56 protein-coding genes (1 of these 56 running past the window's edge) are annotated in these 57,671 nt (G+C 40.1%); 40 read left to right on the top strand and 16 right to left on the bottom strand.

Going from position 1 to position 57,671, the window contains the following annotated elements; translation table 11 throughout:
- On the bottom strand, nt 1-1,747 hold the 5' portion of the coding sequence (aspS, locus tag CVS91_RS08010) for an aspartate--tRNA ligase (protein WP_103576071.1). The gene continues 11 nt to the left of window position 1, outside the view; the window shows 1,747 of its 1,758 coding nt (coding positions 1-1,747); its start codon is at nt 1,745-1,747; its stop codon lies off the left edge, out of view.
- Nucleotides 1,748-1,839: 92 nt separating this feature from the next.
- Here aspS and CVS91_RS08005 point away from each other — a divergent pair, with 92 nt between their 5' ends.
- The 13 genes from CVS91_RS08005 to mrdA all read left to right on the top strand — a co-directional run bounded on the left by CVS91_RS08005 (nt 1,840) and on the right by mrdA (nt 13,440).
- Nucleotides 1,840-2,715: an NAD(+) kinase gene (locus CVS91_RS08005; protein ID WP_107831484.1), complete on the top strand. Its 876-nt coding sequence runs from the start codon at nt 1,840-1,842 to the stop codon at nt 2,713-2,715.
- Complete coding sequence (locus CVS91_RS08000) at nt 2,708-4,228, top strand: AAA family ATPase (protein WP_035170135.1); 1,521 nt, start codon at nt 2,708-2,710, stop codon at nt 4,226-4,228. The genes CVS91_RS08005 and CVS91_RS08000 overlap by 8 nt, the downstream gene beginning before the upstream one ends.
- A gap of 88 nt (nt 4,229-4,316) precedes the next feature.
- Nucleotides 4,317-5,573: a diguanylate cyclase gene (locus tag CVS91_RS07995; RefSeq protein WP_107831468.1), complete on the top strand. Its 1,257-nt coding sequence runs from the start codon at nt 4,317-4,319 to the stop codon at nt 5,571-5,573.
- Nucleotides 5,570-6,355, top strand: a complete 786-nt coding sequence (locus CVS91_RS07990) for a TatD family hydrolase (RefSeq protein ID WP_107831466.1) — start codon at nt 5,570-5,572, stop codon at nt 6,353-6,355. Before CVS91_RS07995 ends, CVS91_RS07990 begins: the two co-directional genes overlap by 4 nt.
- 65 nt (nt 6,356-6,420) lie before the next feature.
- Nucleotides 6,421-7,632: a lytic transglycosylase domain-containing protein gene (locus tag CVS91_RS07985; RefSeq protein ID WP_012140081.1), complete on the top strand. Its 1,212-nt coding sequence runs from the start codon at nt 6,421-6,423 to the stop codon at nt 7,630-7,632.
- The gene (locus CVS91_RS07980) at nt 7,619-8,479 is read left to right on the top strand and encodes a septal ring lytic transglycosylase RlpA family protein (protein ID WP_009294185.1); all 861 of its coding nucleotides are present in this window, start codon (nt 7,619-7,621) and stop codon (nt 8,477-8,479) included. The genes CVS91_RS07985 and CVS91_RS07980 overlap by 14 nt, the downstream gene beginning before the upstream one ends.
- A 15-nt stretch (nt 8,480-8,494) precedes the next feature.
- A complete protein-coding gene (gene hisB / locus CVS91_RS07975; protein ID WP_035142991.1) occupies nt 8,495-9,070 on the top strand; it encodes an imidazoleglycerol-phosphate dehydratase HisB in 576 nt (191 codons plus the stop codon).
- Nucleotides 9,067-9,555 (top strand): KdsC family phosphatase, encoded by a 489-nt coding sequence (locus CVS91_RS07970; protein ID WP_004317467.1) that lies wholly within the window; start codon nt 9,067-9,069, stop codon nt 9,553-9,555. The genes hisB and CVS91_RS07970 overlap by 4 nt, the downstream gene beginning before the upstream one ends.
- Entirely contained in the window at nt 9,546-10,073 is a 528-nt protein-coding gene (lptC, locus tag CVS91_RS07965; RefSeq protein ID WP_107831464.1) for an LPS export ABC transporter periplasmic protein LptC, read from the top strand. Before CVS91_RS07970 ends, lptC begins: the two co-directional genes overlap by 10 nt.
- Nucleotides 10,046-10,522, top strand: a complete 477-nt coding sequence (gene lptA / locus CVS91_RS07960) for a lipopolysaccharide transport periplasmic protein LptA (protein ID WP_103571386.1) — start codon at nt 10,046-10,048, stop codon at nt 10,520-10,522. Before lptC ends, lptA begins: the two co-directional genes overlap by 28 nt.
- Entirely contained in the window at nt 10,519-11,130 is a 612-nt protein-coding gene (gene yihA, locus CVS91_RS07955) for a ribosome biogenesis GTP-binding protein YihA/YsxC (RefSeq protein WP_107831462.1), read from the top strand. Before lptA ends, yihA begins: the two co-directional genes overlap by 4 nt.
- 1 nt (nt 11,131) lies before the next feature.
- Entirely contained in the window at nt 11,132-11,623 is a 492-nt protein-coding gene (locus CVS91_RS07950) for a hypothetical protein (RefSeq protein ID WP_107831460.1), read from the top strand.
- Complete coding sequence (gene mrdA, locus CVS91_RS07945) at nt 11,620-13,440, top strand: penicillin-binding protein 2 (protein ID WP_107831458.1); 1,821 nt, start codon at nt 11,620-11,622, stop codon at nt 13,438-13,440. Before CVS91_RS07950 ends, mrdA begins: the two co-directional genes overlap by 4 nt.
- Nucleotides 13,441-14,443: 1,003 nt before the next feature.
- On the opposite strand, the gene lon is transcribed toward mrdA, so the two are convergent.
- Nucleotides 14,444-16,861: an endopeptidase La gene (lon, locus tag CVS91_RS07940; protein ID WP_107831456.1), complete on the bottom strand. Its 2,418-nt coding sequence runs from the start codon at nt 16,859-16,861 to the stop codon at nt 14,444-14,446.
- 8 nt (nt 16,862-16,869) lie between these two features.
- Entirely contained in the window at nt 16,870-17,517 is a 648-nt protein-coding gene (locus tag CVS91_RS07935; protein ID WP_009294177.1) for an outer membrane protein assembly factor BamD, read from the bottom strand.
- Between the two features lie 112 nt (nt 17,518-17,629).
- Between CVS91_RS07935 and fliW the strand changes: the two genes are divergently transcribed.
- The 6 genes from fliW (at nt 17,630) to hpf (ending at nt 25,016) form a co-directional block, all read left to right on the top strand.
- Nucleotides 17,630-18,016 (top strand): flagellar assembly protein FliW, encoded by a 387-nt coding sequence (gene fliW / locus CVS91_RS07930; RefSeq protein WP_021087648.1) that lies wholly within the window; start codon nt 17,630-17,632, stop codon nt 18,014-18,016.
- Nucleotides 18,017-18,069: 53 nt separating this feature from the next.
- On the top strand, nt 18,070-22,422 hold the full coding sequence (locus tag CVS91_RS07925; protein ID WP_159071409.1) for a hypothetical protein: 4,353 nt from the start codon (nt 18,070-18,072) through the stop codon (nt 22,420-22,422).
- Entirely contained in the window at nt 22,416-23,057 is a 642-nt protein-coding gene (locus tag CVS91_RS07920; protein ID WP_107831452.1) for a prepilin-type N-terminal cleavage/methylation domain-containing protein, read from the top strand. Before CVS91_RS07925 ends, CVS91_RS07920 begins: the two co-directional genes overlap by 7 nt.
- Nucleotides 23,054-23,977 carry a prepilin-type N-terminal cleavage/methylation domain-containing protein gene (locus CVS91_RS07915; protein ID WP_107831450.1) on the top strand — a complete coding sequence of 308 codons (924 nt, stop codon included), beginning with the start codon at nt 23,054-23,056 and terminating at the stop codon, nt 23,975-23,977. Before CVS91_RS07920 ends, CVS91_RS07915 begins: the two co-directional genes overlap by 4 nt.
- Nucleotides 23,977-24,408, top strand: a complete 432-nt coding sequence (locus CVS91_RS07910) for a type II secretion system protein (RefSeq protein WP_107831448.1) — start codon at nt 23,977-23,979, stop codon at nt 24,406-24,408. The genes CVS91_RS07915 and CVS91_RS07910 overlap by 1 nt, the downstream gene beginning before the upstream one ends.
- A gap of 80 nt (nt 24,409-24,488) precedes the next feature.
- Nucleotides 24,489-25,016, top strand: a complete 528-nt coding sequence (hpf, locus tag CVS91_RS07905; protein WP_004317788.1) for a ribosome hibernation-promoting factor, HPF/YfiA family — start codon at nt 24,489-24,491, stop codon at nt 25,014-25,016.
- Between the two features lie 563 nt (nt 25,017-25,579).
- Here the strand turns inward: hpf and rpsR are convergent.
- The 6 genes from rpsR to CVS91_RS07875 all read right to left on the bottom strand — a co-directional run bounded on the left by rpsR (nt 25,580) and on the right by CVS91_RS07875 (nt 30,620).
- On the bottom strand, nt 25,580-25,840 hold the full coding sequence (rpsR, locus tag CVS91_RS07900; RefSeq protein WP_004317775.1) for a 30S ribosomal protein S18: 261 nt from the start codon (nt 25,838-25,840) through the stop codon (nt 25,580-25,582).
- A gap of 16 nt (nt 25,841-25,856) precedes the next feature.
- Nucleotides 25,857-26,384, bottom strand: a complete 528-nt coding sequence (locus tag CVS91_RS07895; protein ID WP_021087759.1) for a single-stranded DNA-binding protein — start codon at nt 26,382-26,384, stop codon at nt 25,857-25,859.
- A 13-nt stretch (nt 26,385-26,397) separates the two neighbouring features.
- Nucleotides 26,398-26,817 (bottom strand): 30S ribosomal protein S6, encoded by a 420-nt coding sequence (gene rpsF / locus CVS91_RS07890; RefSeq protein ID WP_103613387.1) that lies wholly within the window; start codon nt 26,815-26,817, stop codon nt 26,398-26,400.
- A gap of 77 nt (nt 26,818-26,894) precedes the next feature.
- Entirely contained in the window at nt 26,895-27,893 is a 999-nt protein-coding gene (holA, locus tag CVS91_RS07885) for a DNA polymerase III subunit delta (RefSeq protein WP_107831446.1), read from the bottom strand.
- A complete protein-coding gene (locus tag CVS91_RS07880; protein ID WP_107831444.1) occupies nt 27,886-29,805 on the bottom strand; it encodes an RNB domain-containing ribonuclease in 1,920 nt (639 codons plus the stop codon). The genes holA and CVS91_RS07880 overlap by 8 nt, the downstream gene beginning before the upstream one ends.
- Nucleotides 29,802-30,620, bottom strand: coding sequence for an HDOD domain-containing protein (locus tag CVS91_RS07875; RefSeq protein WP_012140069.1), 819 nt, complete (start codon nt 30,618-30,620; stop codon nt 29,802-29,804). Before CVS91_RS07875 ends, CVS91_RS07880 begins: the two co-directional genes overlap by 4 nt.
- Before the next feature lie 147 nt (nt 30,621-30,767).
- Here CVS91_RS07875 and ilvC point away from each other — a divergent pair, with 147 nt between their 5' ends.
- From ilvC to ruvX, 4 genes are read left to right on the top strand one after another with little or no spacing between them, the layout of a single operon-like run.
- Nucleotides 30,768-31,790, top strand: coding sequence for a ketol-acid reductoisomerase (gene ilvC, locus CVS91_RS07870; protein ID WP_004317771.1), 1,023 nt, complete (start codon nt 30,768-30,770; stop codon nt 31,788-31,790).
- A gap of 3 nt (nt 31,791-31,793) precedes the next feature.
- Complete coding sequence (locus CVS91_RS07865) at nt 31,794-33,242, top strand: divergent polysaccharide deacetylase family protein (RefSeq protein WP_107831442.1); 1,449 nt, start codon at nt 31,794-31,796, stop codon at nt 33,240-33,242.
- Nucleotides 33,239-34,009 (top strand): DNA-processing protein DprA, encoded by a 771-nt coding sequence (gene dprA / locus CVS91_RS07860; RefSeq protein ID WP_107831440.1) that lies wholly within the window; start codon nt 33,239-33,241, stop codon nt 34,007-34,009. The genes CVS91_RS07865 and dprA overlap by 4 nt, the downstream gene beginning before the upstream one ends.
- Nucleotides 34,006-34,389, top strand: coding sequence for a Holliday junction resolvase RuvX (gene ruvX, locus CVS91_RS07855; RefSeq protein ID WP_004317765.1), 384 nt, complete (start codon nt 34,006-34,008; stop codon nt 34,387-34,389). The genes dprA and ruvX overlap by 4 nt, the downstream gene beginning before the upstream one ends.
- Here the strand turns inward: ruvX and CVS91_RS07850 are convergent.
- The 5 genes from CVS91_RS07850 to hemW all read right to left on the bottom strand — a co-directional run bounded on the left by CVS91_RS07850 (nt 34,384) and on the right by hemW (nt 38,457).
- The gene (locus CVS91_RS07850; protein WP_107831438.1) at nt 34,384-35,178 is read right to left on the bottom strand and encodes a hypothetical protein; all 795 of its coding nucleotides are present in this window, start codon (nt 35,176-35,178) and stop codon (nt 34,384-34,386) included. The genes ruvX and CVS91_RS07850 overlap by 6 nt on opposite strands.
- The gene (gene queA / locus CVS91_RS07845) at nt 35,175-36,197 is read right to left on the bottom strand and encodes a tRNA preQ1(34) S-adenosylmethionine ribosyltransferase-isomerase QueA (RefSeq protein ID WP_107831436.1); all 1,023 of its coding nucleotides are present in this window, start codon (nt 36,195-36,197) and stop codon (nt 35,175-35,177) included. Before queA ends, CVS91_RS07850 begins: the two co-directional genes overlap by 4 nt.
- Nucleotides 36,190-36,945: a twin-arginine translocase subunit TatC gene (tatC, locus tag CVS91_RS07840; protein ID WP_103634270.1), complete on the bottom strand. Its 756-nt coding sequence runs from the start codon at nt 36,943-36,945 to the stop codon at nt 36,190-36,192. The genes queA and tatC overlap by 8 nt, the downstream gene beginning before the upstream one ends.
- Nucleotides 36,945-37,343 (bottom strand): Sec-independent protein translocase protein TatB, encoded by a 399-nt coding sequence (tatB, locus tag CVS91_RS07835; protein ID WP_012140063.1) that lies wholly within the window; start codon nt 37,341-37,343, stop codon nt 36,945-36,947. Before tatB ends, tatC begins: the two co-directional genes overlap by 1 nt.
- Before the next feature lie 67 nt (nt 37,344-37,410).
- Complete coding sequence (gene hemW / locus CVS91_RS07825) at nt 37,411-38,457, bottom strand: radical SAM family heme chaperone HemW (RefSeq protein WP_107831434.1); 1,047 nt, start codon at nt 38,455-38,457, stop codon at nt 37,411-37,413.
- Between the two features lie 130 nt (nt 38,458-38,587).
- On the opposite strand from hemW, the gene CVS91_RS07820 reads away from it, so the two are divergent.
- Genes CVS91_RS07820 through cmoA form a run of 10 tightly spaced genes read left to right on the top strand, consistent with a single transcriptional unit; the run spans nt 38,588 to nt 47,680 of the window.
- Nucleotides 38,588-39,052, top strand: a complete 465-nt coding sequence (locus CVS91_RS07820) for an RNA pyrophosphohydrolase (RefSeq protein ID WP_107831432.1) — start codon at nt 38,588-38,590, stop codon at nt 39,050-39,052.
- Complete coding sequence (locus CVS91_RS07815) at nt 39,052-40,251, top strand: aspartate kinase (RefSeq protein WP_107831430.1); 1,200 nt, start codon at nt 39,052-39,054, stop codon at nt 40,249-40,251. Before CVS91_RS07820 ends, CVS91_RS07815 begins: the two co-directional genes overlap by 1 nt.
- Nucleotides 40,251-40,790: a HobA family DNA replication regulator gene (locus CVS91_RS07810; protein WP_021087775.1), complete on the top strand. Its 540-nt coding sequence runs from the start codon at nt 40,251-40,253 to the stop codon at nt 40,788-40,790. The genes CVS91_RS07815 and CVS91_RS07810 overlap by 1 nt, the downstream gene beginning before the upstream one ends.
- A complete protein-coding gene (locus CVS91_RS07805; protein ID WP_009294157.1) occupies nt 40,791-41,411 on the top strand; it encodes a DNA polymerase III subunit delta' in 621 nt (206 codons plus the stop codon). It begins immediately after the preceding gene.
- On the top strand, nt 41,408-42,547 hold the full coding sequence (folP, locus tag CVS91_RS07800; RefSeq protein ID WP_107831428.1) for a dihydropteroate synthase: 1,140 nt from the start codon (nt 41,408-41,410) through the stop codon (nt 42,545-42,547). Before CVS91_RS07805 ends, folP begins: the two co-directional genes overlap by 4 nt.
- A gap of 24 nt (nt 42,548-42,571) precedes the next feature.
- A complete protein-coding gene (locus CVS91_RS07795) occupies nt 42,572-43,432 on the top strand; it encodes an NADAR family protein (protein WP_107831426.1) in 861 nt (286 codons plus the stop codon).
- Nucleotides 43,433-43,473: 41 nt separating this feature from the next.
- Nucleotides 43,474-45,417: an NAD-dependent DNA ligase LigA gene (gene ligA, locus CVS91_RS07790; protein ID WP_107831425.1), complete on the top strand. Its 1,944-nt coding sequence runs from the start codon at nt 43,474-43,476 to the stop codon at nt 45,415-45,417.
- Entirely contained in the window at nt 45,407-46,120 is a 714-nt protein-coding gene (locus tag CVS91_RS07785; protein ID WP_021084280.1) for a TlyA family RNA methyltransferase, read from the top strand. The genes ligA and CVS91_RS07785 overlap by 11 nt, the downstream gene beginning before the upstream one ends.
- Nucleotides 46,086-46,979 (top strand): bifunctional riboflavin kinase/FAD synthetase, encoded by an 894-nt coding sequence (locus CVS91_RS07780; protein WP_107831423.1) that lies wholly within the window; start codon nt 46,086-46,088, stop codon nt 46,977-46,979. Before CVS91_RS07785 ends, CVS91_RS07780 begins: the two co-directional genes overlap by 35 nt.
- On the top strand, nt 46,976-47,680 hold the full coding sequence (cmoA, locus tag CVS91_RS07775) for a carboxy-S-adenosyl-L-methionine synthase CmoA (RefSeq protein WP_107831421.1): 705 nt from the start codon (nt 46,976-46,978) through the stop codon (nt 47,678-47,680). The genes CVS91_RS07780 and cmoA overlap by 4 nt, the downstream gene beginning before the upstream one ends.
- A gap of 257 nt (nt 47,681-47,937) precedes the next feature.
- Here the strand turns inward: cmoA and CVS91_RS10715 are convergent, their stop codons facing one another.
- Both CVS91_RS10715 and rpsO read right to left on the bottom strand, forming a co-directional pair.
- The gene (locus CVS91_RS10715; protein WP_413784156.1) at nt 47,938-50,214 is read right to left on the bottom strand and encodes a molybdopterin oxidoreductase family protein; all 2,277 of its coding nucleotides are present in this window, start codon (nt 50,212-50,214) and stop codon (nt 47,938-47,940) included.
- Nucleotides 50,215-50,566: 352 nt separating this feature from the next.
- The gene (gene rpsO, locus CVS91_RS07760; protein WP_004317763.1) at nt 50,567-50,839 is read right to left on the bottom strand and encodes a 30S ribosomal protein S15; all 273 of its coding nucleotides are present in this window, start codon (nt 50,837-50,839) and stop codon (nt 50,567-50,569) included.
- Between the two features lie 146 nt (nt 50,840-50,985).
- On the opposite strand from rpsO, the gene CVS91_RS07755 reads away from it, so the two are divergent.
- Genes CVS91_RS07755 through CVS91_RS07725 form a run of 7 tightly spaced genes read left to right on the top strand, consistent with a single transcriptional unit; the run spans nt 50,986 to nt 57,494 of the window.
- Entirely contained in the window at nt 50,986-51,390 is a 405-nt protein-coding gene (locus tag CVS91_RS07755) for an Rrf2 family transcriptional regulator (RefSeq protein WP_107831417.1), read from the top strand.
- 2 nt (nt 51,391-51,392) lie between these two features.
- Nucleotides 51,393-53,588, top strand: a complete 2,196-nt coding sequence (flhA, locus tag CVS91_RS07750; RefSeq protein ID WP_107831415.1) for a flagellar biosynthesis protein FlhA — start codon at nt 51,393-51,395, stop codon at nt 53,586-53,588.
- A 9-nt stretch (nt 53,589-53,597) separates the two neighbouring features.
- On the top strand, nt 53,598-54,623 hold the full coding sequence (locus CVS91_RS07745) for a DHH family phosphoesterase (protein WP_107831413.1): 1,026 nt from the start codon (nt 53,598-53,600) through the stop codon (nt 54,621-54,623).
- Nucleotides 54,620-54,847 carry a hypothetical protein gene (locus CVS91_RS07740; protein ID WP_002942640.1) on the top strand — a complete coding sequence of 76 codons (228 nt, stop codon included), beginning with the start codon at nt 54,620-54,622 and terminating at the stop codon, nt 54,845-54,847. Before CVS91_RS07745 ends, CVS91_RS07740 begins: the two co-directional genes overlap by 4 nt.
- 9 nt (nt 54,848-54,856) lie before the next feature.
- Nucleotides 54,857-55,267 carry a tetratricopeptide repeat protein gene (locus CVS91_RS07735; RefSeq protein ID WP_107831411.1) on the top strand — a complete coding sequence of 137 codons (411 nt, stop codon included), beginning with the start codon at nt 54,857-54,859 and terminating at the stop codon, nt 55,265-55,267.
- Between the two features lie 17 nt (nt 55,268-55,284).
- Nucleotides 55,285-56,214, top strand: coding sequence for an aspartate carbamoyltransferase catalytic subunit (locus tag CVS91_RS07730; RefSeq protein WP_002942659.1), 930 nt, complete (start codon nt 55,285-55,287; stop codon nt 56,212-56,214).
- 2 nt (nt 56,215-56,216) lie between these two features.
- Entirely contained in the window at nt 56,217-57,494 is a 1,278-nt protein-coding gene (locus tag CVS91_RS07725; RefSeq protein ID WP_107831409.1) for a dihydroorotase, read from the top strand.
- The last annotated feature ends 177 nt before the right edge of the window (nt 57,495-57,671 follow it).

Raw genomic sequence — 57,671 nt, 5'->3', positions numbered from 1 at the left:
GCTCTTTTTCTCTTATCCTTAGTCCTAGCTCCCTAAGCTGTTCGTTGCTAGCGTAGCTTGGTGCCTTTGTGAGCGGGCACTGAGCGCGCTGCGTTTTAGGGAAGGCTATAACGTCGCGGATCGAGCTTGCTTTATTTACAAGCATATTTAATCTGTCAAAGCCGATCGCGATACCACCATGTGGAGGCGCACCAAACGTCAAGGCATCAAGCAAGAAGCCAAATTTCTCACGCTGCTCGGCTTCATCTATGCCAAGAAGTTTAAATACTTTTTGTTGGATGTCGTTTTTGTGAATTCTTATGCTTCCGCCGCCAAGCTCAAAGCCGTTTAGGACGACGTCGTGAGCGATAGAGAGGATATCTTCAAGATCAGGCTCGTCTATATTTTTTGGCATTGTAAATGGGTGGTGCATCGCAGAGTAGCTGCCATCGTCATTTTGCTCAAACATTGGGAAGTCAAGCACCCATAAAAACTCAAGCTTGTCTTGATCGATGATGCCCATTTGCTCAGCTAGGAAAATTCTAAATCGTCCCATATAATCAAGCACGATTTTTTTCTTACCAGCACCAAAGAATACGACGTCGCCAACTTTTAGCTCACATCTTGATACGATCTCGTCAAGATCGCTTTGCTCAAAAAATTTGCAAAGCGGGCCTTTTAAACCATCTTCTTTCATCTGGAAGTAGCCAAGGCCTTGAGCACCAAATTTACGTACAAATTCCTCAAATCTATTCATCTCGCGCTTACTAAAGATGTTGTCGCCATTTGGCACTTTTAGCGCTTTTATGCGGTTTTTCTTCTTATCTTTTGCGATCCCGCTAAAAATTTCATTGCTTGAGCGCTCGAAAATATCGATCACGTCGATCATTTTTAGATCATATCTAAGATCGGGCTTGTCTGAGCCGTAAGTCTCGGTCGCCTCTTTATAGCTCATGCGTCTAAATGGCGTTTTGATGTCGTGTCCGCAGGCTTTAAAGATATCTTTTAGCATCGTTTCAGCCATATTTATGATATCTTCTTGCTCGACAAAGCTCATTTCGATGTCTATTTGAGTAAATTCTGGTTGGCGATCAGCCCTTAAGTCCTCGTCGCGGAAGCATTTTGCTATCTGAAAATACTTATCAAAGCCAGAACACATTAAAAGCTGTTTAAATAGCTGTGGGCTTTGCGGGAGCGCGTAAAATTGGCCTGGATACACGCGGCTTGGCACTAGGTAGTCTCTCGCACCTTCTGGAGTTGCGCGTGTTAAAACTGGAGTTTCAAACTCGATAAAGCCCATTTTATCTAGGCTGTTTCTAGCTGCGATCGCTGCGCGAGAACGCATTTTAAAGATATTTTGCAAACGCTCGCTTCTAAGGTCTAAAAAGCGGTATTTTAGCCTGATGTCCTCATTTACGCTCTCATCGCCTATCATAAATGGTAGTGGCTCGCTTGGATTTTCGATGATGAGCTCGCTTACTATCACCTCTATCTCGCCAGTTTTTAACTTTGGATTGGTTAGTCCTTCGCCCCTAGCTCTTACTTTTCCTTTTGCTTTTAAGACATATTCATCTCTTACTTTTGCAGCCACGTCGTGTGCTTCTTTGCTGTCAGCAGGGTCACAAACTAATTGTATAAGCCCGCTAACGTCTCTTAAGTCGATGAAAACAACGCCGCCGTGGTCTCTATATGTGTTTGCCCAGCCACAAAGTATTACTTCTTTGCCGATATCAGCTTTGCTAAGATCGGTGCAATAATGACTTCGCATAAAATGCTCCTTTGCAATGTTTTTTAGGCAATTATAATCGCTTTTTTCTTTTGAAAAGCTTTGTTAAAATAAAATATGTTACAATCATTTCTATGAAAAATGAACAAAAATTTAATACCACAAACGCCAAAAAAGTGGGACTTATCGCGAAAGATTATCCATTATTTAAGCAGGATTTAGCAAAGCTAGAAAAAATTTTAAAAAAGTATAACGCAGAAATTTTGCTTGAAAAAAGCTGTGCAAAGCAGGTAGAAAAAAGTGGCTTTGAGCTGATAAAACTAGCCAAAGAGTGCGAATTTCTTATCACGCTTGGCGGTGATGGCACGATCATCTCAACTTGCAGAAAGCTAGCTCACATCTCGCCACTAATCCTTGGCATACACGCTGGCAGGCTCGGTTTTTTAACAGATATCACGATAAATGAGAGCGAGAAGTTTTTTAAAGACTTTTTTGATGATAAATTTGAGGTAGAAACGCCTTTTATGCTTGATGTGACGCTTCATAAAAATGATGGCAAAACTGAGCAAAAGATAGCATTTAACGACGCAGTCATCGTTAGTAAAAATGGCGGCTCGATGACGCATATCGAGGCACTTTTAAATGAAAAGTATTTTAACTCATACTTTGGTGACGGCGTCATAGTGGCAACTCCTGCAGGAACCACGGCATATAACATGAGCGCAAATGGCCCTATCATCTATCCGCTAAGCGAGGTCTTTGCGCTAACTCCCATCTGCTCACACTCGCTCACGCAGCGTCCAGTCGTGCTTACGAAAAATCACACGGTCAAATTTAGAACAAATAGCGACGCCATTTTGGTTATAGACGGACAAGACCGCTTTGATATGAGTAAAATTTCAGCCGTCAGCATGAGTCTGAGCGAGAAAAAAGCGAGGCTGATACGTCATATTGGTAGGGATTATTTTCAAATTTTAAAAGAGAAACTTCACTGGGGTTATAATGATTGATCGAATTTTGATTAAAGATTATCTAAATTTTAAAAATGTCGAGCTAAATTTCAAAGAGGGTCTTAGCGTATTTACTGGCGTTAGTGGCGCTGGTAAGTCGGTGCTAATGAGCGCCATAATGGCTGTTTTTGGGCTAAAAGATAGCGAAGCAAGGCTAATAGAAGCTGACGTAGAACACAAATTTGAGCTTGATGAGTTTGGCATAGAAAACGAAGAGGTCAATATTTTCAAGCTTTTAAAAGATAAGAGCACGAGGTATTTTATAAACCAACAAGCCATCTCAAAGAAAAATTTAGCCCAAGTGGCGTGCGAGCACATCAAATATCTCTCGGCAAAAGAGGCAAATGAATTTGAAAATGAGAAATTTCTAAATTTGCTTGACAGGCTTGAAATTTCAAAAAATGAGAAATTTAAAGAGATAAAGCAGGAATTCGAAGAGGTGTTTTTGGAATTTTCTAAAATTTCAAAAGAGCTAGCCACTATAAAAGAGGAAGAGAAAAAGGTCGAGGAGCTAAAGGAGCTTGCTAGCTTTGAGATCGAGAAGATAAGAAGCGTCGGGCCTAAAAAAGGCGAGTTTGAAGAGCTTATGGAGACTAAAAAAAGGCTTAGTAAAAAAGATAAGATAAATGAGGCGTGGGCTAGGGCTGAGCGGATATTTGAGCTAGAGCACAGCGTAAATGAGGCGCTAAGCATCAGCGACCTTGACAACGGCTTTTTTGAAGATGCGATGAACGAGCTGAGGGTCGCAAGAGATAGCCTAAATATGGAGGAGCTTGACGATATCGACGTGGAGAACGTGCTTGATAGGATAGAAGCTCTTAATGCCATCATTAGGCGTTATGGTAGCGAGGAGGAGGCGTTAGAAGCGCTTTCTAAAAAGGAAAAAGAGCTTGCTAGATATGAAAATTTAAGCTTTGAAAAGAGCGAGCTTGAGAAGAAATTTGAAATTTTAAGCAAAAAGGCAAATGAGCTGGCTGGCACTTTAAGCAAGGCAAGGAGCGTAAATTTAAAAGAGCTTGAGGCGATGATAAATTTATACCTAAAAGAGCTTTATATGCCAGATATTACGCTGAGTATTGAGGCTAAAAAGCTTGATATCTTGGGAGTTGATGAGGTTTGTCTAAATTTAAACGAGACCTCGCTTAAAAATTTAAGCTCAGGCGAGCTAAACCGCTTAAGACTGGCTTTTATAGCTGCCTCTAGTGAGATCACAAAAACTGGCGGTGATGTCATCATTTTAGACGAAATAGATGCAAATTTAAGTGGAAAAGAGGCGATGAGTATCGCAAATGTCTTGCTTAAGCTTGCAAATTTCTATCAAATTTTTGCTATTTCGCACCAGCCGCAGCTTAGCTCAAAGGCAAATTCGCACTTTTTGGTAGAGCGTCACGGAGAAGACTCGGTCGTAAGAGAGCTTGACAAAGAGGAGCGCGTAAATGAGCTTGCGCGTATGATAAGTGGCGAGCATATCAGCGAAGAGGCGATAAATTTCGCAAAAGGACTTTTAAAATAGCTTGAAATTTAAGTTTTAAATTTAAGCTTTGTGATTAGGTTTATTTGTTAAAATCCGAGCTAATTTAATAAAAAATCACAGGAATAATATGGAAAGAATTCTAGTAGTTGATGATAATAAGGCACTTGCTAAGCTAATCGTCATGCAGATGGAAAAGAGCATTGAGGATATGGCGATCGACGTTGCGTACGATTTTGCCGAAGCCCAGATGCTAATTAGCGAGCACGGCAAAGATTATTTTATGACTATCCTGGATCTAAATTTACCTGACGCACCAAATGGCGAGATCGTTGATTACGTCCTTGCACAAGGGCTCTGTGCCATAGTTTTAACTGGCAGCATCGATGATAAGACGAAAGAATTTTTTATAAACAAAGATATAGTTGATTACGTCTATAAGGGCAACATGGATGATATCAACTACATCTTTCAAATGATAAATAGACTAAGCAAAAATAGACAATACAAAGTCCTTGTCGTTGAGGACTCGCTGCCTTTTAGAAATATGATAAAAAAGATCTTAACTAGCCTTCAGTTTAAGGTCCTAGCAGCAGCTCACGGCGAAGAGGCGATGAGCTATTTTGCTGATAATCCTGATATAAATTTAATCATAACTGACTATAGAATGCCTGTTAAAGATGGTTTAGAAGTCTTAAAAGAGGTTAGAAAAGAGAAAGATAAAAACCACCTTGGCGTGATCGTGATGACCTCGCCTAGCGAAAAGACTGATGCTTCGATATTTTTAAAAAATGGGGCTAGCGACTTTATAGCAAAGCCATTTTCAAAAGAAGAGCTCATTTGCCGTGTAAATAACACCATTGAGGCGATGGAAAATATAAATAAGATAGCAAATTTTGCCAACCGCGACTTTTTAACTGGCGCTTACAATAGAAGATTTTTCTATCAAGATATAGAAGAGTACGTCCAAGCAGCTGAAGAGCTTGATGAGCCTTATGCATTTGCTATGCTTGATATAGATCACTTTAAAAAGATAAATGACACATACGGACATGATGGTGGCGACAAGATACTAAAATCACTCGCAAAGATACTGACTGACAACACAAAAGGAAGAGATGTGGTTGCTAGGTTTGGTGGCGAGGAGTTTTGTGTCGTTCTTAAAAAGATAGAAAGAGAAGAGGCGATTAAATTTTTTGTAAATTTAAGAGCAAAAGTGGCTGAAAATGAGGTAATCATAAAAGATAAGATCGTAAGAGTGACCGTCTCTATCGGCATATCTTTTGGGAAAGGTCACTGCGAGATAGATGATATGCTTGAAGCTTGCGACTCGGCGCTTTATGTCGCAAAAGAAAATGGTAGAAATAGGGTAGAAATAGCTTTATGATTATAGATACGCATTGTCATTTGGATAGCAAAGTTTATGATTTTGACCTAGAGCAAATTTTATCTGAAGCCAGAAATTTAGGGCTAAAAGGCTTTATTATCCCTGGAGCTGATATTAATGATTTACCAAAAGCGGCTAAAATAGCGCACGAAAAAAATGATATTTTCTTTGCCGTTGGAGTTCATCCTTATAATAAAGAGAATTTCGATATTGAAACTTTAAGAGAATTTGTCAAAGACAAAAAGTGCGTGGCTATCGGTGAATGTGGGCTTGACTACTACCGCTTGTCAAAAGATGAAGAAGAAAAAATAAGAGAAAAAGAAGATCAAAAACGTGTTTTTCTAGCTCAACTTGATTTGGCAGTTGAGTTAAAAAAACCCGTTATCCTCCACATCAGAGAGGCTAATGAGGACTCTTTTAACATCTTAAAAGAGTATGCGCCAAAGCTTGAAGCTGGGGCAGTTTTGCATTGTTATAATGCCTCGCCACTTCTTTTGGAGCTTTGCAAATTTGGGAATTTTTACTTTGGCATAGGTGGCGTTTTGACATTTAAAAACGCTAAGAATTTAGTTGAAATTCTGCCAAAAATTCCTTTTGATAGGGTATTGATAGAGACTGACGCCCCTTATCTCACACCAGAACCAAATCGTGGTAAGAGAAATGAGCCGGCGTTTACGACATTTGTTGCTAAAAAGATAGCTGAAATTTTAAACCTTGAATTTGAAGTAGTTTGTAAAACGACTTCAGATAATGCCAAAAGGTTATTTAAGTGCTTTGCCTAAATTTTGGGCATTGTGCTTGCTTAAGATGCTAGCATCATTAAGCTTTGACACGAAAAAGGATAGAAATGAAAGCAATGCTTAAGATATTTTTATTATTTGCATGTAGCACCTTGCTACTAGCAAACGCCCCTGAGAAGAGCTCTTATGACACTCAGGTTAAAATTTTAAAGGAGCTAGACATCGATGCTAGCTTTATGAAAACTTCTCACTATGCAAAGATGAGACAAGGCATACAAAACTCACAGGTAAGAACATTTACAGATGCCTTGAAAAATGGCTATATGTATATACCAATGATAAAAGAGCAGATCAAAAAATCAGGCGTGCCTGAGTCGTTTTTCTATCTAGCGATGATAGAGTCAGGCTTTTCAAATCACACTGTCTCAAACGCTAAAGCTACTGGTATGTGGCAGTTTATGGAGCAAACAGCAAAAATTCATGGCCTAAAAGTAGGGCAATACACCGATGAGAGAAAAGATCCGGTCGAATCAACTGTCGCAGCTACAAACTATCTAAGATCACTTAAAAATCAATTTGGCAAGTGGTACCTGGCGGCAATGGCATATAACTGCGGCGATGGTGCGCTAAAAAAAGCTATACAAAAAGCCGGTACAGACGATCTTGTAACGCTTCTTGATGCTGAGAAAAAATACCTCCCAGCTGAGACTAGAAATTTCATCATTAAAATTTTAAGAGCGGCATATATAGCAAAAGATGCGGACTTTTTGATATCTAAAGAGTCATCTTTACTAAATATAAATGGCGGATTAAGACTTACGAAAGTAAAAGTGCCTGGCGGTACAAATTTAGCTCAGATAGGCGATAGCATCGGTCTTAGCACAAAAAAGATGAAAAGTAATAACCCACATTTAAAATTTGTATTTACTCCTCCAACTTTAAAAGATTATTACGTTTATATCCCTGAAAATAAAAAGCAACTTTTCTCAGATAATTTCAAGCCATTTAATGGCAAAAATAACTTCTATGCATACACTGTAAAAAAAGGCGAGACCTTGCTTTCTATCTCTAAAAAAACAGGCGTTAGCCACAGAGCGATCAAGGACTACAACGAGCTTAGCACAAACGCAGTAAGCTATAATCAAAAACTAATAATCCCTTTTTCTACTCAAAACAAATCTCACAACTACGTAGTTCAAACAGGCGATACAATCGCATCTTTATCAAAGAAATTTAATGTAAGTGAAAAAGATATAAAAGATGCAAATTCTTTGGCTAGTTCAAATTTAAATGTCGGAGCAAATATTGTCATACCGTAAGAGCCTAAATTTCTACTTAGGACTAAGTTTTACACTTCTAATCACTGGTTGTTCTTGGAGCGGGGCTCCATTTACTCCAAGTGGCCCAACTAATGTAAGAGGCAACAACTCCGCCTCAGTTCAAAAAGCAACAATGAGACCATACACGATAAACGGCAAAACCTACTATCCAACCGTCGTAAGTGTCGGCGATAAAGCCAGCGGAACGGCAAGCTGGTATGGTCCAAATTTTCACGGTAAAACGACCTCAAATGGCGAAGTTTATAATATGTACAATATGACTGCGGCGCATAAAACTTTGCCGATGAATACAATACTTAAAGTAACAAATTTAAGAAATCAAAAAAGTGTTATCGTGCGCGTAAATGACAGAGGACCTTTTGTGGCTGACAGGGTGCTTGACCTTTCAAAAGCAGCTGCGATGAAGCTTGATGTCATCGGCACTGGCACAGCTCCAGTTAGTATGGAGGTTATCGGCTTTAATGAAGACATTAACGCTGTTACAACCGCTAGCGCGCAACCAACAAAACCAACAAGCACTGGTATAAAAGTGCCAAATCCAGTTTCTCCAACGGCTCCAGTTGGTGGCATCGTGATCTCATCAGAGCAACGCGTTGTGGGTGGAGATTTTATGGTACAAATTGGCTCGTTTAAAAACCTTGAAGGCGCAAACAGATACCAAAGAGAGCATAAAAGCATAGATGGTTATAGATCAGTCGTTAAGACATTTACGATAGATGGCTCAACCATTTATAGGGTATTTTTAAATGGCTTTAGAAGCGAGGACGAGGCTAGGGATTACGCAAGAAGCGGCAAATTCCAAGGCGCATTTATAGTAAGAGGTTAGGGCGTGAGAGAGGAAATTTTAGAACTAACTAGAAACACAAAAGAGACGCAAATCTCAATGAAGCTCAAAATTTACGGCTCTGGGGTTGCAAAGATAAGCACAGGCATTGGCTTTTTCGACCACATGCTTGAAGCTTTTACAAAGCACTCTTTGCTTGATCTTGAAATTTCATGCAAGGGTGACACGCATGTGGATTTTCACCACAGCGTCGAGGATGTAGGCATAGTTTTGGGACAGCTTTTAAAAGAGGCTTTATATCCATTAAGCGGTGTTGAGAGGTTTGGCGAGGCGAGCGTTGTTATGGATGAGGCGGCTGTTTTTTGCGCGCTAGATCTTAGCAACAGAGCTTACCTCGTATATGAAAATTTTAATGAAAATGCCAAGGTTGGTGAGTTTGACACTGAGCTTGTGGAGGAGTTTTTTAGAGCTGTTGCTATAAATTCAGCCATCACTCTTCATCTAAATCAAATTCGTGGCAAAAACACTCATCACATCATCGAAGCAACATTTAAATCATTTGCCGTAGCACTCCGCAGAGCGCTTGCCAAAAATGCAAGGATCGGCACTCCAAGCACTAAGGGCGTTTTATGATAGAAATTATATTTTTAGACGTTGATGGGTGCCTCACTGATGGCAAGATCATCTACAATGCAAACGGCGAAGAGCTTAAATTTTTTGATGTAAAAGATGGCTACGCGATAGAGAGCTGGCTAAAGCTTGGTAAGAAAGTGGCTATCATCACTGGCAGAAAGTCGGCTATCGTTGAACGAAGGGCTGAGGATCTAAAGATAAATCACGTCTATCAAGGCGTTGGCGATAAATTTGAAGTAGCAAGCGAGATATTAAAATTTGAAGGGCTTAGCTTTAAAAACGCAGCAGCTATCGGCGATGACTATAATGACTATAAAATTTTAGACGCAGTTGCATGGAGCTTTAAGCCAAAAGATGCCATTAAAGAGCTTGATGTAAAGACAAAGCTAAAGCACAAAGGTGGCAATGGCGCTGTTAGAGAGATGATCGAGATGATCATAAAATCAGAAAATTTATATGACGAGTGGTCTAAGCGTTGGTTGTAAAAATTTTCTACTTCGTCGTGGCTATTTTTAGTGCTGTGATGATATTTTTAGCGACTCAAGACCCATACCTGGCAAACGTGCTAAAGGTTGATACCAAGATATCAAATATGCAGGTAAATGACGTGGTTGATTATGAGATAAACTCGACTAAGATAAGCGGAGTTTATGAGAGTGATGAGCTAAACAGATATAGTGACAGGGATGAATTTTTAGACTTTAAAGCGAGAATTTTAAGGGGAAATTTAAGACATTTTCTAAGCTCAGACAAGGCTATCTCGCAAAACGATGAGATAATCTTTCAAAAAAATGCAAACTATGAAAACAATGATAGTTTGAAATTTAAAAGCGATGAAGTTATATATAACACAAAGACAAAAATAGTAAGATCAGAAGCAAATTTCACCATCACTAGAAATGGCGACAAAGCATTAGGTGATAGTGGCAGCTACGATCTTGGTAAAAAACAAACGCAGATAAAAGGGTTAAGGGCATGGGTAGAAGAAAAGCAGCGATTTTAGCGATGATTTTGGGCTTTACATTTTTAAATGCAGAGCAAGTTGAGATCACTTCAAACGATTTTTTTGCTGATGAAAACAAGCAGATCAGCGAATTTGTAGGCAACGTAAATATCAAAAAAGGCTCATACGACGAGCTAAAGGCAAACAAAGTTGTTGTGCATTTTGATAAAAAGCGCCAGCCAGTAAAATATGTAGCCACAGGCAACGCCAGAGCTAAAATTTTCATGAAAGATAAGCACTATGAAGGCAAGGGTGATACGCTTACATACGAGCCTGCAAAGCAGACATACACAGTAACTGGCAACGGCTATTTGCACGAGGTAGAGACCGATAAAAATGTCTATGGCGAAAAGATCGTGGTCAATCAAAAAGATGGCACATATAGCGTAAATAGCGACGAGAAAAAGCCGGTTAAATTTATCTTTCAGATCGAGGATAAAACCAAGTGATAAGAGCCTTGAGCGCTAAATTTATCACATCAAGCCCAAGCATAAAGGAGGCTCCAAGCTTTGTAACGAGCGAGGTGGTCTTTTTGGGCAGGTCAAATGTGGGTAAAAGCAGCCTCATAAACGCACTTGTAAATCAAAAAAATTTAGCCAAAAGCTCATCAACTCCTGGCAAAACGCAGCTTATAAATTTCTTTGAGGCTGAGTTTTGTGAGGAAAAAAAAGAGGGCGAAAAAGAAAAATTTAAACTCATCTTGGTCGATCTACCAGGCTTTGGCTACGCAAAAGTTGCAAAGTCAAAACACGACGAGTGGCGAAAAAATTTAGATGAGTTTTTGAAATTTAGAAGCGACATCAGACTTTTTATACATCTAATCGACGCTAGACATTTTGACTTAGACATCGACGTGAATGTGGACTCTTACCTAAAAAGCTTTTTAAGAGCTGATCAGAAAATCTTAAATTTATACACAAAAAGCGACAAGCTAAATCAAAGCCAAAAGAGTGCGATAATGAAATTTGACCTAAGTGGCATTTTGGTCTCGACACTCAGCAAAAGCGGCATCGACAAGGCACGGGAAGCTATCATAAACCACGCTCTTGGTAGGTAAAATGCAAACCATAAGCAGCTTAGATATTAAAATTTTTAAAGGCTTTTGGTGGGCTATTTTTTTGCTCTCTTATGAGATCGCAACTACGCAGTTTGGCTTCTTGCCGCCACTTATTGGCATCTTTTTTACCTATATGATTTTGGAGTATTCAAGAAAACAAAAGCAGTATAATGAGTTTAAGCCCTCATGGTATTTTTCACTCGTTTTTCTGGTCTTTGCTGAGCAAATTCATGGCTTTTATCTCTTTTCAACGATCATTGCGTTTTTGCTATTTTACAACTTCGTGCTAGACTGGCTCTACACGACGATGAAGTGGCGAAACTGCCTGCTCATCATCTTTGTCGCCTCTGGCTATGTGCTAACCTTTCTTGTAAATAACCTTTTTGCCTACGTCTTAAACGAGCCAAATTTGACTTTTAGCGCAGAGTATCTATTTTTTATAGCGCTTGAAAGTGTGCTTGCTATCGTGCTTTTTAGGGACAAAGTGCTATGAGGATGCGTATCGTTTTTGGCGTGATCGCCCTTTTTTGGATCATGCTTTTGGGACGGATTTACCACCTAAGTGTCAATTCAAACACCTACTACAACGAGATCGCCGAGCAAAATGCGATAAAAACTATCTACATCCCGCCAGTTAGAGGTATCATCTTTGATGCGCACGATAAGCCTATGGCGGTCAATCGCCTTGGCTTTTCTATCTATGTAAAACCGCACCTTAGCGCAAACAAAAAGGTGAAAATTTTAGACGATGAGCTAGCCTACATCGGCTCACTTTTTGGTGATTTAAACGTCACCAAGCTTAAAAATGAATATATCAAAAACGACTCAGCCTATAACCAAGACTTTATAAACGTGGTCGAATTTGTTGATTATGATAAATTTTTGCCATTTTTTGCACCCCTTTCTCTGCGTGAAAATTTAGAGATAAGACCCGCTTCAAAGCGCCACTACCCATACAATGACCTAGCTTCTCACATCATCGGCTATGTCGGCAGGGCAAACCAAAAAGATATGGAAAACGATCCTTTGACAAAGCTTACAAACTATATCGGTAGAAGCGGAGTAGAGCGCTTTTATAACCCGATCCTGCAAGGAATTCAAGGCTTTAAAAAGATCAAGGTAAATGCGCTAAATGAGGAGATCGAGCAGGTGAGCTATCAAGCGCCACAAAGCCAAAACATAAAGCTTGCCGTCGATCTTGAGCTGCAGCAGTTTGTCGCTGATGTCTTTGGCAAAGATGCAGGAAGCGTCATAGTTATGAGCCTAAAAGATGGCGCTATCATCGCTGCTGGAAGCTTTCCTGAGTATGATCTAAATCCATTTGTGCTTGGAATTTCTCAGGCTGAGTGGGAGGAACTTGTAAAAAATGTCGATCACCCATTTACAAATAAGCTGATAAACGGCCTTTACCCGCCAGGATCTGTCGTAAAAATGGGTATGGCTCTTGCCTTTTTAGACAATGGCATGAGCAAATATGATAGCTTTTTTTGCAGTGGATCGTATGAGCTTGGAGGGCGTAAATTTCGCTGCTGGAACTCGCATGGTCATGGCACGGTTAATATGAACACGGCAATTAGAGAGAGCTGCGATGACTATTTTTACAAGGGTAGCCAAAAGATAGGCATAGATGCCATTGTGCCGATACTTGAGCGTATGGGCTTTGGTAGAAAAACGGAGGTTGATTTGCCAAATGAATTTGTGGGGACACTGCCAAGTAGGGAGTGGAAGATGAGGAAGTATGGCAAGGCGTGGTTTCAAGGCGAGACGCTCATCACCTCTATCGGACAGGGAAATTTTCTAGTCACGCCTATGCAGGTAGCTAAATACACAGCAGGCCTTGCAACTGGGCTAAATGTGACGCCGCATTTTTTAAAGAGCATTGATGGCAAGGATGTTGATTTTACGCCAACAGATGATGCTTTTACGCCGTTTGAGAAGTCGCAGCTACCTGCTATTAGGCATGCGATGTATGAGGTGGCAAATCACCCAAGAGGCACAGCAAATAGGCACTTTGTGGGAAGTCTTGTAAAGGTTGCGGCAAAGACTGGAACAGCTCAGGTTGTTGGCATCTCTCAAACTGAAAAGAAACGTATGAAAGAAGAAGATATGGCGTATCTGCAAAGATCTCACGCATGGATGACGACCTATGCGCCTTTTGAGGATCCACAGTACGTCATCACGATGGTTGTCGAGCACGGCGGCCACGGCGGTAGCGCTGCTGGACCAAAAATCTCTCAAATTTATAACAAGCTAGTTGAAATGGGGTATATAAAACTTGATAAAGTTCAGGCTGAGAAAGAGAAGAAGTAGAATTTTTAAGTATATATTTGAAGCTTATGTGTAAAATTAGAGCCGAAATAAATTCTAAATTTACGAGGAATTTGCTGAGTATATTCTTTTTTGGATTTTGCTTTGCAAACTACAAACAGAATATAATTCAAGTTTTTTGTTTGTTTGCAAAAAATATAAAGCTTACAAATTTTAAACTTTCATTCACTCGCAAGAATTGACTACTAAAATTTGGCTTCGTTAAACGCTTAGCTCAAATTTTAGAGCCGAAATTACTCGTTCATGAAATTTTAAAATTTGCCTGACACTTGCCCGATGATAAAGCGCATGCAGTACGAAGCGCTGGAGCATGCACCTTGAACGTGCGAGGGGTTTTTACTTCAACTTCGTCTCGTAACTGCGAGCAGAGGAGGGATTTAAAAAGGGGGATAAGGGGACGGCTTCGTAACTCGAGTCCCCTTGTCTCCCTTTTTAATAAATTTATATCGCAAAACAAATTTTAAAATTTTACTCACTCGCCTTAGCAGCTTACTAAATTTAGGGCTCATAAATATTTGCCACTAAATTTAGAAGCGTGATATGCTCGCTCATAAATTTTAAAATTTAAATTACAGATTTTAAAAATAAATTTACTATTTCATAAATTTTTAAAATTCCACTCACTCGCAAGAATTACATACTAAAATTTGGCTTCGCTTGCCGCTTAGCTCAAATTTTAGAGCCGAAATTGCTCGCTAATGAAATTTTAAAATTTACTTGACACTCACTTGATTTAGCAAAGCAATTTTACAAATTTTAAACTTTACTTGCTCGCCTTAGTAATTTACTAATTTTATAAATTTAGAGTCGTGATACGCTCGCTCATAAATTTTAAAATTTGTTTTTTAGTGTGTCGCATGTGTTATGTTATTTAAATTATTAACTACATCTATGCGCTATATGACTTTTTATTTGGATTTTAGGATTGTCAAAATTTATAAATTTCTCTAGCCCCAAGTGAGACAAAATGGGGCTAGAGTAGGGATTATTTTTTAGCTACAAGAGCGTTTTTTAGCACATCATCGATCGTATCTACTGCGATGATCTTCATATCAGCTTTTACTTCGGCTGGGATATCGACAAGGTCGCGGTCATAGTTTTTACGAGGTATCAGAGCTGTTTTGATGCCAGCTTTGTGAGCGGCGATGAGCTTCTCTTTTAGTCCGCCGATAGGTAAAACTCTGCCAGTTAGCGTGATCTCGCCAGTCATTGCGATGTCGTGTTTGACTTTTGTGTCAGTCAGTATCGACGCGATCGCAGTTGCCATAGTGATACCAGCACTTGGGCCATCTTTTGGCACAGCACCTTCTGGCACGTGCAAGTGAAGGTCGTATCGCCTATAAACATCGCTGGCTTCGAGCTTATGCTTGTCATCATCTAGTTTTGGCACGATAGCCATCGGCACTTTTAGCTTTTTGTTATCTATCAGCACTTTTACCACGCTAAATGCGATCTGAGCGCTCTCTTTCATCACGTCGCCTAGTTGGCCGGTGATTTGCATATTGCCTTTGCCTTGGATCCTGATAGCCTCGATCCTTAGCACGTCGCCACCGACACTAGTCCACGCAAGGCCATTTACCAAGCCGATCTGATCTTTTTTATCCGCTGGCTCGATCTCATAGACCTTTTTCTCTAAAAACTCTTTTAAATTTTTAGCCGTGACGCTGATCTTGCCTTCATTCTTTTTGGTGAGGATATTTTTGGCGACTTTTCTTAGTATATCAGCGATCCTGCGGCGTAAATTTCGCACACCGCTCTCTCTTGTGTAGTCGCTAATTATTAGCTCAAGTGCCTCTTTGCTGATGCTTACATCGCTTGGTTTTAGGCCGTGCTTTTTAAGCTCTTGAGGTAAGAGATATTTTTTAGCGATCTCAAATTTCTCTTGTGGGGTGTATGAACTAAGCTCGATAAACTCCATCCTATCGCGAAGTGCAGCTGGTATCATGCTCACGTCATTTGCTGTGGCGATGAAGATGATTTTGCTAAGATCGATATTGAAATTTAGGTAGTAGTCTCTAAATTTATTATTTTGCTCTGGGTCTAAAATTTCAAGTAAAACAGCGGTCGGATCGCCTCTATAGCTTCTGCCAACCTTGTCGATCTCGTCTAAAACAACCACTGGGTTCATCTGCTTGGCTTCTATGAGACCTTGCACGATGCGACCTGGCATAGCGCCTATATAGGTGCGGCGGTGCCCTCTTAGCTCGTTTACGTCCTCAAGTCCGCCAAGTGCGATCCTAACTAGCTCACGCTTTAGTGCCTTTGCGATCGAGTTTGCAAGGCTTGTTTTACCTACACCTGGAGGGCCTGCAAAGCATAAAATGGCGCCGTTATTTACCTTTTCGCCAACACCTCTAAGCTCCAAAAGCTCGCGCAAGGCAAAATACTCCTCTATGCGCTCTTTTGGCTTTTCAAGACTGTAGTGGTCAGCATTTAGGTGCTTGCTCACTTCGGCGATAGATGACTTTTTCTTAGCTATGTTTTCAAATGGAATTTCAAGTACCCAGTCAAGGTAGCTTTGCAAGGTGTTCGCGTCGGCTGAGTCTGGGTGCATGCGAGAGAGTTTGTCTATTTGTTTTTTGATCTCTTTATAGGCATCCTCAGCCATAAATTTCTTCTTCGCATCAAGCTTTTTGCGGTACTCCTCAAGCTCCTCTTCACGGCTCGTGTCCGCTCCAAGCTCAGCTTGAATTTGCTTTAGCTGCTCTTTTAAAAAGTACTCTTTGTTCGTCTTGTCGATCTTTGAGTGAACCTTATTTTTGATCTCTTTTTGAAGCTTGTTTGCCTCGATCTCTTCGATGACGTAGTCGATGAGCTTTAGTAGGCGCTGCTCTAAATTTTCTTCGACAAAAAAGCTATAAGCGATCTGTTTTTTTAGGCGAAGCGCGCTTGAGACTAGGTCGCAAACTCTGATCGCTTCAGCGCTCTCTTCGATCGTCTTTAAAAGATCAGGTGGGAAAAAGTGGCTAAACTGCGAAAGCTCTCTTACTTTTTCTCTCAAAACTACGATGAGAGCGTCAGTCTTGACCTGCGATGGGCGCTTTACGTGGAGCATATCGACGATGCCGCGGAGTGGGTTTATACCTGATTGTTTTAAAATTTTACCTTTGTCGATGCCCTGAAATAGCACTTTTACGCGTCCGTCAGGTAGCGGCACACGGCGCATTATCGTGCCGATAACGCCTGCGTCATAGATGCCATCAAAGTCTCTAGCGCCGTCTTGCTGTGGCTTTGTAGGCACGACAAGGATCGGTGTCTCTCCTTGTATGGCAAGCTCAAGCGCTTTTAAATTTTCTTCGTCGCTTAAAAAAAGCGGCGTTATCATAAATGGATATAAAAATAGCTCGTCCTCAACTATAATAGGGATCTCAGTTGGGAAGCCTTTGTTTTCGTTTATTTGCAAAATTTCTCCTATTCAAACAGTTTTCTATACCATGCCACGTCAGGTTTGATAAGATCTGAGTTTTTAAACGGCGACTCTTCTAGCTTTTGCTCGTAAATTTTAGCCGAAACGTCACGGCCAGTTCTCTTGTAAAGATCTGCTATTTGCATATCTAAGAAGTAAAGTGCGAGCTTAAATTTGATAAGCATAGTCTCGATAAGTGGCTTATACTCGGTGTTTGGATACATATAAAGAAATTTCTCGATCTCAGTTACGCTATCTTCCATTAGCTTTTGGTTGCGGTTTGGCTGGGTAAATGAGTCAAAATTTGCTTTTATCTTTAGATATTGGGCAAATTCTGTTTTTGGGCCGTTATCGCCGTATCTTTTGATGTATTCATCAAGATAGTGATTTGCCATGAGATACTCTTCATCATTCGCGTGAGCTTGGGCAAGGATGAGTAAAATTTGCTCCAAAAGTGGGCTTGCAACGTGCTCGCTAGCCATTGAAACGTAGTGTTTATCAGCTGACTCCAGATCGCCATCTTTTATGTCAGCGATGACCTGAGCGTACCACTCGTCTGGAGTTAGATTGTAAAGTTCGGTGTATTTTTCAGCACAACCACTAAAAAGCCCTAAAAGAGCTACGACTGCTAGAAATTTAGAAAATCTTTTCATGCTTTTCCTTAAAAATTTTAAATTCGCTTATTTTACATTTTTTGGCATTATTTTTGTATAAATTTTTTAAAACTATGCTAAAATAAGGCAATTTTACAAAACAGGAGTTAGTATGATTTTTAGTGTTAAAAGCCCTATTTTAGGCTTTGAGCATATCAAGACGATGGAACTGATTGAGCTCGATAAATTTTTTGTTAAGTTAGCAAGTAAAGATGACGAAACATCTTTTACTATGATAAATCCTTTTGCGTTAAGAAGTTATGAATTTGACATCCCAAGCTACTACGAAGAGCTTATGGACATTAAAGAGAGCTCACAACTTAGAATTTACAACATCATCGTAGTTGCCCTTCCACTTGAGAAATCAACCGTGAATTTCGTAGCTCCTATCGTTTGTAATATGGACAATATGACTTTATCTCAAGTAGTGCTTGACGTTACAAAGTATCCACAATACGGACAAGCTGAAATGATAGAAAATTTCATACAAAAGCAGTAAAACATCTATAAAATCAATGATTGATTTGTTATTGTTATAAGGAGGGCACTTTCTTGCGTAGGATAGTATATCTACTCTGTTTTGTTGTTACATTTAGTTTTTCTGCAGTTAGAGAGTGCACACCAAGCGAAGAAAATTCTATTGGTTGTAACCTCCCCCTACTTGGCAATATAAGCTATAAATGTATGATGGATGACGAAGAAGATAAATCTGGCTCTCCTAAAAATATCCCACATTGTATAAAAAAATTTAATAGAACTTGGAGCATATATACGACAAGTTTCTCTGGTGGCGATGCCAATAATGGTGGCACTGCTAATGATGGATACTATCTTTATTCATTTGTAACAGGTTATGATAGTCAAGGAAAGCCATTGATAGATGCGGAACCTTTAGTAGGAGCGTTAGATAATAATGCCAAAGATGGTATTACTATAAGAAAGATAGACGGCAAAAATATCACTAGGGTAAATGGAGATATGGCTGTTATTGGTGCAACGATCATGCTACCAAATGAATCACCTTATAATAAAGGATACAGCTTTAGTGGCGGAGCTGCATCTGGTCTTGTAAATAAAACTTTCATAAATAATGCAAATTTCCCTGCAAATAGCTCTAAAATTTGTCAAACTTATTTTAAATATTATCCAAACGATCCTTCTTATTGTCAAAATTCAGAGCAATCCACCTTTGACTTTAGTGAAAAAGTTAGCCATATCCGAGACCATCTAACAGGCAAAAACATAGTATATGCTAGGCTTTATTGGGCTGGGTCTATCACGCAAAACTGGAATGTTCCATACGATACAGCAGATAGTGGTATAAATTTTTATTCAAATGCGATGAAATTTTTAAAAGGCTACTCGCAGATAGATTTTAAAGTCCCTGGTAAATCGCAAGTAATAACGATAGATGCCAAACCGGAAGATGTAAGATGGTTTGGCTCTTTTAGCGAGTATCGTCCAAAGTCAATGTCGTATGATGCTTTAATGGATGCGTCGTGGGTTCCTAATATTGGTCACCAATGGACACCGATTAAAGCTGGTATAACTTATCTTTATACAGCAAGTGCAGATGTGACAAAAGAGGTAAAAGAGAGTTTTGGTGAATCAAACGCAAGTAGGACATTTGCAGCTGGAAATATAAGGGCTACTTCTGTTGATGGGACTTGTGAATTTATAGATGTAAATGATCCATATGTATATAACCGCTTTGGTGAGATTCGAGATTTAAATTGGTGTAGAAAAGGTGTGCTTTCATATTTTCTTGGGGAAAATGACAACGGCTACTGGGATCAATACTCTCCTTCGCAATATGCTGGTTGGACTTTGCTTATCATATATGATTTTGATGATGAAATTGCTATAAAAAATGACATAGAACCAAAGATGATAACTATATATGATGGTCTTAAGATGTTGGCGCCAGAGCCGATAAAAGAAAATAGCTCTCCGACTGTTCATACTAATAGCTATGATATAAGTTTTGATGATATTTATATGCCAAGAAGTGGAAGTATGGATGCATCACTGACAGTTTTTGCCCTTGGTTCTAAGCGTGAAGTAGATGGAGAAAAGATACAGATACAAAAGCCGTATTTGCCATTTGATGATAATGGCAATAGTGATACAGTGTATAATGTAGAAAACCCGATAAATAATCAATTTAACTCGTCTTTTACAAAATTTGACAAACTGATGAACCCTAAGAGAGTTTATAATAACCAACTAGACCTAGATGTCTTTAACGTATCAAATTTTATGTATCCTGAACTAAGAAAAGTTAATATGAAATTTACAGTTGCCGAAAATAACTATGGTGGAGTAAATAGTGAGCCTATAAATTTAGCTCTTGTGGCTTTTTCTACTCGCGTGTATAGACCAAGTTTATGTTATGTGGAAGATATTAGCTATAAAAAGCCAAATGAAACAAGCTTTACGCCACTGGTAAAAAACTCATCTGTTAGCACAAATTTGCCAAAAGGCACTACTTTAAGAACCATCTTAAAGCTAACTAATCCTACAAATGAGTTGGCTCAAAATATTGCTTTAAAAGTAAAAATAGATCCAAGTCAGACATATGTTGAAAACTCATCAGCGGCGATAAAGATTACTGCAAATTCTTCTTTTTCTGAGAGTGATCCATATTATGGGAGGATCATTAGTGACAATACTGGCTTGCAAAGGGCGAGTAATAATACTTTAACATTTTTTATAGGACATGGCGCAAATGCAGCTACAGGTGAAGGCGGCTCTCTAAACGCAAATTTTAGCAATTTTTCTTATATGGTTTTTGATACGAAACTTGATTCTAAATTTGCAGAAAATAGCTACAAAGCTACAATCGAAAATAGCACTATACAATTAAAGCCTTATGACACTTATATAAAAAAATGTGATCCTTACTCTTATAATATAAAAACGGAAGAAGATGAACCTAATGACTTTGTGCCAAGCACTAATCAAGACGATGGAAGCGGAAAAAATAAAAATAGACTTCTTACTCAAATAATAGGAAAGCCTTTTAATGTATATATAACAAACTACGGAGAAGATGGTAGTAAAAAAGAGCCAAATTCTTTGGTAGGAGATGTAAAGGTAGAGCTAGTTAAGTCTTGTGATGATGATACAAGTTTATATGTAGGCGAAGATAAAAATCTATATAAAAAAGATGATATAAAATTTAATGGAAAAAGCGAGGTCTTACTAGAAGGCATCAAGGTAGATAAGGCATATAAGAGCCTTAAATTTAGAATTTCACATACCAGAGCCTCACAAGCCACTCCTGCGACACAGACCAAGATCGTAGCTTGCGAAAATTTAGATGACTTTGCTGTTAGACCTAGTTATTTTGCTGTATATGACACAGATTTAAATGCTGTTGTAAGAAAAAATCTCGACCTTGTAGGTGGAAAATCATACACAAACTATAAGCTCGCTGCTTTAACAAGTGATGACGTAATAGCAAAAGGCTATATAAATACGATAGATGGCATAAGCAATTCAAATGAAGTTGCTGGGCTTCATCCTATGAATTTAGTCGGTTGTGATGCTTCAGGATTATTGAGTGACAATAGACTAAAAGTTGTTTTTGATAAAGAGAATAAAGCCATCGGTAATATTTTTAGATTAAATTCTTCTGGGGCTGAAGAACCATTTTCATTTTCTGATATAGGTAATGCATACTTTGAGATAAAAGATACAAGCTACACTAAAAATGATAAGCATGTCAGCCCAAGAGCAGATGACTGCGTGAGAGACTCAAGTGAAAATGACCCAGACAACGAAGGTAGGGTTGGTTGTGATATGGCGATAAAACAAGGAAATAACATTTTATTTCAATTTAAGCCAGAAGATCTTGAGATAAGTAATCTAAAAATAATACCAAGCGATAGTGTTACCTATATCGATAGTAGCTATCACCAAAAGGTGAAAGTGACTTTTGATGTTGTAGCAAGGCTATTTAACCGCGACACTGCAACTTTTTATAAAGACGGATGCTATGCTAATGTCACTAGTTTTGATATAGGGCTTGATCAAGTGCCATTAAACTACACAGATAATGACGGAAACGCTGGCACGCTCGAAAAAGCAAATGATGAAATTTTATTCTTTCAGGTACTTTTTTCAAGGACAAAAAAGCGCATTGGGCCAACTGCGACAAAAGGAATGTTCTACGTTGAAAAGAGTGCGTTTAAAGATGGTAAAGCGACTGCTGAAGTCTATTTTAACTTTGCTAGAAAGGTAAATCTTGCGAAAAATCCTTTCACAGTCTCAAGTGATGACTTTGGGTTTAAAAGCATAACCGATGGAAAATTAGGCAGTGCGCCATATACAAAACCAAGTCCTAGTGAAAAAACATCTGCTAAACTTTACTATGGCAGAGTCTATGCTCCATATTATGAGGGTTCGTATCTAGGATTTTTAGCTAAAATTTACTATGGAGCTTATTGTAATGGATGTGACAAAAATGAATATATGAAAGACCAAACAACTGGAGAGACATGGCAAGAATTTCCATCGGCTCCTTTTTGGTTTGTTAATCCACACTATAGAGCAAGCATGCTTGCGTTTTCAGATTTTAGTTTTACAAATAAAATTAGTGAAACCATTTTAAGAAATGATGTAAGCGCTGTCCAAGACGGAGTTCAAACTATCTTTATAAGCAATCCAAAAGCAGTCACTGATGTGGTTAAAATGCATGCAAGAGAGTGGCAAATATATAATGAATTTGATAAAAATGCAGCAACAAGCGACTTTAATGTGAGATTTCTCGTGCCAAATGGCGACTGGGCTGGCAAGACCTTAAAAAGTGGCTCAGATAGAGGCGATGTAGGAAATGTTGTAGGTGGTGAAAATAACTTTAACGATCTAAGCGATAAGACAAATAGGAGAATTTCTTGGTAAAAAGAGGCTTTTCTCTTATAGAACTTATCCTTTCTATCATCGTTGTGGCGATCATTAGCATCTCAATACCACTCGTTTTAAAAACGACATCCGAGCTAAATCAAAAGGCTATTACACAAGAGAGCTTGATGAACGCTAAAACTTATATAGGACTTATCTTAAAAGCTCCTTTTAGTAATAGGATCATAAAAGCCTCAAGCGTTAGTGCTAGCGCTGATACAGCTTATTTCTTTCCTATCATCTTAAAGCCAGGCGATAAAAGAAATGAATTTTATAAGATAAACAAAATAACAGGCGATGGTCATAGAGTTTTTGCCTATGAAAACTCACCAGAACTAGAGCCACCAGATGCATCGATAAGATCGGTAGATTACTACGAAAAAAGAAATAAAAATTTAAACACGGCAAATCAAAACAGAGACTATATCGTCGGCTCAGACTATAACGCCAGAATAAAAAATGGTAGTGGGGATTTTAAACCAAATTTACCACTAAAAAGCAGTGACGTAAAAGAGATAATTGTAACTGCTACTTCATATAAAAATGACACAAAACAAGAGACGACATCAGTGCTAAAAGCCTACGCTTTTAACCTAGGCGAGAGTGGCTCGCTAAATACGAAAGTATGGAAATGAAAAGAGCCTTTACACTCCTTGAGCTTATAATTGTCATAGTCATCCTTGGTATCATCGCTATGATGAGCTTTAACGCTATAATGAACATCTATTCAAACTACTTTCAAACAAGGACTGTAAATGAGCTCGAGATGCAAACAGAGATCGCGCTGGAGCAAATTTCAAAGAGGCTAGAGCACCGCATAAAGCCAAGTGTGATCGCTAGAAAACCTAGTGGAGGGTTTTTGCCACTAAACGATAGCAGGGTAAATTTAAATAGTGGCTATGAAATTTTAGAATTTATCCCTTATGCGTATGAAATTTTTAACGATGTGCCTTCTGGTAGTAACAAAGCAGGCAGATATAGCGGCTACGTAGATCTTGCTAATAGCTCGCCAGCAACTGGTCTGATAAGTCCTGGAAGTAATTTCACCACCGAAGTCATTGAAACCATAAAAGATCTAACTTGCAAAGATGATGCGAGTGGGTGTGTGGATTTTGAAAATAAAGATGGTGGCGTTGTAGCGATATTTTCTGATGTTTATTATGATGTGCAAAACTCTTTTGGATATAAAGATAATCTAAATTTAGATATAGCAAAAGTTGGCGTAAAAAGCACTGATGGCAATACTCTAGAAATTTCTGGTTTTGCAAACAAACAAATTTCAGAGCAGTATCATCTAGCCTACACAGCAAACGCCATAGTGCCAGAGCAAAGTGCCGATCCAAAAGATACTGCAAATGGTGTCTTTGACCTAAATTTATACTACGACTATCGTCCATGGATGGGTCAGGGCTATAAAAACGGCGAAAAGGCAACCCTTGCTAAAAATGTTACGAGATTTGTATTTATAGAAAAAAATGGTGTCATCGTGCTAAAACTTTGCATGAGGGCAAAAAACTCAGAGATAACCATCTGTAAGTCAAAGGCGGTTTATTGATGAGGAGAGGTTTTACACTCATTGCGGCGATATTTTTTGTGGTTATCGCAAGCTCTATTTGTATGCTGGCTCTTTCGATCGCTAGCACTTCAGTTAAGCAAAATAGCGAAATTTATCTAAGAGAGCAAAGTGAGCTAGTAGCCCGTGCGGCGACTGAGTACGCCATGCTAGCTATCATAAGCAATGACTTTAGTACTACTTGCATTGGAAATAATGACCAAGCTATAACAGGCGAATTTGGCGAGCTTTTTACCTTTAAAGTATATGTAAAATACTTTGGCGATATGGGAGATGCTTGTAAAAACAAAGATGCTGTTATAGTAAAAGGAGCAAATCAAGGCACGATAATGCTCGATGTTTTTGTCAGCTCAAAACCGGAAAAAGCCTCAAATCCTATAAATTTTCACAAACGAACTCTTCAAAAACTTTAAAATTTTATAAAGATTTTACTTTAATTTGCTTTTAGTTTCGTCGTGTTATAATCATCTTACTTTCTATAAAGGAGATTGCGATGAACATAAGCATTGTAGGAAAACAATTTGAGCTAACAGAGCCCATCAAGAACTATATCCAAGACGCTTTTGACACCCTTGGCAAGTACAACCTTGACATCATCTCAGCAAGATGCGTGGTAGGAGCAGATGAAAAGCAAGGCAAAAAGGGCTTTAATGCAGAATTTTCTCTAAATATGGCACATAAAGATACGATAGTCGTCCGCCAAAAGGATAAAGATCTCTATGCGGCGATAGATCTTGCTATCGAAAAGGCTTCAAAAGTTTTAAGAAGGGAACATGATAAGAAATTTACCGTAAAAGGTAAGGCCGATGATAAAGAATTTCGCTCAAGAATAGGCGAAGAAAAGATCGAAGGTGTCGAGGAGATCGTGCCTATGGAGCTTGAAATTTACAAACCTCTTGAGGTAGAAGAGGCACTTGATAAACTAAAATCAAGCGATAAACAATTTTATGTATTTAACGATGTCGATGCCAAAATGCGTGTCATCTACAAAAGAACAGACGGAACTTTTGGTCTATACTAAAACTAGGGGCGCTTTGCCCCTAAATTTATTACCCACTTTTAACTCTTGTTTTAAATTTCAAATTTTATTTTGTGTTGTCTAGTATTTTGTGTCGTTTTGTAGTATTTTTATGGGTAAAATAGCTCTAAATTTAACCATTAAACAAATATAAAACTGAATAGCCAAATTTAAAGCCTTTGTGGAATATTGTTATTGTAAAAATGGTGCATAAATTTAAGAATTTATCGAGTGAAATTTATAAAAAACTTTTAAAAAAACTTGATGAAATTTAATATGTAAATTTTAAAAATAGACAACGTCTAGAGAAATCTGGCTACTTTGGTGGCTTTAAAATGCTTATAAAATTTAAAAAATTGGCTAGTAAATTTATAAAAAAGTTTTCAAAAAGCGTGAAAAATTTACGAGGCAAATTTAAAAATTAGACAATATTTAGATAAATTTGGCTAGCTTGGTATTTTTAAAATGCTTATAAATTTAAGATTTTTTATAAAAACTTAGAAAGAGTAAAAATTAAGAGTTAAATTTAAAAGATTTTAGCCCAAAATAGGGCTAAAATTTATGGATTATAGACCTTCAAAAGGGTTTGAAACTACGTCTTTGCGATCAACTATATAAGGTATGATAGCTGCGTGGCGAGCTCTCTTGATCGCTTTTTCTACCATCTCTTGGTATCTTTTTGATGTGCCAGTTAGGCGTCTTGGCATGATTTTAAATCTCTCTGACAAGCAATACTTCAAAAGCGAAGTGTCTTTGTAGTCTATAAAATCAATCTTTGCTTCTGTAAATTTGCAATATTTGCGTGAATATTTTCTTTTTTCTGCCATTTTTTATCCTTTAAAATTAAAACGGTATTTCTTCATTGTTGAAGCTATCAGCATCAACGTCTATATCAGGAACTTCTGAATAACTCTCCTGCTTTCTTTGCGGCGCAGCTTGTGGTCTAGCTTCTTGTTGGCGGTTATATTGGTTATTTTGATATCCGCCTTGCTGTCCGTAGCCACCGCTATTTTGGCTATTCATAGAGTATCCGCCTTGTTGCGTTTGGTTATTTGAGCCAAGCATCTCCATGCTTTCAACGGCGATAGAGTGTTTTGAGCGATTTTGTCCGTTATTGTCGGTCCACTGATCAAATTTGAGTCTTCCTTCGATAAGCAGCTTCGATCCCTTGTTAAGATATTGGTTTGCTATCTCTGCACTCTTGCCAAAAAATGATATATCAATAAAGCAAGTCTCATCTCTTCTTTCCCCATTTGAGGTGATTTTGCGTGTCACAGCTATACTAGAATTTCCTATGGCAACGCCGCTAGTAGTATATCTAAGCTCTATATCTCTGGTTAAATTTCCAACTAATACTACTTTATTGAACATTTTTTATCCTTGATTATTCTTCTGTAAATGTTTGCTCGTCTACTTTTTCAGCTCTTGGCTCGCGTGGTGCTCTTGGCTCGCGAGGTTCTTTTCTTATAGTTTGCTTGATACCTTTGCAAAGTCTTTCCCAAGCTGCGATTTCGCGTTTGTTTTCATATTTAACGCTTAAAAATCTTATGATATCTTCTGTGATTCTTACGTTTCTTGTAAGCTCTGCAAGAAGTGCTGGTGGAGCTTTGTAGTAGATAACAAAATATGTTCCACGCTCATATTTTTTGATGGTATAAGCTAGTTTTCTAGTGCCCATCTCAACGACAGTAGCGATCTCGCCGCCGTTTTTTGTTATGACTTCTTTTACGAAGTCAACCTTAGCTTTAACTTCCTCTTCCGTCAATGTCGGCTTAAGAATAAATAAAAGCTCGTAATGTTTCATTTTTTCTCCTTATGGATATTTAGCTCACTTTGTGAGCAAGGATTTTGCATTAAGCAAGGGTGGATTTTAGCTTAAATTTACTTAATATTTGCTGTTGATATGAGGTGCTGCAGATTTAAAATGGTTGATAAAACAAAAATTTCTTTATCCATTTTTGTATTTGTTTTTAGCTCTAGCTCGGCTAAATTTAGCGTCTTAAATATCTCTAAATAGACATTTAAACTTAGCTTTAAGCTATTTGCTTTTAGTAAATTTGCCACATTTACAGGCGGCTGATAGCCGATCGCTTCGTCTAAATTTAAGCGGCCATTTATCTTGATGTAAGAATAAATTTTAAATAACCTAAAAAATGCTTTATAAAGTGAGTTTAGAAGTAAAATTTCATTAAAATTTGGATCTTCCAAGTAGGTAAAAAAGTCGTTTTTTATATCTTTTAGAGCCATAAATTTATTGAAAAAGTCATCAAAATTTATCCCACCAAGTCCAAAAACCAGCCTTTTTACATCGTCTTGTTCGATGTGAGCGTTTAGGCTCTTTAGTTTTGTAAGTTCGCTTGCTGCAAGGTATAAATTTTCATTATGCGTAAAATAAAGCTCATAAAGTGCGTTTTTGGTTATGTTTAGGCCTATTTTGGCTGAGTTTTTGGCTAGTAAATTTATCGCCTCATCTGGAGTTGAAGGCTTGAAAAATCTAGCAAAATTTGCCCCAAAAGCCTTTTGCGTATCAAAAACTAGCTTCATGTCGGCCTCATAAAGCTCAAACAAAAAATAATTGTCCTGGCTTTTTAAGCAAAGCGAGATGAGCTCTTTTAGCTCTTTTGCTGGGATCTTTTTGTCACTTTTTACATAGAGGATATTTTTGCCGCCAAAAAGCGACTGCTCGCTTAGGTGAGAGCTTGCTTGCGCGTAGTTATACTCGTCAAAATAAAGGCTTAATAAATTTGCATCTTCGCTTGCATAAAAGCTCAAAATTTCCTTGCCAAAAAGCTCGATCTGAAACTCGTCCGCCCCAAAAAGCAAGAAGTAGTTGCTTAAATTTGCATTTGCTAAATTTAGCTCCAAATCTTTTCTATACATCGATCTTTCTTACCACTTTTGCAAAAATTTTAGCGCTCGCAATGTCGGTCTCTGTGATCTTTACGACAAGCTTTTGAAGTAAATTTGCGCTATATCCAGTGATGAAAATCCTAGCTCCAACAAAATAATCATCAAGCTTGGCAACCAAAACATTTTGGTTTTCGCTCACGTAGCAGCGCACCTCTTTGCCGATATTTGCGGCTGCCCAGCGTGCAAATTTCCTATCCATAAAGTCGTAGGCTACCTTGTCGGCCTCTCTTTCAAGCTCGCTTAAGGTTGCGCAGGTGTTTTGGATGTTTAAAAGTAAGAAGTTGTAAAGCTTCTCATCTTTTGAAATTTTAGCCTTTAAAAGTCTGTGCAAAATAAGGTCAGAATAGCGTCTAATAGGGCTTGTAAAGTGTGTATATCTGTCAAATCCAAGCCCAAAGTGGCCTAAATTTTCACTTGAGTATTCAGCCTTTTTTTGAGACTTGATGATGAGCTTATCTATCTCTTCGCGGTTGCCCATTTCATCGGCCTTTGCTTGGATCTTTCTTATCAAATTTGCAAGGTCGCTCTCGTAGGTAAAGTCAAGTCCCAAAAGCTGCAAGTCCTCAAGCAAGGTATCTATCTTTTTAAAATCAGGCGAAGCGTGGTTTCTAAAAACGCCCTTTGTGATGAGCTTTGCAGCGGCCTTGTTTGCTAAAAGCATGCAGTCTTCAACAAGTCTATGTGAGTCGGAGTCGCTTTCAAACCTAGTTTGTGAAATTTGACCCTCTTCATCAAGGCTCATTCTAAGCTCTTTTGTCCTAAAGTCAAACGCGTGCAAAAGCCTTTTTTTGCGAAGCTTCGTGGTGAGTTTAAAAAGCGGCTTGATCCATGAAATTTCACACTCTCTTTTGTCTTCTAAAATTTCATCGATCTCATCGTAGTTAAAGCGCCTTTTTGAAAGGATTATTGCCTCAAAAAGCTCCTCTTTTTTTACCTCATTGTTTGCATCGAGTGAAATTTTAAAACAAAATGCAAGGCGTGGCACGTTTGGCTTTAGTGAGCAGATATTTTCACTAAGCGCGCGCGGCAACATCGGCACTGAGATGTGCGGAAAGTAGATAGAAAAGCCTCTTTTTTTGGCCTCACTATCAATGGCACTATATGCAGTCACATACTCGCTTACATCGGCGATTGCTACGTAAATTTCGCGCTTTTTTTCATCAAAATATATGGCATCGTCAAAGTCTTTAGCATCGACTGGATCGATCGTACAAAACTCTAAATTTCTTAGATCAACTCTGTTTGGATACATGCTAGCATCGACTTCGTCGCCAAATGCCTTTGCTTCAAGCTCGCAGGCCTCACTAAATTTATCGTTTTTATTATAAATAGCAAGAGAAATTTTCTCATCGCTTAGCGGATCTTCTAAATTTCCTAAAACCTCGACTATTTCGTTGTTTAGATTGTTTATCTTTAGTAGCGTCCCAAGCGGGAGCATTTTTAGACTTTTTTGCGTTGCTTTTAGAGTTGTGCTTAGTCCAGTTTTTAAATTTACCCCTAAAATGGCCGCCCCAAAGCGTTTTGTATAGACCACGCTTGTCTCATTTGCAAGCTTTAGGCTCATCACTATCTTAGCGCTTTGGCGTTTTTTCTTAAGTGGCAAAAGCTTTGCTAACACGATATCACCAAGATGAGAGTTGTTTAAATTTTTATTTTCGACGATGATATCTTGCTTGAAACGCTTGTCAAATGGCATGATAAAGCCAGTTGCGTTTTGGCTGATGTCTAGCTTGCCGCAGACATAGCCGTTGTTTAGGTAAAATTTATCTTTATGGGAGCTTACGGCACCAAGGTTTAGGAGATTACGTAAGATCTCTTTGTCTTCGTTTGATATCTCTTTTTCTTTGATGCCAACTAGAAGTGATGTTAAAAATTCTTTCACAAATTGTCTTTGACTTTGCTAACAGCCATTAAAAATGTATCTCTCTCAAAGCCATATTCGTTTATAAGAAGTGTTGCGTTATTTACGCTCACATCATCAAGCTGGTTAAAGATATTAACCGCTGTTTTTACTACTTTTAACGCTCTTGCGTACTCTTTTATATGATCAGGTGCCTCTTCTGGAGTGTTTGAGTAGAGGATGGAATTTCCAAGCTCGATCTCTAAATTCCACTGCTCAAAAATTTTAGCCGTAACCTCTTCGTTTGTGATGTCCAAAATTTCTGACTCTAAAAGCGCAAGATCATAGGTAGATGAGATTTGTTTTAACTTTGTTTTAAACTCAGCAACTTGGTTATTTTCTGTGAGTTCATGTGCTAAAACGATCTTGCCAACCTCAAGCATAAATGAAGCAGGAGAGAGAATTTCTAGATTTTTAGGTTTTATCTTAGAGTACCAGTGATACATCAAAGCATTTTGCATGATTGAGATATTTAAAAAATCTTGTGCGGTAATGTCATATGGCTCTAAATTTATAGAAAAGGTCTTTTTAATGGCACTTGATAGCGCAAAACCGCGTATAGTAGCCATACCGAAAAGCGAAATGGCTCTTGCGATAGTTGTGATCTCTTGAGAAAATCCGTAAAGTGGTGAGTTTGCTGAACGCAAGATATTTGCTGTTAGCATAGGGTCTTTCTCGACCACTTTTGTGAGGTCATTTATCGAGCTATTTTCGTCAGCATGTAGGCGCTGGATCTGTATGACAGTGTCGTCTAGTGGCGGAAGCGCTTTGATTTTTTTAAAAATTGATTCATTCATGTAAAGTGACTCTTTAGGTTAAAAATTTTGTCACATTATAGCAAAAAGCTGCAGCATAAAACTTAAAGATACTTTTTTGCTCTTTTTCAGCAACGTTTTTGTTGCTAAAATGTATAATTTTGCCAAATTTTAACAACAGGAGAAACAATGGCTATAAATGTTTATTATGATAAAGACTGCGATTTAAGCCTTATTCAGAGTAGAAAAGTAGCAATCATCGGCTTTGGCTCACAAGGTCACGCACACGCTGAAAATTTAAGAGACAATGGCGTAAGTGTCGTAATCGGTCTTGCAAAAGGTGGCAAAAGCTGGGCAAAAGCTGAGGCAAAGGGCTTTGAAGTAAAAACTGTAAGCGAAGCTACAAAAGGCGCTGATGTAGTTATGATCCTAACACCAGATGAGCTTCAGGCTGAAATTTATAAAAATGAGATCGAGCCAAATTTAAAAGATCACGCTGCTATCGCATTTGGACATGGTTTTAATGTTCATTTTGGACAGATCAAAGCTCCTGCAAACATAGACGTCATCATGATCGCTCCAAAAGCTCCAGGACACACAGTTAGAAGCGAATTTTTAAGAGGTGGCGGCATACCTGATCTTATCGCTGTTGAGCAAAATGCAAGTGGAAAGGCTAAAGAGATCGCTCTAAGCTATGCTTGCGGTATAGGTGGCGGTAGAACTGGCATCATCGAGACAACATTTAAAGATGAAACTGAAACAGATTTATTTGGCGAGCAAGCTGTGCTTTGCGGTGGTCTTTGCGCACTTGTAAATGCTGGATTTGATACGCTTGTAGAGGCTGGATATGAGCCTGAGATGGCGTATTTTGAGTGCTTACATGAGCTAAAACTAATCGTTGATCTAATGTATCAAGGCGGCATGGCTGATATGCGCTACTCTATCTCAAACACAGCTGAATACGGTGACTACGTAAGTGGTGTCAGAGTAGTTGGCGAAGAGAGCAGGAAAGCTATGAAAGAAGTTTTAAGAGAAATTCAAAATGGTAAATTTGCAAAAGACTTCATCCTAGAGAGAAAAGCAGGATATGTTAGAATGAATGCTGAGCGCGGTATAGCCGAGAGAAGCTTGCTAAATAAAACTGGCAAAAAACTTCGCGCAATGATGCCTTGGATAACTAACGGCAAACTTATAGATCAAAGCAAAAACTAAGCCTTGAGCGAAAAAAAGACTACAAAGAAGCGTCCTGCAAAAAAGAGTGCAGGTCGCTCTCATAATAAAATTTTCCTTGGTATCGGCGTCATTGCTGCCATTTTGATAGTAGCACTTATCGCAGCTCTTAGCATCAAAAACAAAGATGTTGAGCAGATAAGCAAAGTAAATGAGCCAAAGAGCGAGAAACAAATTTCAAAAAAAGCCGAGCAAAAAGTTGCTAGCAAAGATAAAAAACAAGAGTACGAGAAGAGAAAATACCCTCTAAAATTTGATGAAGATGAAAATTTAAGTAAAATTTTTACCGACCCTAAACATAAAAGTGAGCTTGCTCTAAAGCCAAAAACTGAGCCAAAAGAGCAAAAAAAGATAACTCCTGAGATAAAACCTGAAGTAAAAGTAGAAGCTAAAAAAGAAGAGCCAAAAAAAGAGCAAAACGATACGAAAAATCTACTTGCAAATTTATATAAAAATATGCAAAGTAGCGTAGATGTAAGCCATGAAGCAAAGAGCGAAGAAAAGCCAGAATCAAAGGTCGAGCAAGTAATCGAGCCATTTTATGCAGGCAAAAATGAGGCAAAAACAGAGACAAAAATAGAGCAAAACAAAAGCGCTGAAGCAAATTTAAGCGTAAAAGAAAATTTAAAGCATAGTGAAATTTTAAAACCAGAACCTGCTAAAAAAAGTGAGGTTGAGCCTAGCAAAAAAGATAAGAAGCAAATTTACAGCGAAAAACCGCAAAAAGAGAGCGCGAAAAAAGATGACTTTGCTGTTGTGCCATTTACTCCAAATAGCAGCGTAAAAGGGCGTGCTAAGCTAGTGCTAATAATCGATGATGTTGCGACATTTGAGCACGCTAGCATGGTAAAATCAATCGGTCTAAAGATAACTCCGTCCATTTTCCCAGCGACAAAAACTCACCCAGATACGCCAAATATCGCTAGAACATTTGAGTTTTACATGATACATCTGCCGATGCAAGCAAAGCACTTTGATAGCCCAGAGATAGGCACGCTCACGATAAATGAGAGCTTTGAGAGCATGCATGAAAAGATAAAAAAGATACGAAGAGACTTCCCGCGCGCAAAATATACAAACAACCACACAGGATCACGATTTACTAGTGATTATGACGCGATGGACAAGGCTTATAGAGCGCTGATAGAGCAGGGCTTTATCTTTGTTGATAGTAAGACGATCGCTCAAACTGCGGTAGCAAGGGCTGCTAAAAAGTATAATCAGCCTTACATTTCAAGAGATATATTTTTAGATGATGATCCATCGGCTAGTGCGGTTAGGCGAGAGCTTGTAGCTGCTGTAAATTTAGCCAAAAAAAGGGGCTACGCGATCGCCATCGGACACCCAAAGAAAAACACGATCGCGGTGATAAAAGCTAGCAAAAACAATATCTTAAAAGATGTAGAAGTTGTTTATCTAAAAGATATTTTATGAAGCTTGAAATCATCCCAGAGGCGCTAAATAGGCTAAAAAATCCCCCAAAAGAGCTAAATTTCATAGGTGACACCTCGCTTCTTAGCATGCCAAAAGTAGCAGTCGTTGGCTCAAGAAAGGCAAGCGTCTATACAAAAGAGTGTGTCACGGCACTTTGCGCAGCGCTAAAAAGCGCAAATGTCTGCGTGGTAAGTGGTGGGGCTATCGGCGTGGATATCACGGCGCACAAGGCTGCCATGCCACGAACTATCGGTGTTTTTGCAAATGGACTTGACATCATCTATCCAGCTCAAAATAAAGCAGCGATAAGAGAAATTTATGAAAAAGGCTTGGCTCTAAGTGAGTATGACGAGGGTGAGCCGCCGATCGCGTATAGATTTTTAGAGCGAAACCGCATAGTTGTGGGGCTTGCGCAAGCTCTGGTTGTCGCACAAGCTGATCTAAGAAGTGGCTCGATGCAAAGTGCAAGGCTCGCAAATGAGCTTAAAATCCCCGTCTTTGTCCTGCCTCAGCGCATAAATGAGAGCAATGGGACAAATGCTCTGCTAGCTAGCAAAAAGGCCGAGCTTATCGATGATTACGTTAAATTTGCCTCACTTTTTGGCGAGGTAAAAGTGCAAGAAAAAACAAGCGACGAAATATTGAAATTTTGCAAAAATGGCGTTAGCCTTGATGAAGCATTGGCTAAATTTGGCGAGATCATCTATGAGTACGAGCTTGAAGGGCTAGTTGAAATTTCAAATTTAAGAGTAAAAAGCGCACTATGAGAGAGAAATTTATGGCGATCGATGTTGGACTAAAGCGCATAGGGCTTGCTTTTGGCTTTGGCGAGGTCGTGACGCCACTTGAGCCAGTGCTTAGAAAAAACCGCAATCAAGCCGCAAGAGATGTAAGCCAAAAAGTAAATGAATACGCTCCAAACACGCTAGTAGTGGGCGTTCCGATCGGCGGCAGTAGCGAGGACGAGATGAGAAGGCGCATAGAGCACTTTGTCTCGCTTCTTGACGTGCAGGCTAATATCGTCTATCAAGACGAGGCCTTTAGCAGCAGCGAGGCAAGTGAAATTTACACAAACACAAAGCGAGATGGCAGGCTCGATAGCGTCTCAGCCACTATCATCTTAAAGAGATATCTAAAAATTTTATAAATTTCTAGCCACCACCCCTAAAGTCTCGTGCAAGCTATCGCTAGTAAATGGCTGTCTAAGCATAGTCATCTTCTCGCTTTTGATGCTTTTGGCTTCATCCTTGCTGATGATGACGATGTAGAAATTCTTAAGCTTTTGATAAGTTAGCATCTCATCAAGCCTTGTTTTGTCGCTTAGATACTCCTTTTGCACAAAGATGATATCTGGCTTAAAAATGGCATCTTTTATGTGTAAATTTAAACTCTCAAAGCTCTTTTGTTTGCTAAGCTTTAGCCCCGTAAAGCTTAACTCGTGACTGAGCGTTAAAAATAAATTTTCATCATCGCAAGCTATGATCGCATTTTTGCCTAAGAGGCTTGCTATCTCGACGCTTTGCCTTTTAAATGTCCCGCTTTTTGGCAGTGGCACGCTTATGCTTATATTAAAGCCGTCCTCAGTTTCGCTCATCTTGGCATTTAGCTCTTTTAATAGCTCTCCAGCTTCTTTAACTAGCCTCTCATTTGGCTTTTGCGGGCATGAAGTGCATCTTATATGTATGTCAAAATGCACTAAACTTAGGCTATAGCTTACTAGAGTAAAGGATATGAGCAATTTTGAGTTGCTAACGCTATTTAGGTAAAATTTGCTTAAATTTTTGATCGCGCCTATTAGCTTATGCGCTTCAAAGCTTAGATAGCGTGGGTAGTTTGGGTTGTAGTTAAAGACGATGGCGTTATCTCTAGTGGTTGCGTCTTTAAAAAGTGCCTCTAAAAAAAGCTCCATTTGCGCGACAAAATCGACATTTTTCATATCACAAGCATCCCATCGCCATAAGAGTAAAATCTATACTTTTCGCTAACTGCCGTTTCATAAATCCTCATCGTCTCTTCAAGCCCTATGAAGCTAGTAACCAGCATGATCAGCGTTGATTTTGGCAGATGAAAATTTGTTAAAAGGTAGTTTTGTCTGATTGGTCTATTATTTAAATTTAAAAATAGCTTGCAAAAGCCGCTTGTCTGCTTGCTTCTAGCAAACTCCTCCACGCATCTAGTAACCGTCGTGCCAACGCCAAGGATGGGTTTGCTTGAGTTTATGATCTCTTGAGCTTTTTCGCTTAGCTCATAAAACTCAGAGTGCATTTTGTGGTCATTTATGTTTTGGCACTCCACGCCCTTAAATGTCCCAGCACCCACGTGAAGCGTGATGTAGGCGACCTCGTGCTTTGTCTTTATCTGCTCTAGCATCTGCTCGCTAAAGTGCAGGCTAGCTGTCGGAGCTGCGACTGCGCCGCTATTTTTGGCAAATATACTTTGATACCAGCTCTCATCGTCCTTTGTATCAGCCCTTTTTATATATGGTGGAAGCGGGACATGGCCGATCTTTTCTAGCTCGCTAAAAAGGCGCGCCGTATCTAAAATGACGCCATTTTTGGTGAAATTTACCACTCTTGAGCCATCATCATTTAGCTCAAGCACATTTACCTTTATATCATTAGCAAAATTTAAAACGCTACCAACACTTACTCTGCCCCTTATATAGACGCTAAATTTATTATCATTAAGCGGTTGATTTAGCATCACTTCGCAGGCTCCGCCGCTTTGTTTGTGTCCTAAAATGCGAGCCTTAACCACCTTTGTATTGTTAAAAATGACCGCCGCGTCATCTGGGATGAGACTGGCTAGATCTTTAAATTTATAGTGTTTTATCTCTTTTGTTTTTTTAAGATAAACAAGCAGTCTCGCCTCTTCTTTGGGCAAAACTGGCTCTTTTGCGATGAGCTTTTCTGGCAAAAAGTAGTCGTAGCTTGAGATATCGTTTATATCACTCATCGCCCGCGTCGCTGTTTGTGTCGCTATCTTGCTCATCGTCGTCGCTTTTGCCAGCTCTTTTGGCGACGATGATAGAAATTCCATAAAGTCCGATGAGTGGCAGTGCCATTAAAATTTGACTTATAACATCTGGCGGTGTGACGATGGCTGCAAAGATAAAGATGACGACTACTGCGTATCTGAAGTAGTCTTTTAGCATCTTGTCATCGACAAGGCCGATCTTTGCTAAGAAAAATGTAATGACTGGCAGCTCAAATGAAATTCCAAAGCCAATCAGTAGCTTTGTAAAAAAGCCCACGTATTCGCCGATACTTGGCAGTGCCGTAAAGAGCTGACCGCCAAAATTTACCAAAAATGTAAAGCCAAGCGGGATGACCACGTAGTAGCAAAACGCCGCCCCGCACGCAAACATAAATGAAGCAGAGAGGACAAATGGGATCACATATTTTTTTTCATTATCATAAAGTCCAGGTGCGACAAATAGCCAAAACTGCCAAAATATGATAGGCAAAGCAAGCACCAAACCAGCAAAAAAGGCGACCTTCATCGCTGTGAAAAATGGCTCTTGGATCTGTGTAAAGATGATATTTGAGCCAGCTGGCAAGACCTGCTTTAGCGGCTCGCTCATCCATGCAAGCAGTGGATTCCAGAATGTAAAACAGATGCCAAAACAGACAAAAACACTTACTATGCTTATAAAAAGCCTCTTTCTAAGTTCGATCAAATGGGGTCTTAGCTCTTCAAACATCACGCCTCTTTTTTATCGTTTAAGATCGCATCTTTAACTAAATTTGTTGGATTTTGTATATTTTCTACCGTTTTTTTCGTGTCGCTTACGACGTTTTGAATGCTCTCAGTGACGTCGCTTGCGCTTTTCTTGATCTCGTCAAGCTCTTCAAAAGTGAGCTTTTTACGCACGCTTTGAGCGCTTTGGGTTATGCTCTCTTTATATTTTTGAGCGTCCTCTTTAAGCTCGGCTATCTTCATCTCTTGATCAAAAGTTGATTTTGCGTCATTTATGCCTTTTTTAAACATCTTTAGAAATTTGGCGATCTGCACCATAGCGCTTGGCAGCTTGTCAGGGCCCAAAACTAGCACTGCGATCACGGCGATGACCAAGATCTCAGAAAAACTCATTCCAAACATTTTTGCCTCTGTTAAATTTTATTTAAGCTTTGTATTTTATCTTGACTTTGCTCAAATTTTTATAAATTTAGCCCTCGATAAAGAGTGCGATCTCGTCGCTGAGTAAGAAATTTGGGTTGTAAAATTTGCCATTTTTAAAGAGCAGTTTTTCATTTTCTACAAGTAAATTTGCTCTTTTTTTCTGATCCTCATTTAAGCGTCCAGCCTCTACGCCTATGATGCTTCTAAGCCCTAAAAATATATGCTCTCTTGCTAGCTCGCTTTGGCTTAAAATTTCTCTTTCTCTATGCGTTGGCTGCGTAATGTAGGCGTCTATGCTACTTTTGGCGTAGTATCTGGTGCCATCCACAAAGCCCACGCTAAAAGCCCCCACACCAAGGTAGTTTTTGCCCTGCCAGTAGCCAAGATTGTGCTTGCAAATTTGCCCGAAATTTGAAATTTCATATTGCTTAAAGCTAGCCCTCTGTGTCTGCTCTATCATAAATTTAGCCAAAGTGTCGCTATCCTTTTTATAGCTTTTTTTGCCAGCAAATGGGGTGTTTTCTTCAAGTGTGAGGGAGTAGGCACTTAGATGCGTGATAGCAAGACTTTTTAAGCTTTCAACCTCAGCCAAAAGGCGCTTTTTGGTATCAAATTTAGTGTCATAGATGAGGTCTAAATTTATATTTTTAAAGCCAGCTACATGGGCATTTTCAACTGCTTTAAAAATTTGCTCCTTGCTGTGGATGCGCCCTAGAAATTTAAGCTTATCTTCAAAAAAGCTTTGCGCGCCAAAGCTTATGCGGTTTGCGCCTAAATTTTTTACATGCTTTAGCCAAGCCAAATTTGCAGAATTTGGATTTGCTTCAAATGTGATCTCAGTTTTAGCCATGCAAAGTGGAGCTAAAATGCTAAAAATTTCATCATAAAATTTGGCATTTACCGCGCTTGGTGTGCCGCCGCCAAAAAAGATAGTAGAAATTTCTTTTACATTTTGGCTTTTTAGTTGGGAATTTAGATCAAGGCAAAGCGCTTTAAAATAGGCGCTAACCTTCTTAAATTCATCATCGCTTGAGCCAAAGGCACAGTATGGACACTTGCTCTCGCAAAATGGCACGTGGATATAAACTTGCAAATTTCTCTCTTTTTTAAATTTTGGCGATTATAAGAAATTTGGCATTTAGCGCAGTTTAAAAGTAGCTTTTATTTATCTATCTCTTAACTCTTTTTCGTTATCATCTCAAATAAATTTTTTTGGAAAAGACATGCAAAAAAAATATAGACCAAATGTAGCAGCTGTCATTTTGTCTAGCTCTTACCCTTTTAAATGCGAAATTTTAGTCGCAAAAAGGGTTGATATGGACGATATATGGCAGTTTCCTCAAGGTGGCATAGACGAAGGCGAAAGTCCAAAGCAGGCACTAAAAAGGGAGCTTAAAGAGGAGATCGGAACTGATAAATTTGACTTCTTAGAAGAGTATCCTGATTGGCTTAGCTACGACTTTCCATCAAATGCGTCAAAGAAATTTTACCCATTTGATGGGCAGACGCAAAAGTATTTTTTGGTTAGGCTAAAAAACGGTGCGAGCATAAATTTAAAGACCGAGCATCCAGAATTTAGCGAGTATAAATTTGTAGATATCAACAAGGCTTTAGAGGGGATAAATCACTTCAAAAAGCCTATTTATGACAAAGTTTTGAGTTATTTTAAAGAGAAAGGATATTTTTGATGTTAATCGTTCAAAAATTTGGCGGAACTAGCGTAGGCACGCTTGAGCGCATCGAAGCTGTGGCAAACAGGGTCATAGAGACTAAAAACAGCGGCGCTGACGTGGTTGTGGTAGTTTCTGCGATGAGTGGAGTTACAAATCAATTGGTCGAATATAGTGAGTATTTCTCAAAGCACCCAGACGGCGTTGCTACTGATATGCTTTTAAGCTCTGGGGAGCAAGTAACCACCGCGCTTTTGACGATTGCACTTAATGCAAAAGGCTATGCGTGCGTAGGACTAACTGGCGCAATGGCTGGGATAATGACTGATGATGTGCATACAAAAGCTAGGATAGAAAAGATAGACACAACTAGGCTAAAAGCTGAGCTAAAAGCTGGCAGGATCGTCGTCGTAGCAGGCTTTCAAGGCATAGACGACAAAGGTGATATCACTACTCTTGGCAGAGGTGGAAGCGACCTTAGCGCGGTTGCCCTTGCTGGTGCGCTTGAAGCTGATCTGTGTGAAATTTTTACCGACGTTGATGGCGTTTATACGACTGATCCAAGGATAGAAAAAAAGGCAAAAAAGCTAGAAAAGATAAGCTATGACGAGATGCTTGAGCTCGCCTCTGCTGGGGCGAAAGTGCTCCAAAATCGCTCAGTCGAGCTAGCAAAAAAACTAAATGTCAAACTAATCACAAGAAGCAGTTTTAACCACAACGAAGGTACATTAATAGCAAAGGAAGATAATATGGAAGCGGTTTTAGTAAGCGGTATAGCACTAGATAAAAATCAAGCAAGAGTAACTTTAAGAGGCGTAGTCGATAAGCCTGGCATCGCAGCTGAAATTTTCACAGCTCTAGCTCATCAAAATATAAATGTAGATATGATCATCCAAAACGTAGGACACGACGGCACGACAAATTTAGGCTTTACAGTGCCACAAAACGAGCTTGAGCTAGCAAAAGAGACTATGCAAAAGCTCTCAGCTGCAAAACATGTCGAGTATGACGATGCGATCGTGAAAGTCTCGGTTATCGGCGTAGGCATGAAGAGCCACAGCGGCGTAGCATGTCTAGCATTTGAGACGCTTGCAAAAGAGGGGATAAATATCCAGATGATCTCAACAAGCGAGATAAAAATTTCAATGATCGTCGATCAAAAATATGGCGAGCTCGCAGTTCGCGTACTTCACGATGCGTATAAGTTAGATAAATAATGCAAGATTTTATCCAATGGACGCTTGAGACTATAAGAAGCGAAAGATATATGAGCTGGATGGAGGAGAAGCGCGTCGAATGGACGCCTTTGCTTGCATCTAGGCTTAAATTTTTGCTTGATAGCAAGGCTTTTATAGTCATCTGCGACGATGAGCGAGAGTGGTTTGAAAACTATCTTTTAAGAAATATCAACCGCACAAAAAGCGAGCGTCCATTTTTGCCATTTTTTAGCCTAAGATCGCTCTATCCAGCCTTTGACAGCGTTGAGACAAACGAGCAAAAGCAGCTTTTAAAAGATATGCTAAGTCTTGCCTTTCCAAACGGCTACATCTTTTTTTACATCGGCAAAAGCATAGACAAGCGTGCAAATTTAGCTAAGACTGACGAAAACAGCTATATGTGGCTCTTTGATGAGCAGGCGCAAAATAGCTTCACGCTAAGCTCGAGCGATGAAAACTTAGACATCAAACTTCTAAATTTATACAAACTTTTTGACAAGAGCATAGACGCTGTGCTATTTGCTAAGGTGATACTCTAAATGCTAAATAAAATCGTCATAACAAGCGATTTTGAAAATTTAAAAGCCAAGCTTGAAGCCGAGTTTGGCGTAAATAACTTAAGATTTTTTATAAGTGATGATTTTTTACTAGAAAATGCAAAAGAGGTCATCGCCGAAGCCTACATCGCCGAAAAAGATGAGAAAATTTTAGTTATAGAAGCGAAATCTTTTCGCACCGAGGCTCAAAACGCACTTTTAAAGATCATTGAAGAGCCCCCAAGAAATATCAAATTTATAATAGTAACGCAGAGTAAAAATTTACTTCTACCAACGATCAGATCGAGGATGCTCATAGAAAATAAGCTCACCAAAAAGCCAAAAATGAGTGTGGAACTAAATTTAAAATCGCTCAGCCTAAAAGAGCTAACAAGCTTTATCGATCAAAAGATAGCAGAGGAGCAGGCGCAAAAATTTGGCAAAAACGAGCTAAAAGAGCTTGTGGGCGCTATCGTGACAAAGGCGGTTGATAGCGGGTATAAATTTAGCGGCGAGGAGATGGAGTATTTTTTCTCGCTCATCAAGCTTGCCGATCTAAACGCCAAGTCTCACGCCGTTTTGACGCCACTCTTGCTTACTATCTTTGAGAAAGGACGACGTTGAAATTTTATAAGATAAATAACAAAAGCGACTTTGATCAAATTTGCAAGGCCGTCTCGCCAAGTCCGGCTGGTGCGAAGCTCATGCAAGAAAAGAGCGAGATAAATTTTATCTTCATTGGCGAGATAAAGGCCCCAGCGGCAAATATCCTAAAACAAGACGCCCTAAGTGTCGGCGCCGAGCTTGTGACGCACAAAGATACTATTTTAGGGCGCGAGAGCCTAAGCAAAGCCTTGCTAATGGCGACAAACGCGCAGCTTAAAGAGCTGGCTAAAAAAGAGAAGCTACAAGACTTTGGACTTAAAAAGCTTGCAGGTTTTTTAGAGACAAAATTTACAAAGCCCGCTAAGCCTCTTATAATGGGCGTTGCAAATATAAATAGAGATAGTTTTAACGAGCAAAGCCGCATAAATACACAAAATGGCATAGCAAAAATCGAAGCCATGATCGAAGTAGGCGCAGACTATATCGATCTTGGAGGCGTTAGCTCAAGGCCGGGGAGCGAGTATTGCGGACGTGAGGAGGAGTTTAGACGCATAAAAGATATCGTGGAGGAAATTTACAAGCTAAATTTACATGAAAAGGCAAAATTTAGCCTTGATAGCTTTGATCCTTATTGTTTAGAATTTGCGCTAAATCACGGCTTTAAGATGATAAATGACATTACAGCAAATGCCTCTCTTGCCACGCTTGCTGCAAGATACGACGCGCAGTTTTGCATGATGCACATGCAAGGAGACCCTGCCACGATGCAGATTGCGCCAAAGTATAACGACCTAATTGGCGAAATTTCAGACTTTTTTGAGCAAAAGATTGCCCTTGCAAGGGAGCTTGGCGCTAAAAAGATAGTGCTTGATGTGGGTATCGGCTTTGGTAAGACGGCTGAGCAAAATTTACTGCTTATTAAGCATTTGGAGCATTTTTTGAAATTTGGCTGCCCGCTGCTAGTTGGTGCTAGCCGCAAATCAGTCATAAATCACTATTATCCAAGCGAGGTCAAGGAGCGCTTACCAGGTTCGCTTTATCTGCACTTAAAAGCCTTTGAAAACGGCGCTCAGATCATAAGAACGCACGATGTAGCCGAGCACAAGCAGCTTTTTAATATGCACGAGGCGATGAACCAAGCCACGCTTTGGTAGGGCGCTTGGCTAAAAAGAGGCTAGATGAAAAATTTACTTCCACCGCCTTGGATCAAATTTCCAAGTATAGATCCATTTTCCATCGGCTGGAGGATGGGCGCTGGCGAGGATTATAAGTTTAAATTTAATGACTGGCTAAAATCGCTAAGCCAAGATGAACGTAGCGAGTATCAGCAGCTCTTTGCTGAGCCTGCGACGTGGCGTGGATACTGGGATGAGAGGCTAGGCAAGGATGAAAGCACGCTTTTTATAAATAATGGCTTTGTTATAGGCCTTTGGGAGCGTGAGCCTAGATATGATCTAAAATGGCTTAAAAAGCGCTATAACGCTGGCAAGGCGGATAAATTTTTACTATTTTGGGGTCATCAAAAGAGCGCAAATTTAAGTGCCAGCTGCCTTAGTCAGTGGTACGCCTCTAGCTTTTGGGAAGATGAAACTAAATACATTTGCGCCGAGCAATATATGATGGCTAAAAAGGCTCAGTGTTTTGGCGATAAAGAGGCTTTGGGGCAAATTTTATCCGCCAAAGATCCAGCGCAGATGAAGGCGCTTGGCAGGCAGGTGCGTGGCTTTGACGCTAAGGTCTGGGACGAGGTCAAATTTGGCGTCGTGCTAAATGCAAGCTATCTAAAATTTAGTCAAAATGCCCCTTTGCGTGACTTTTTGCTTCAAACTGGGAGTAAAATTTTAGTCGAGGCAAGCCCAGTTGATAAAATTTGGGGCATAGGTTTGGGCGCAAGCGATGAAAATGCGCAAAATCCTATGAAGTGGCGAGGACAAAATTTGCTTGGCTTTGCGCTGATGAGAGCGAGGGACGAGATAGCAAAGGTCTATAAAAATGTCCATTTATGTGACGCCAGAGAGCTAAATTTGGATCATTTATAAAGTATGTTTAAGATAAAATGCGGTGTAAATTTGGAGCAAAAATGACAAAACAAGAGTATGAAAAAGCAGTAGATACGCTAAATGCGTGGGCAAAGGCCTACTACGACGAGGACGAGCCACTTGCAAGCGACGAGGAGTATGACGCGCTATATCATGCGGTTTTAGCCTTCGAGCAGGCAAATCCAAGTGAAATTTCGCTATTTTCGCCGACTAAACGAGTGGGCGGAGGTGTAAAAGAGGGCTTTAGCAAGGCAAGCCACATAAAGCGCATGTGGAGCATGGAGGATATCTTTAGCCTTGGCGAGCTTGATGCGTGGCTAAAGCGTGGCGATAAAGAGAACTTAACCTTTGTTGCTGAGCCAAAATTTGACGGAGCGAGCCTAAATTTACTCTACGAAAATGGCGTTTTAGTTAGGGCGATAACCAGAGGCGACGGCGTTACAGGCGAGGACGTGACGCAAAATGCAAGGACGATAAATTCTGTTTTAAAGAGCATTAGCTACAAAGGGCTCATTGAAATCCGTGGCGAAGTCGTCATAAGAAAAGATGACTTTGAACTATTAAACGCAGAGCGCGCAAAAGAGGGCGAGGCGCCACTTTCAAACCCTAGAAATGCAGCAGCTGGCAGTCTTAGACAGCTTGATAGCGCGGTAACTGCAAAAAGAAAGCTACTTTTCATACCTTGGGGCGTGGGCGAGCAGAGCCTTGGTCTAAAAGATCACAGCGAGGTGATGAAATTTGTGCGAGATCTTGGCTTTGAGAGGGATGAATTTTTCAAAATTTTAAAAAAAGATGAGCTTGAGGCCGCATATAACGAGCTCTTGGCAAATCGCGACTCAAAGAGCGTGATGATGGATGGCATGGTGATACGAGTAAATGACCTTGCTCGCTGTGAGCAGCTGGGCTACACGGTCAAATTTCCAAAATTTATGGTGGCGTTTAAATTCCCAGCCATTGAAAAGGTGACTAGGCTAAGAGATGTCGCACTTCAAGTTGGCAGAAGCGGTGTAGTAACGCCTGTTGGCGTGCTTGATGAGGTAAATATAGATGGTGCTAATGTAAAATCAGCCACCCTTCACAACTTTGACGAGATAGAGCGCCTTGGCGTCATGAAAAACGACTACATCGGCATCATCCGCTCAGGAGATGTGATACCAAAGATCACAAAGGTTTTTAAAGATAGGCGAGATGGCAGCGAGCAAGCGATAGAGAGGCCTAAATTTTGCCCAGTTTGTGGCTCGCACCTGCTTGATGAAGGGGTCTTTGTAAAGTGTCAAAATTTAAGCTGCAGGGCAAGAGTGGTGGGCTCAATAATTCACTACGCATCGAAAAAATGCCTAAATATAGATGGTCTTGGCGATGCGATCGTAAATTTGCTATTTGACAAGGGGCTGATCGCTTGCATAAAAGACATCTACGCCCTTAAATTTGATGATCTCATGGCGCTTGAGGGCTTTAAAGAGAAAAAGGTAAATAACCTTTTAAATGCGATAGAGGCTAGCAAAGGAGCGGAGCTATCGCGCTTTATCACCGGCCTTGGCTGCGAGCACATCGGCGAAGTGGCGGCTAAAAAGCTAGCAAGTAGCTTTGGACTGGGCTGGCTTGATGCTAGCTTTGAGGAGCTTGTCTCGCTTGAGGGCTTTGGCGTGGAGATGGCAAATAGTTTAACCGACTTTGCCGAGGTAAATAGGGACGAAATTTTAGCCCTAAGCCAGATCGTGCAGCCAAGCGTGACGCAGGTGCAGAGCATCTCAAACGCGCTAAGTGGCAAGACGGTCGTGATAACTGGCACGCTAAGTCGCCCAAGAGATGAGATAAAGGCGGAGCTTGAGAGCTTTGGCGCAAAGGTTTCTGGCTCAGTTTCTAAAAAAACGGACTTTGTCCTAGCTGGTGAGGAGGCTGGCAGCAAGCTTGATAAAGCAAATGAGCTAGGCGTGCTGGTGATCGATGAGAGCGAATATGAGAGGCTAAAACTTGAGGTTTGATAACTACGTCGCAAGCGTTTTAAACATAAGTAGAAATAAGGCTAGCGAGCTTATAAAATCTGGCAAGGTGCTTGCAAACGGCGAAATTTGCACCAAGGTTTCAAGCGAGGTTAGCGAGGCTAAAATTTCGCTGCTTGATGAAATTTACGTTGGGCGAGGCGCACTTAAGCTAAAGAGCTTTTTGGAGGCGATGAAATTTGACCTAGCTGGCAAAAACGCACTTGATATCGGCAGCTCAACTGGCGGCTTTATGCAAATTTTGCTTGAGCGTGGCGTAAAGAGTGTGACTGGCGTCGATGTGGGCACTGATCAGCTGGACGCCAGCCTAAGAAGCGACGAGCGAGTGAAAATTTATGAAAAAACTGACGTCAGGGAGTTTGCTAAAACGCACAAAAATGAATTTAACCTCATAACCTGCGACGTGAGCTTTATCTCTTTGGCTGAAATTTTGCCAGCCATTTGCGAGCTAGCAAGCGAGAATTCGCTCATCATCACGCTTTTTAAACCGCAGTTTGAAGTGGGCGTTGGCGTAAAACGCAATAAAAAAGGCGTTGTTACCGACGCTAAGGCTGTAAATTTAGCCATGAAGCGCTTTGAAGTGTTAGCAAGTAGCTTGAAATTTGAACTGATAGCTTGCAAAGAGTGCGAAGTCAAGGGAAAGGAAGGAAATGCCGAGTTTTTCTACGCTTTTAACAAAAGATAACATCACTGCCGTTGCGATAGGGCACTTTGACGGCGTGCATAGGGGGCACAAGCAGCTTTTAAAACAGCTTGGCGAGTTTGGCGGACTTGTCGTCATCGACAAAAACAAAGCCAATATCACGCCAAAGCTAAAGCGAGCCGAGTACTCAAACTATCCTTGTTTTTTGTATGATTTTGAGAGTATAAAAGGACTTAGTGGCGAGGAATTTATCGCACTTTTAAAGCGGGATTTTAAAAATTTAAAAAAGATTGTTGTTGGGTTTGATTTTAGATTTGGCAGAAATAGAGCGTGGGACAAGCACGATCTGAAAAGAATTTTTGATGGCGAGGTGGTCGTCGTTGATGAGGTTTGTTATGACGGCATGGGCGTGCATAGCTCATCCATCAGAGAGCTGATACGCCAAGGCAACATCGATGAGGCAAACAGGCTAATAGGCAGGGAGTACTCGATCGAGGGCAACGTGATAAAAGGGCAGGGCATCGGCGCAAAAGAGCTGGTTGCTACGCTAAATTTAGATATAAAAAGCTATCTTTTGCCGCGCGAAGGCGTCTATGCGACAAGAACGAGGATGGGCTCATACACCTATGGCTCGGTCACTTTTATAGGCAACAGACTTAGCACGGATGGAAATTTTAGTGTCGAGACGCACATCATGGACGAGGTCGCGCCAAAAGTGACGACGCACGTTGCTGTTTGCTTCATAAAACGCCTAAGAGATAATAAAAAATTTAATAATCTTGGCGAGCTAAAAGAGCAGATAAAGCGCGATATAAACGATGCTAGGCAGTGCGTGGGCGTGTGCGATCTCTTTTTTGGAGAGACGATGAGATACTTTGACGGATATGGAGCTGGTATATGAGAGATGAAATTTTTAAAGAGCCTATAAGCAAGCAGTTTGAATTTGATGACTTTGTGGCGAGCGTTTTTGATGATATGATCTCGCGCTCGGTACCATTTTATGATGTGAGCTCAAATTTAAATGCAAAGTTGCTAGCTAAAATTTTGCCAAAAGAGGCAAAAGTGTGCGACCTTGGCTGCTCTACGGCAAATAGCCTGCTTTTGCTAAATAACCTTAGAAACGATCTTGTGCTAAGTGGCGTGGATAACTCTGAGGCGATGCTAGCAAACGCTAAAAACAAAGCAAAGGCGTATGGCGCTAGTATAAATTTCATCCTAGATGACATCACGGAGTGCGAGCTAGAGGGCTTTGACGCTGTTTTGGCAAACTATACTTTGCAGTTTATCAGACCGCCAAAAAGAGCAAATTTGGTGCAAAAAATTTATAACGGACTAAATGAAAATGGAGTTTTTTTATTTAGCGAAAAGATCATCTTTGATGACAAGAAGCTTACAAAAAGCGTCATAGAAATTTACGAGGACTACAAACAGGCGCAAGGCTACTCACGCTACGAGATCGCCCAAAAAAGAGAGGCGCTTGAAAATGTGCTGGTGCCATACACTGAAGAAGAAAATAGAAACTTAGCCCTAAATGCTGGCTTTAAGCGTGTTGAGAGCACGTTTAAATGGGGAAATTTTATGAGCTTTTTGGCGTTTAAGTAAAATTCTCTTTTAAAAAAGCTATTTTTATAGTGCGTGTTTTTATAAAACTAAAGCCCCAAATTCTAATATAAATATGGCTTACATAATGAAAATTTAAAATTAAAGACTAAAAAGCAGCTTTTGATCTACTAAGTAATCGCCTGAAGCTTATCAAATCAATCAAAACAAATATAAAAATAAGTGATATCTTTGGGTTTATAAAACTAGAAATTTAAATTTAGTAGTAAAGAATTTTAGCGGGAGTTACCCCGCCAAATTTACTCATTTATCGCTGCGTTTCCGTGGTGGTGGAAGTCATCGTAGATGATCTTTGAAGTTTGGAATTTCTCGCGTTTTAGCTCGCGAACTCGTAAAAATTCCTCTTCATCGATCTTTTTGATCTGGATAGCTGCTTTAAATGTCGGAGTCTTGCTGATGTAGTCCCAACCGCTGCTTGTTAGCTCGTTGCAAGAGCTCTCCCAGTAGTGGAAGGTCATCTGGATGATGCCATCAGGCACGATGTCAGTCACTTCAGCTTTTACGACGATGTAGCCGTATCTACTCCAAGCTTTGATGAAGTCGCCTTGTTTTAGCCCGTATCTCTCTGCAAGCGCTGGGCTCATCTCAGCGATAGGTCCGATGCTATCTCCGCCCTCTTCGATGGCACGTGAGCGTCTTGTCATGGTGCCAACTGTGTATTGATAAACTTTTCTTGTAGTTAAAAGCTGTATCGGATACTCAGCGTCAGTCTTCTCATCGACTGAACCAGCCATGATAGGATACTCTGGTGACATATTCATCTTCTTAGCAAACGCAAGTTTTGCGCTCTCGATCTCATCAGCCTTATCCACAAATAAGCAAGGCACGAAGCGGCCTTTACCATCAGGGGTAAAGAATTTCTTATCAAGATAGAGGCTCTGACCGCCCATATCATCTTCAGTTGGGCATGGCCAGTGAAGTCCGTGGTATTTTTTGATGCGGTAGTAGCTCATGCCGCCGTAGCGTCTAGGGTCGCATTTTCTAACTTCTTCCCAAATTTCTTCTGGAGAGCTAAAATTAAAGCCCTCTGTTGCACCTAAACGACGTGCGATCTCGCAAACGATCCACCAGTCTTGTCTAGCATCTCCTGGAGGCGTGATGACTGCTTCGTTGTGCTGGACACGGCGCTCTGCATTTGTGTAAAGACCCTCTTTTTCGCTGCTTGCCACGCCAGGGAGAACGACATCGGCTTTTAGTGATGTTTCAGTTAAAAATAGATCTTGAACCACGTAGAAATCGACATTTGCTATGCCTTTTAAGAAGTGGTTTGTATTTGGCTCAGAGATGACTGGGTTTTCGCCGATGGTCCAGAAGAAATGCACTCTGCCATCAAGTATCGCATCAGGCACTTCAGTTTTATGGATGCCTATCTTTGAGTTTAAAAATCCAGGCTCAAGGTGCCACATTTTCTCAAACCAAGCTCTTTGCTCTGGGTCGGTGACTGAGCCAAGATTTGGAAAGATATTTGGCAAAACGCCCATATCGCAGCAGCCTTGAACGTTCTCTTGACCTCTAAGCGGCAAGTCGCCTGTGCCAAGCTCGCAGATATTACCAGTGATCAAGAATAAATTTGATACGTCACAAACTCCGCCAACGCCGTGGTTGAAGTGAGTTACGCCCATGCCGTGAGTGATGACGGCTGGTTTTGTCGTAGCGTACATTCTTGCAGCTGCTCTGATATCCTCTGGATTTAGCCTTGTGTATTTAGCTACAACTTCTGGGGCATAGTCTTTTACAGCTTCTTTGACGTACTCGATACCTATTGTGTGATCTCTTACAAATTCCTCATTTACAAGACCTTCTTCGATGATAGTGTAAAGAAGTGCGTTGATAACTGGGATGTTGTGCTCGGGCTCTAGTTGTAAATGGATGTCAGCTCTACTTGCAAACTCAGTCTTGATAGGGTCGATAACGATCAGTTTTGCACCGCGGTTTAGCGCTCTTTGGATGTGCATAGCTGCTATTGGGTGACCATTTTCTGGATTTGAGCCTATCATTAATATACAGTTACTATAAGTGCCAATCTCTGTAAAGCTATTTGTGGCAGCTCCGTTTCCGATTGTTTTAGCAAGTCCTGCTACTGTCGGAGCGTGTCAAATTCTAGCGCAGTGATCGACGTTGTTTGTGCCTATAACTGCGCGCATTAGCTTTTGAGCGACGTAGTTGTCCTCTAATGTACAGCGTGCTGAGAAGTTTCCTGCTAATGAGTCAGGACCGTATTTCTCTTTGGCTTCTTTCATCTTTTCTACGACAAGATCAAGCGCCTCGTCCCAGCTAGCCTCTTCAAATTCACCGTCCTTTGAAAAAACGCCGTTTTTCTTTCTAATAAGCGGCTTTGTAAGTCTATCTGGACTTGCAACGTAGTCCCAGCCATAAAAGCCTTTTAAACATAAATTTCCTTGATTGACTGGATTGTCTTCGACGCCAGTAGCGGCACGAACGACGTTGTTTTCCACATGCAAGGTTACTTGACAGCCTGTCCCGCAATAAGGACAGATGACTTTGCCTTCTTTCATCACTTTCTCCTTCTAACTATGCATTTTTTGCATATTTATTTTGAGTAATATTACTAGCGCGAAACTTAATCTTTTATGAAAAATTCTTTATTTAAAAAATAAATTTTAATTTTAAGTTATATTTTATATAAAAATTAAAAAGCCGAATATATAGGAATTTAAAAAATATGCTAAATTTGCATGAATTTCTAAAATTTATCAAATGAAAAGTAAAATGTATAAATTTAACACAAAAGCTAAAATTGTTAAATTAATTTAACATATTTACGAAAAAGTGAAATTTAAATGAAAAGAAGTTGTAAATTTAAAAGAGTTAGAAATTTAAAAGGAGAGCAGATCGCTCTCCATGGGATTATTTATCTCTTAAGCCAAGCTCAGAGATTAGTTTTGAATATGTAGTGTAGTCTTTGTTTTTAAGATACTTTAAAAGTCTTTTTCTTTGACCAACTAGTTTCAAAAGACCTAAACGTGATGAAAAGTCTTTTTTGAAAATTTTAAGGTGTTCTGTAAGTTCAGTTATTCTAGCTGTTAAAAGAGCTATTTGAACTTCTGGAGAGCCTGTATCTCCCTCTTTTCTAGCGAATTTCGCAACTATTTGAGCTTTTTTAGCCGAATCCAAAGCCATGATGACCTCCTGATTGGTGAATTTTGGAAGAGCGATTATAGCATTTAAAACATAAAATTAGATAAAACGGCGCTTTTTAAAAATTAATGAAAAATGCAGTAAAAATTTAATAAAATTAGGGCTATTTAAAGAGTTAAGGAAGATAAATGCTTTTTACAAAGGCAAGCGAATACGCTCTACTTTCGCTTATTTTAATATCTCAAAAATCATCGCCAGTTGATGTCGATACGATCTCAAATGAGCTTAAAATTTCAAAAAGCTTTCTGGCAAAAATTTTACAAAATTTAGCAAAAGATGGAGTTTTAAAGTCATTTAAAGGAGCAAATGGCGGTTTTGCACTAAACGGCGAACCTGAAAATTTAAGTATAAAAAAGATAATAGAATGCGCCGAAAAGCGCGAGCTAAGCGTTTTTGAGTGCTCATCTTCAGCACTTGGTTGCCCATCAAACAAAGCTTCAAGCTGTCAAATTTGGTCAATGTTTAGCGGTCTTCAAGGCAAGATCGACGAGATGCTTGACGCGATCAAACTAAGTGACATCATTAAGAAGTAAAGTTGGCAAAGCAAAAAAATAATATTTTGACTCTTGTCGCACCGTTTCTTGCGCCGATTGTCAAATTTAAAAGTCTTAGCATCGTTGGCATCATCGTTGCCATCCTTGCTATCATCATCGTGCCGCTTCCAAGCGCGGTGCTTGACTTTTTCTTGGCACTTTCGATCTCGATTTCGGTGCTTATTATTTTGATCTCTATTTACGTGCCAAAACCAACTGACCTTAGCACCTTTCCGACACTCATTCTCATCATCACACTTTTTCGCCTCTCGCTAAACATAGCAACCACGCGTATGATATTAAGCGAGGGTCACAACGGCCCAGAAGCGGTCAGTGAGATCATCTCAAGCTTTGGAAATTTCGTTGTTGGTGGCAACTTTGTCATCGGCACCATCGTATTTTGTATCTTGGTGCTCATAAATTTCATGGTCGTAACAAAGGGTTCAACCCGTGTGAGCGAGGTGCAAGCTCGTTTTACACTTGATGCGATGCCTGGTAAGCAAATGGCGATAGATGCGGATCTAAACGCAGGTCTAATAGACGAAAAAACAGCGCGTGAAAGACGTCAAGCCATCATCGGCGAGGCAAATTTTTATGGCGCGATGGATGGTTCGTCTAAATTTATAAAAGGTGACGCCGTAGCCGGTATCATCATCACTATCATAAACATCATCGGCGGCTTTGCTATTGGCTCATTTCAGCACGGCCTTGATATGGCGACATCGGCTCAGTACTATACGATCTTAACTATCGGTGATGGCCTTGTTAGCCAGATACCTGGACTTATCACTTCAACAGCGACCGCCATCATCATCACAAGGGCCAGCAAAGACGACGAGGACTTTGCAGAGGGCACGCTAAATCAGCTATTAGGTGATTATAAAACCTTGCTGATAGTGGGCTTTATATTATTTATGTTTGCCCTTGTGCCAGGACTTCCGACGCTCTCGCTTGGCTTTATAGCGCTGCTATTTTTGGGGCTTGGCTACATCATCAAGCAGACCAAAGATGGCGGGCTAAATTTAAACCTTGCGCCAAAAGAGAAAACTGCTTCTAAAAAAGCTGGAGCCGCTTCGCCAAGTGGGGCAGGGGCAGCAGCTGCAAGTGGTGGGGCTGCTAAGGCTCCAAAGAAGAGCGACGAAGAGATTGCAAGAGAAGAAGAGACTAAGATAAATGACATCTTAAAGCTTGAAATTTTAGAGCTTGATCTAGGATATGGCCTGCTAAAGCTAGCTGACGTGGATCTGATAGAAAGAATTCGCGCTATGAGGCGAAATATCGCTTCAAGTCTTGGCTTTTTGATGCCAAAGATAAGGATCCGCGACAACCTCCAGCTACCGCCAAACGAGTACCGCTTCAAGCTAAAAGGCATCGTGATCGGTCAGGGAGAAATTTATGCGGATAAATTTCTAGCGATGGATAGCGGACTAGTGAGCGAAGATATCGAGGGTATTCCGACAAAAGAGCCAGCTTTTGGGCTAGACGCTCTTTGGATCGATGCTAGTGTCAAAGAGGACGCTATCCTTAGTGGCTACACGATAGTTGATCCTGCAAGCGTCATCTCAACGCACATGAGCGAGCTTATCAAGCAAAACGCAGCCGAGCTTCTAACTCGCCAAGAGACGCAAAATTTACTAGATAAACTAAAGATCGACTACCCAGTCGTGGTCGAGGATACGCTAAGGATCGCACCTATAAATTTGATCCAAAAGGTCTTAAAAACGCTGCTTAAAGACAATATCCCGATCAAAGACCTACTTAGTATACTTGAAGCCATCAGTGACATCGCCGAGGTTAGTAAAAATTTAGATATGATCATCGAGCACGTGCGTGCAGCGCTTTCACGCGTCATCACTTCGCTTTATGTAGATGAAAATGGACAGCTAAATTTTTATATCCTAGACACCGCCGCACAGCAAAAGCTCATGGACGCGGTGCAGTATAAAGACGGCGCCTATCACCTGATGATAAACGTAGCGCAAACATCATCGATCGTGCAAGCACTTAGGCGTGAAAAAGAGAAGCGACCGATGAGCCAGCACGGAGAAATGGTGCTTTGCGTGGAGCCAAGCTTGCGCAAATTTATAGCAAATATCTGCGCAAATTTCGCCATCGATATAGTGGTTCTAAGCTTTGCCGAGATCTCGGCAAATACGCCATTTGAAACAGTTGGCGTCATAGAAATAGAAAATTTATAAAGGAAAAAGATGAAAATTTATCACCTCTCGCACACCGATCTTGACGGATACGGCGCGCAATACATAACAAATTTTTACTTCAAAGATGTGAAATTTCTAAACTCAAACTACGGCAGAGAGATAGATGATAAATTTGCTCAAATTCTATCTGAGATAGATGCCTCAAACGATGATAAAAACGTTATTTTAATTACCGATCTAAATTTAAGTTTAGCTCAGTGTGAGAGCTTTGAGGAGATGATAGATGGTAAAAATATAAAGCTATTTTTGCTAGATCATCACCAAAGCGGCGCCGAGTGCGCGAGCGCTTACTCATGGTATTTTTTAGATAGTTCAAGGTGCGCTACAAAGATCACTTACGACTTTTTTGCGGGCATTTTTGGTCAAAACAAGGAGCTTGAAATTTTTAGTGATGTCGTAAATGCCGTGGATATCTGGCTAAAAGATGATAAAAATTTCGAGATGGGTAAGGTCTGCTTGGGGCTTGTGGCAAACGCCAAAGAGATAAATAAAGTGATGTTTGAAGCTGAAAACAACCTCTATATGGATCATATCTTAAAAGAAGCTAGCAAATTTTTTAACGAGAAAAACGACTACATAGGCCTTGATATGCAGGTGCATGCCATAAAGAAGTCATTTTTCAAAGAGGATAGAGACGATACGCTAAGCAATCTAATCTCAAACTACGTCGTAAAAAAACTTAGTGAAAATAAAGAGAAATTTAGCATAAGCTATAAAGATCATAAAGGAATTTTAACCTACAATGTCGGCAATGTTTCTGTTATCGGCAACGACTTTTTGGTGGCAAATCCTGAATTTGACTTCTTTATCGACGTGACAAATAAAAAAACGCTAAGCTTTCGCGCAAATGGCAAGCTAGACGTTAGCGCCATGGCAAAACACCTAGTTGGCGGTGGCGGACACGTGAACGCTAGCGGCGGGCTGTTTGCAAATTTCAAAGATGGCTTTAGCTATGAGCCGATCAAGGCGCAGATAGTTGATCTAATAACTAAAAAAACACAGGAGGAGATATGAAAGAAGAAGAGGTAAGCGTAGAGGAGCTTAGCTACGAGCTTAGCATGGTGCTTGAAGCGATGTTTTACTATGCTGGCGTGAAAAAAGATAAGCTTGAAGAGGCGGCAAATCTCTATGTAGAGTGCATCGACGATGCGTTAGAGAACTCTGACGCTAGCGGTAGCGACGAGGTTATAGAGATAGTTGAATATATGAAAAAACACCATCCAAAGTTATTTAAATAAGGAGAAAATATGAAGAAAATTTTAGTTTTAGCGGTAGCACTTTTTGCACTAAATGCAATGGCAAATGAAAATTTAGACAAGGCAAATGAGCTTTATGCAAAGAAAAATTTTGAAGAAGCCTACCTTTACTTTAATAAAGCATGCGGAGAGGGCGAGAAAAAGGCTTGCACGATGAATGCTATTATGCTATTTAACGGCGACGGCGTGGCAAAAGATAGAGCTCAGGCTGAGAAAATTTTTACAAAAATGTGCGACGAAAATGAGGGCATGGCGTGCGAAAAGCTAGGCGAAATGACAGCTTATGGCCTTATAAAAGACAAAGATGATAATGAAGCAAAAAGCGAAGAGAAGGCAAAAGCTTTGTTTAAAAAAGCTTGCGACAACGGCTACAAACCAGCTTGTGACTTTGTAACAAAATAGATCAAAAAGGGCTTAAAATGGGCTACAAACATAAAGATTTGATAGGAACTAGAGAGCTTAGCAAGGAAGAAATTTTATATTTTCTAGAGGCGGCAAAAGAGTTTAAGGAGCTAAATTTAAGCCAAGTGAAAAAAAATGACTACCTTCGTGGAAAGACCACGATCAACGCATTTTATGAAAACTCGACAAGAACTAGAACATCCTTTGAGATCGCAGCAAAGAGGCTTGGAGCTGATACGATAAATTTCAGCTCGTCAAGCTCTAGCGTGACAAAGGGTGAGAGCCTAAATGACACGATGAATAACATGGCTGCTATGAGAACTGATATCATCGTGCTTCGTCACCCAAGCTCTGGAGCGGCGAAATTTGCAGCTGATAGGACAGAAGCTAGTGTCGTAAATGCAGGGGATGGCACAAATGAGCACCCAAGCCAAGCTCTGCTTGATCTTTTCACACTAAGAGAGCATGGCAAAATTTTGGATAAAAACCTAAATGTGGCGATCATCGGCGACATCGCTAGAAGCCGCGTGGCAAGGTCTGACATCTGGGCGATGAAGAAATTTGGCATAAATTTAAAGCTCTTTGCGCCAAGGATGATGATGCCAAAAGATGCTGAGGTATTTGAATCTCAAATTTGCAAAAATATGGAGGAGGCTTGCGAGGGCAGCGACGTCATCATCATGCTTCGCATCCAACTAGAGCGTGGCGGTGCGGACGTGGCGTTTCCAAGCTCGAGAGAGTACTCGAAATTCTTTGGACTAAATAAAAATAGGATAAAGCTAGCAAAGCCTGACGCGATCGTGCTGCACCCAGGACCGATAAATAGGGGTGTGGAGTTAAATTCAGACGTGGCTGATGGCACGCACTCAGTCATACTAAATCAAGTTGAAAACGGCGTTGCTATAAGAATGGCGATACTAAATACGCTTGCAAAAAATAGGGGCTAACGATGAAAATAGCAATAATTAACGGCACTATCGTAAATAGCGACGAGAAATTTAAGGCAAATATCCTAATAGAAAACGGCAAAATAGCCAAAATCGGAAGTGAGAAATTTGAGGCTGATAAGGTCATAGACGCTACAAATAAGCTCGTCATGCCAGGACTTATCGACATGCACGTGCATTTTCGCGATCCTGGTCAAGAGTATAAAGACGACATCATCTCAGGCTCGCAGGCGGCCGTTGCTGGAGGAGTGACCACCTGCCTTTGCATGGCAAATACAAACCCAGTAAATGACAACGCCTCGATCACAAGAGCGATGATAGAAAAGGCTAAAAACTGCGGACTGATCGATCTTTTGCCAATCGCAGCCATTAGCAAAGGGCTTGGCGGCAACGAGATCGTTGAGATGGGCGATCTTATAGAGGCTGGCGCAGTTGCATTTAGCGACGACGGCCTACCAGTGACTAGCTCAAGCGTGATGAGAGCGGCACTTGAGTACTCAAGTATGTTTAACAGCTTTTGCATAAGCCACTCAGAGGACTGCTCGCTTTGCAGGCAGGGCGTCATGCACGAGGGCAAGGTCTCAGCCATACTTGGACTTCGCGGCATGGCGAGAGAGAAAGAGGAGATCGCAGTGAGCCGTGATATGCTGCTTGCAAAGCTCACCAAAGCGCACATCCACATCGCTCACGTAAGCTCGGAGTACTCGCTAAAGATCATCGAAATGGGTAAAAAAGAGGGCATAAACATCACTTGCGAGGCGACACCTCACCACTTTAGCTTTAGCGACGATGAAATTTTGAAAAACGCCTACGATACAAATTTCAAAATGTCGCCGCCACTTCGCGAGATAAGCGACGTAAAAGCGGTGAGAGAGGCACTAAAAAGCGGTCTTATAGACGTTATCGCCACCGATCATGCCCCACACCATACAGATGAAAAGATAGTGGAATTTGACAAGGCGCCATTTGGCATCATCGGACTTCAAACCCTTGTGCCACTCACTCTTAAGCTCGTAAATGAGGGCGTTATAAGCTTAGAGCACATGGTGGAGCTAACATCTACAAATGCAGCTAAGATGCTAAATTTAAAAGATAAGGGCAGGCTTGCAGAGGGCATGCTAGCTGACATCGCGGTGATAGACCCTGAGATCGAGTACATTTATGATGAAAAGATAAACCGCTCAAAATCGGTAAATTCTCCACTTTTTGGCAAAAAGCTAAAAGGCGCAGCGACTACTACTATAAAAAGTGGCAAGATCGTTTATGAGTTTGGTAAATAATCTAAATTTGCTCGTGCTTGCGGGTAAATTTACTTTAGTTGCTTTGAGATATAAAATTTGCTAGAAATTTCTAGCAAATTTTACTTTTTTATGAGTTATATTTTTTAACTATACCGCGAACGACTTTTTCTATAAAAAGTGCAGAATCCACTTCACAGTGCTCTCTTGTAGAGTGAG

Source organism: Campylobacter concisus, from assembly GCF_003048985.1.
Taxonomy (GTDB): Bacteria; Campylobacterota; Campylobacteria; order Campylobacterales; family Campylobacteraceae; genus Campylobacter_A; species Campylobacter_A concisus_AY.
The sequence above is the reverse complement of the archived record's forward strand: the minus strand, read 5'-3'. Positions and strand labels throughout refer to the sequence as shown.

Excerpts from the sequence above, each read along its gene's own strand:
- CVS91_RS07780 (WP_107831423.1), top strand. The coding sequence starts at position 46,086 with ATGCCGAGTTTTTCTACGCTTTTAACAAAAGATAACATCACTGCCGTT.
- CVS91_RS07995 (WP_107831468.1), top strand. The coding sequence starts at position 4,317 with ATGGAAAGAATTCTAGTAGTTGATGATAATAAGGCACTTGCTAAGCTA.
- CVS91_RS07725 (WP_107831409.1), top strand. The coding sequence starts at position 56,217 with ATGAAAATAGCAATAATTAACGGCACTATCGTAAATAGCGACGAGAAA.
- CVS91_RS07935 (WP_009294177.1), bottom strand. The coding sequence starts at position 17,517 with ATGAAAAGATTTTCTAAATTTCTAGCAGTCGTAGCTCTTTTAGGGCTT.
- CVS91_RS07820 (WP_107831432.1), top strand. The coding sequence starts at position 38,588 with ATGCAAAAAAAATATAGACCAAATGTAGCAGCTGTCATTTTGTCTAGC.
- CVS91_RS07745 (WP_107831413.1), top strand. The coding sequence starts at position 53,598 with ATGAAAATTTATCACCTCTCGCACACCGATCTTGACGGATACGGCGCG.
- CVS91_RS08005 (WP_107831484.1), top strand. The coding sequence starts at position 1,840 with ATGAAAAATGAACAAAAATTTAATACCACAAACGCCAAAAAAGTGGGA.
- ligA (WP_107831425.1), top strand. The coding sequence starts at position 43,474 with ATGACAAAACAAGAGTATGAAAAAGCAGTAGATACGCTAAATGCGTGG.
- CVS91_RS07735 (WP_107831411.1), top strand. The coding sequence starts at position 54,857 with ATGAAGAAAATTTTAGTTTTAGCGGTAGCACTTTTTGCACTAAATGCA.
- CVS91_RS07910 (WP_107831448.1), top strand. The coding sequence starts at position 23,977 with ATGAGGAGAGGTTTTACACTCATTGCGGCGATATTTTTTGTGGTTATC.
- CVS91_RS07740 (WP_002942640.1), top strand. The coding sequence starts at position 54,620 with ATGAAAGAAGAAGAGGTAAGCGTAGAGGAGCTTAGCTACGAGCTTAGC.
- ruvX (WP_004317765.1), top strand. The coding sequence starts at position 34,006 with ATGAGAGAGAAATTTATGGCGATCGATGTTGGACTAAAGCGCATAGGG.
- tatB (WP_012140063.1), bottom strand. The coding sequence starts at position 37,343 with ATGTTTGGAATGAGTTTTTCTGAGATCTTGGTCATCGCCGTGATCGCA.
- rpsO (WP_004317763.1), bottom strand. The coding sequence starts at position 50,839 with ATGGCTTTGGATTCGGCTAAAAAAGCTCAAATAGTTGCGAAATTCGCT.
- cmoA (WP_107831421.1), top strand. The coding sequence starts at position 46,976 with ATGAGAGATGAAATTTTTAAAGAGCCTATAAGCAAGCAGTTTGAATTT.
- tatC (WP_103634270.1), bottom strand. The coding sequence starts at position 36,945 with ATGTTTGAAGAGCTAAGACCCCATTTGATCGAACTTAGAAAGAGGCTT.
- holA (WP_107831446.1), bottom strand. The coding sequence starts at position 27,893 with ATGTATAGAAAAGATTTGGAGCTAAATTTAGCAAATGCAAATTTAAGC.
- CVS91_RS07970 (WP_004317467.1), top strand. The coding sequence starts at position 9,067 with ATGATAGAAATTATATTTTTAGACGTTGATGGGTGCCTCACTGATGGC.
- CVS91_RS07985 (WP_012140081.1), top strand. The coding sequence starts at position 6,421 with ATGAAAGCAATGCTTAAGATATTTTTATTATTTGCATGTAGCACCTTG.
- rpsR (WP_004317775.1), bottom strand. The coding sequence starts at position 25,840 with ATGGCAGAAAAAAGAAAATATTCACGCAAATATTGCAAATTTACAGAA.
- CVS91_RS07795 (WP_107831426.1), top strand. The coding sequence starts at position 42,572 with ATGAAAAATTTACTTCCACCGCCTTGGATCAAATTTCCAAGTATAGAT.
- CVS91_RS07850 (WP_107831438.1), bottom strand. The coding sequence starts at position 35,178 with ATGAAAAATGTCGATTTTGTCGCGCAAATGGAGCTTTTTTTAGAGGCA.
- CVS91_RS07815 (WP_107831430.1), top strand. The coding sequence starts at position 39,052 with ATGTTAATCGTTCAAAAATTTGGCGGAACTAGCGTAGGCACGCTTGAG.
- CVS91_RS07950 (WP_107831460.1), top strand. The coding sequence starts at position 11,132 with ATGCAAACCATAAGCAGCTTAGATATTAAAATTTTTAAAGGCTTTTGG.
- CVS91_RS07755 (WP_107831417.1), top strand. The coding sequence starts at position 50,986 with ATGCTTTTTACAAAGGCAAGCGAATACGCTCTACTTTCGCTTATTTTA.
- CVS91_RS07990 (WP_107831466.1), top strand. The coding sequence starts at position 5,570 with ATGATTATAGATACGCATTGTCATTTGGATAGCAAAGTTTATGATTTT.
- CVS91_RS07875 (WP_012140069.1), bottom strand. The coding sequence starts at position 30,620 with ATGAATGAATCAATTTTTAAAAAAATCAAAGCGCTTCCGCCACTAGAC.
- CVS91_RS07895 (WP_021087759.1), bottom strand. The coding sequence starts at position 26,384 with ATGTTCAATAAAGTAGTATTAGTTGGAAATTTAACCAGAGATATAGAG.
- fliW (WP_021087648.1), top strand. The coding sequence starts at position 17,630 with ATGATTTTTAGTGTTAAAAGCCCTATTTTAGGCTTTGAGCATATCAAG.
- rpsF (WP_103613387.1), bottom strand. The coding sequence starts at position 26,817 with ATGAAACATTACGAGCTTTTATTTATTCTTAAGCCGACATTGACGGAA.
- queA (WP_107831436.1), bottom strand. The coding sequence starts at position 36,197 with ATGAGTGATATAAACGATATCTCAAGCTACGACTACTTTTTGCCAGAA.
- hpf (WP_004317788.1), top strand. The coding sequence starts at position 24,489 with ATGAACATAAGCATTGTAGGAAAACAATTTGAGCTAACAGAGCCCATC.
- mrdA (WP_107831458.1), top strand. The coding sequence starts at position 11,620 with ATGAGGATGCGTATCGTTTTTGGCGTGATCGCCCTTTTTTGGATCATG.
- ilvC (WP_004317771.1), top strand. The coding sequence starts at position 30,768 with ATGGCTATAAATGTTTATTATGATAAAGACTGCGATTTAAGCCTTATT.
- dprA (WP_107831440.1), top strand. The coding sequence starts at position 33,239 with ATGAAGCTTGAAATCATCCCAGAGGCGCTAAATAGGCTAAAAAATCCC.
- CVS91_RS07810 (WP_021087775.1), top strand. The coding sequence starts at position 40,251 with ATGCAAGATTTTATCCAATGGACGCTTGAGACTATAAGAAGCGAAAGA.
- lptA (WP_103571386.1), top strand. The coding sequence starts at position 10,046 with ATGGGTAGAAGAAAAGCAGCGATTTTAGCGATGATTTTGGGCTTTACA.
- CVS91_RS07730 (WP_002942659.1), top strand. The coding sequence starts at position 55,285 with ATGGGCTACAAACATAAAGATTTGATAGGAACTAGAGAGCTTAGCAAG.
- CVS91_RS08000 (WP_035170135.1), top strand. The coding sequence starts at position 2,708 with ATGATTGATCGAATTTTGATTAAAGATTATCTAAATTTTAAAAATGTC.
- CVS91_RS07915 (WP_107831450.1), top strand. The coding sequence starts at position 23,054 with ATGAAAAGAGCCTTTACACTCCTTGAGCTTATAATTGTCATAGTCATC.
- CVS91_RS07805 (WP_009294157.1), top strand. The coding sequence starts at position 40,791 with ATGCTAAATAAAATCGTCATAACAAGCGATTTTGAAAATTTAAAAGCC.